At 50.6% G+C, this 57671-nt stretch carries 51 protein-coding genes, 2 pseudogenes and 1 other annotated feature (1 of these 54 running past the window's edge); of the genes and pseudogenes, 43 read left to right on the top strand and 10 right to left on the bottom strand.

Translation table 11 applies throughout. The features are described from left to right. The 10 genes from AC1DWB_RS13635 to AC1DWB_RS13590 form a co-directional block, all read left to right on the top strand. Positions 1-368, top strand: partial view of a hydroxyacid dehydrogenase gene (locus AC1DWB_RS13635; RefSeq protein WP_477541616.1) — the 3' portion only. Its footprint begins 625 nt before the window's first position; the window shows 368 of its 993 coding nt (coding positions 626-993); its start codon lies off the left edge, out of view; its stop codon occupies positions 366-368. Between the two features lie 125 nt (positions 369-493). Further along, positions 494-1399, top strand: coding sequence for an ABC transporter permease (locus AC1DWB_RS13630; protein WP_477541624.1), 906 nt, complete (start codon positions 494-496; stop codon positions 1397-1399). 11 nt (positions 1400-1410) lie between these two features. Then, positions 1411-2295 (top strand): carbohydrate ABC transporter permease, encoded by an 885-nt coding sequence (locus AC1DWB_RS13625; RefSeq protein ID WP_477541615.1) that lies wholly within the window; start codon positions 1411-1413, stop codon positions 2293-2295. 37 nt (positions 2296-2332) lie between these two features. Next, positions 2333-3961: an extracellular solute-binding protein gene (locus AC1DWB_RS13620; protein ID WP_477541614.1), complete on the top strand. Its 1629-nt coding sequence runs from the start codon at positions 2333-2335 to the stop codon at positions 3959-3961. An 81-nt stretch (positions 3962-4042) separates the two neighbouring features. Next, on the top strand, positions 4043-4282 hold the full coding sequence (tatA, locus tag AC1DWB_RS13615) for a twin-arginine translocase TatA/TatE family subunit (protein ID WP_477541613.1): 240 nt from the start codon (positions 4043-4045) through the stop codon (positions 4280-4282). Between the two features lies 1 nt (position 4283). Next, the gene (locus AC1DWB_RS13610) at positions 4284-5234 is read left to right on the top strand and encodes a carbon-nitrogen hydrolase family protein (RefSeq protein WP_477541612.1); all 951 of its coding nucleotides are present in this window, start codon (positions 4284-4286) and stop codon (positions 5232-5234) included. A gap of 569 nt (positions 5235-5803) precedes the next feature. Next, entirely contained in the window at positions 5804-7963 is a 2160-nt protein-coding gene (locus AC1DWB_RS13605) for a hypothetical protein (RefSeq protein ID WP_477541611.1), read from the top strand. A gap of 162 nt (positions 7964-8125) precedes the next feature. After that, positions 8126-9103 carry an aldo/keto reductase gene (locus AC1DWB_RS13600; protein ID WP_477541610.1) on the top strand — a complete coding sequence of 326 codons (978 nt, stop codon included), beginning with the start codon at positions 8126-8128 and terminating at the stop codon, positions 9101-9103. 136 nt (positions 9104-9239) lie between these two features. Continuing rightward, entirely contained in the window at positions 9240-9452 is a 213-nt protein-coding gene (locus AC1DWB_RS13595) for a hypothetical protein (protein ID WP_477541609.1), read from the top strand. Then, entirely contained in the window at positions 9430-9627 is a 198-nt protein-coding gene (locus AC1DWB_RS13590) for a hypothetical protein (RefSeq protein WP_477541608.1), read from the top strand. Before AC1DWB_RS13595 ends, AC1DWB_RS13590 begins: the two co-directional genes overlap by 23 nt. On the opposite strand, the gene AC1DWB_RS13585 is transcribed toward AC1DWB_RS13590, so the two are convergent. Beyond that, complete coding sequence (locus AC1DWB_RS13585) at positions 9590-10462, bottom strand: AraC family transcriptional regulator (protein WP_477541607.1); 873 nt, start codon at positions 10460-10462, stop codon at positions 9590-9592. The genes AC1DWB_RS13590 and AC1DWB_RS13585 overlap by 38 nt on opposite strands. 155 nt (positions 10463-10617) lie before the next feature. Between AC1DWB_RS13585 and AC1DWB_RS13580 the strand changes: the two genes are divergently transcribed. Together AC1DWB_RS13580 and AC1DWB_RS13575 are read left to right on the top strand one after the other, a co-directional pair. Then, positions 10618-11874, top strand: coding sequence for a DegT/DnrJ/EryC1/StrS family aminotransferase (locus AC1DWB_RS13580; RefSeq protein ID WP_477541606.1), 1257 nt, complete (start codon positions 10618-10620; stop codon positions 11872-11874). A 150-nt stretch (positions 11875-12024) separates the two neighbouring features. After that, positions 12025-12822, top strand: a complete 798-nt coding sequence (locus AC1DWB_RS13575) for a polysaccharide deacetylase family protein (protein ID WP_477541605.1) — start codon at positions 12025-12027, stop codon at positions 12820-12822. 603 nt (positions 12823-13425) lie between these two features. Here the strand turns inward: AC1DWB_RS13575 and AC1DWB_RS13570 are convergent. Next, the gene (locus AC1DWB_RS13570; RefSeq protein WP_477541604.1) at positions 13426-14103 is read right to left on the bottom strand and encodes a hypothetical protein; all 678 of its coding nucleotides are present in this window, start codon (positions 14101-14103) and stop codon (positions 13426-13428) included. 187 nt (positions 14104-14290) lie between these two features. Here AC1DWB_RS13570 and AC1DWB_RS13565 point away from each other — a divergent pair, with 187 nt between their 5' ends. From AC1DWB_RS13565 to AC1DWB_RS13550, 4 genes are all read left to right on the top strand, one after another. Further along, a complete protein-coding gene (locus tag AC1DWB_RS13565) occupies positions 14291-15862 on the top strand; it encodes a catalase (RefSeq protein WP_477541603.1) in 1572 nt (523 codons plus the stop codon). A 265-nt stretch (positions 15863-16127) separates the two neighbouring features. Beyond that, positions 16128-17081 carry an ABC transporter permease gene (locus tag AC1DWB_RS13560; protein WP_477541623.1) on the top strand — a complete coding sequence of 318 codons (954 nt, stop codon included), beginning with the start codon at positions 16128-16130 and terminating at the stop codon, positions 17079-17081. A gap of 37 nt (positions 17082-17118) precedes the next feature. Beyond that, positions 17119-18003 carry a carbohydrate ABC transporter permease gene (locus AC1DWB_RS13555; RefSeq protein WP_477541602.1) on the top strand — a complete coding sequence of 295 codons (885 nt, stop codon included), beginning with the start codon at positions 17119-17121 and terminating at the stop codon, positions 18001-18003. 54 nt (positions 18004-18057) lie between these two features. After that, complete coding sequence (locus tag AC1DWB_RS13550; protein ID WP_477541601.1) at positions 18058-19689, top strand: extracellular solute-binding protein; 1632 nt, start codon at positions 18058-18060, stop codon at positions 19687-19689. A gap of 75 nt (positions 19690-19764) precedes the next feature. Here the strand turns inward: AC1DWB_RS13550 and AC1DWB_RS13545 are convergent, their stop codons facing one another. The 5 genes and pseudogenes from AC1DWB_RS13545 to AC1DWB_RS13525 all read right to left on the bottom strand — a co-directional run bounded on the left by AC1DWB_RS13545 (position 19765) and on the right by AC1DWB_RS13525 (position 25030). Next, a complete protein-coding gene (locus AC1DWB_RS13545; protein ID WP_477541600.1) occupies positions 19765-20919 on the bottom strand; it encodes a homogentisate 1,2-dioxygenase in 1155 nt (384 codons plus the stop codon). Between the two features lie 78 nt (positions 20920-20997). Further along, positions 20998-21723 (bottom strand): annotated as a pseudogene (locus tag AC1DWB_RS13540) (fumarylacetoacetate hydrolase family protein); the annotation flags it as partial. Positions 21724-21947: 224 nt separating this feature from the next. After that, complete coding sequence (locus tag AC1DWB_RS13535; protein ID WP_477541599.1) at positions 21948-22586, bottom strand: flavin reductase family protein; 639 nt, start codon at positions 22584-22586, stop codon at positions 21948-21950. Positions 22587-22630: 44 nt separating this feature from the next. Further along, on the bottom strand, positions 22631-23743 hold the full coding sequence (gene hppD, locus AC1DWB_RS13530; RefSeq protein ID WP_477541598.1) for a 4-hydroxyphenylpyruvate dioxygenase: 1113 nt from the start codon (positions 23741-23743) through the stop codon (positions 22631-22633). A 207-nt stretch (positions 23744-23950) separates the two neighbouring features. Continuing rightward, positions 23951-25030, bottom strand: a complete 1080-nt coding sequence (locus tag AC1DWB_RS13525) for a bifunctional 3-deoxy-7-phosphoheptulonate synthase/chorismate mutase (RefSeq protein WP_477541597.1) — start codon at positions 25028-25030, stop codon at positions 23951-23953. 620 nt (positions 25031-25650) lie between these two features. On the opposite strand from AC1DWB_RS13525, the gene AC1DWB_RS13520 reads away from it, so the two are divergent. The 18 genes from AC1DWB_RS13520 to AC1DWB_RS13435 all read left to right on the top strand — a co-directional run bounded on the left by AC1DWB_RS13520 (position 25651) and on the right by AC1DWB_RS13435 (position 43159). Next, positions 25651-26871 (top strand): MGDG synthase family glycosyltransferase, encoded by a 1221-nt coding sequence (locus AC1DWB_RS13520; RefSeq protein ID WP_477541596.1) that lies wholly within the window; start codon positions 25651-25653, stop codon positions 26869-26871. Between the two features lie 471 nt (positions 26872-27342). Next, positions 27343-28302 (top strand): AAA family ATPase, encoded by a 960-nt coding sequence (locus AC1DWB_RS13515; protein ID WP_477541595.1) that lies wholly within the window; start codon positions 27343-27345, stop codon positions 28300-28302. Between the two features lie 26 nt (positions 28303-28328). Then, positions 28329-29552 carry a DUF58 domain-containing protein gene (locus tag AC1DWB_RS13510; protein WP_477541594.1) on the top strand — a complete coding sequence of 408 codons (1224 nt, stop codon included), beginning with the start codon at positions 28329-28331 and terminating at the stop codon, positions 29550-29552. Position 29553: 1 nt separating this feature from the next. Further along, the gene (locus AC1DWB_RS13505; protein WP_477541593.1) at positions 29554-31770 is read left to right on the top strand and encodes a transglutaminase domain-containing protein; all 2217 of its coding nucleotides are present in this window, start codon (positions 29554-29556) and stop codon (positions 31768-31770) included. 238 nt (positions 31771-32008) lie between these two features. Then, positions 32009-32527 carry a YqeG family HAD IIIA-type phosphatase gene (locus AC1DWB_RS13500; RefSeq protein ID WP_477541592.1) on the top strand — a complete coding sequence of 173 codons (519 nt, stop codon included), beginning with the start codon at positions 32009-32011 and terminating at the stop codon, positions 32525-32527. After that, the gene (yqeH, locus tag AC1DWB_RS13495; RefSeq protein WP_477541591.1) at positions 32524-33663 is read left to right on the top strand and encodes a ribosome biogenesis GTPase YqeH; all 1140 of its coding nucleotides are present in this window, start codon (positions 32524-32526) and stop codon (positions 33661-33663) included. The genes AC1DWB_RS13500 and yqeH overlap by 4 nt, the downstream gene beginning before the upstream one ends. 33 nt (positions 33664-33696) lie before the next feature. After that, positions 33697-34554, top strand: coding sequence for a shikimate dehydrogenase (gene aroE, locus AC1DWB_RS13490; RefSeq protein WP_477541590.1), 858 nt, complete (start codon positions 33697-33699; stop codon positions 34552-34554). 122 nt (positions 34555-34676) lie between these two features. Continuing rightward, positions 34677-34970, top strand: a complete 294-nt coding sequence (gene yhbY, locus AC1DWB_RS13485; protein ID WP_477541589.1) for a ribosome assembly RNA-binding protein YhbY — start codon at positions 34677-34679, stop codon at positions 34968-34970. Between the two features lie 35 nt (positions 34971-35005). After that, positions 35006-35593, top strand: coding sequence for a nicotinate-nucleotide adenylyltransferase (locus tag AC1DWB_RS13480; protein WP_477541588.1), 588 nt, complete (start codon positions 35006-35008; stop codon positions 35591-35593). Continuing rightward, positions 35583-36167, top strand: a complete 585-nt coding sequence (gene yqeK, locus AC1DWB_RS13475; protein ID WP_477541587.1) for a bis(5'-nucleosyl)-tetraphosphatase (symmetrical) YqeK — start codon at positions 35583-35585, stop codon at positions 36165-36167. The genes AC1DWB_RS13480 and yqeK overlap by 11 nt, the downstream gene beginning before the upstream one ends. 11 nt (positions 36168-36178) lie before the next feature. Further along, positions 36179-36526, top strand: coding sequence for a ribosome silencing factor (rsfS, locus tag AC1DWB_RS13470; protein ID WP_477541586.1), 348 nt, complete (start codon positions 36179-36181; stop codon positions 36524-36526). Next, entirely contained in the window at positions 36523-37488 is a 966-nt protein-coding gene (locus AC1DWB_RS13465; RefSeq protein ID WP_477541585.1) for a CvfB family protein, read from the top strand. Before rsfS ends, AC1DWB_RS13465 begins: the two co-directional genes overlap by 4 nt. A gap of 13 nt (positions 37489-37501) precedes the next feature. Next, positions 37502-38266, top strand: a complete 765-nt coding sequence (locus tag AC1DWB_RS13460; protein WP_477541584.1) for a class I SAM-dependent DNA methyltransferase — start codon at positions 37502-37504, stop codon at positions 38264-38266. A gap of 32 nt (positions 38267-38298) precedes the next feature. Then, positions 38299-38964, top strand: coding sequence for an HD domain-containing protein (locus AC1DWB_RS13455; protein ID WP_477541583.1), 666 nt, complete (start codon positions 38299-38301; stop codon positions 38962-38964). A 186-nt stretch (positions 38965-39150) separates the two neighbouring features. Continuing rightward, positions 39151-39924 carry a dioxygenase family protein gene (locus tag AC1DWB_RS13450; protein WP_477541582.1) on the top strand — a complete coding sequence of 258 codons (774 nt, stop codon included), beginning with the start codon at positions 39151-39153 and terminating at the stop codon, positions 39922-39924. Positions 39925-40146: 222 nt separating this feature from the next. Beyond that, a complete protein-coding gene (locus AC1DWB_RS13445) occupies positions 40147-41007 on the top strand; it encodes a hypothetical protein (protein WP_477541581.1) in 861 nt (286 codons plus the stop codon). Between the two features lie 583 nt (positions 41008-41590). After that, complete coding sequence (locus tag AC1DWB_RS13440; protein WP_477541580.1) at positions 41591-42544, top strand: hypothetical protein; 954 nt, start codon at positions 41591-41593, stop codon at positions 42542-42544. Positions 42545-42649: 105 nt separating this feature from the next. Then, positions 42650-43159 (top strand): hypothetical protein, encoded by a 510-nt coding sequence (locus tag AC1DWB_RS13435; RefSeq protein WP_477541579.1) that lies wholly within the window; start codon positions 42650-42652, stop codon positions 43157-43159. Positions 43160-43225: 66 nt separating this feature from the next. Here AC1DWB_RS13435 and AC1DWB_RS13430 read toward each other — a convergent pair whose 3' ends face one another. Further along, on the bottom strand, positions 43226-43672 hold the full coding sequence (locus AC1DWB_RS13430; RefSeq protein ID WP_477541578.1) for a hypothetical protein: 447 nt from the start codon (positions 43670-43672) through the stop codon (positions 43226-43228). Positions 43673-43844: 172 nt separating this feature from the next. After that, positions 43845-44174, bottom strand: coding sequence for a hypothetical protein (locus tag AC1DWB_RS13425; RefSeq protein ID WP_477541577.1), 330 nt, complete (start codon positions 44172-44174; stop codon positions 43845-43847). A 758-nt stretch (positions 44175-44932) separates the two neighbouring features. On the opposite strand from AC1DWB_RS13425, the gene AC1DWB_RS13420 reads away from it, so the two are divergent. Both AC1DWB_RS13420 and leuS read left to right on the top strand, forming a co-directional pair. Further along, positions 44933-45202, top strand: coding sequence for a hypothetical protein (locus AC1DWB_RS13420; RefSeq protein ID WP_477541576.1), 270 nt, complete (start codon positions 44933-44935; stop codon positions 45200-45202). A 134-nt stretch (positions 45203-45336) separates the two neighbouring features. Then, positions 45337-45602: a binding site (T-box leader), on the top strand. Between the two features lie 69 nt (positions 45603-45671). Continuing rightward, entirely contained in the window at positions 45672-48143 is a 2472-nt protein-coding gene (leuS, locus tag AC1DWB_RS13415) for a leucine--tRNA ligase (RefSeq protein ID WP_477541622.1), read from the top strand. Between the two features lie 188 nt (positions 48144-48331). On the opposite strand, the gene comER is transcribed toward leuS, so the two are convergent. Continuing rightward, positions 48332-49165, bottom strand: a complete 834-nt coding sequence (gene comER / locus AC1DWB_RS13410) for a late competence protein ComER (protein ID WP_477541575.1) — start codon at positions 49163-49165, stop codon at positions 48332-48334. A 195-nt stretch (positions 49166-49360) separates the two neighbouring features. Here comER and AC1DWB_RS13405 point away from each other — a divergent pair, with 195 nt between their 5' ends. From AC1DWB_RS13405 to AC1DWB_RS13375, 7 genes and pseudogenes are all read left to right on the top strand, one after another. Next, positions 49361-49840: a ComEA family DNA-binding protein gene (locus tag AC1DWB_RS13405; protein ID WP_477541574.1), complete on the top strand. Its 480-nt coding sequence runs from the start codon at positions 49361-49363 to the stop codon at positions 49838-49840. Between the two features lie 84 nt (positions 49841-49924). After that, positions 49925-51220, top strand: coding sequence for a homocysteine synthase (locus AC1DWB_RS13400; RefSeq protein WP_477541573.1), 1296 nt, complete (start codon positions 49925-49927; stop codon positions 51218-51220). Beyond that, the gene (locus tag AC1DWB_RS13395; RefSeq protein ID WP_477541572.1) at positions 51217-51738 is read left to right on the top strand and encodes a deoxycytidylate deaminase; all 522 of its coding nucleotides are present in this window, start codon (positions 51217-51219) and stop codon (positions 51736-51738) included. The genes AC1DWB_RS13400 and AC1DWB_RS13395 overlap by 4 nt, the downstream gene beginning before the upstream one ends. 88 nt (positions 51739-51826) lie before the next feature. Further along, on the top strand, positions 51827-54310 hold the full coding sequence (locus AC1DWB_RS13390) for a DNA internalization-related competence protein ComEC/Rec2 (RefSeq protein WP_477541571.1): 2484 nt from the start codon (positions 51827-51829) through the stop codon (positions 54308-54310). 99 nt (positions 54311-54409) lie between these two features. Continuing rightward, a complete protein-coding gene (locus AC1DWB_RS13385) occupies positions 54410-55804 on the top strand; it encodes an extracellular solute-binding protein (protein ID WP_477541570.1) in 1395 nt (464 codons plus the stop codon). A gap of 281 nt (positions 55805-56085) precedes the next feature. Further along, positions 56086-57405 (top strand): ABC transporter substrate-binding protein, encoded by a 1320-nt coding sequence (locus tag AC1DWB_RS13380; RefSeq protein WP_477541569.1) that lies wholly within the window; start codon positions 56086-56088, stop codon positions 57403-57405. 36 nt (positions 57406-57441) lie between these two features. Next, positions 57442-57671, top strand: a pseudogene (locus AC1DWB_RS13375) (zinc-dependent alcohol dehydrogenase); the annotation flags it as partial.

Here is a 57671-nt window from a genome sequence, read left to right as displayed (position 1 = left end):
CGATCCATGCGCCGTCGATTCCAGAGACGAATCACATGTTCAATGCAGAGCGTCTCCAGCTAATGAAGGACGATTGCATTCTGATTAATACGGCCCGAGGGTCGATCATCGACGAGGATGCACTGGTCACGGAGCTATCGAAGGGCCGGTTATTCGCTTGCCTCGACGTAACCGATCCTGAGCCGCCCCGACCGGATCACCCGCTCCGCACGCTGCCGAATGCGATACTCACGCCTCACATCGCTGGAGCGGTCAACAACGGTCTGCAGCGGATCGCGCAATATTCGATCGACGAGTTGGAACGGTTCCTGGCCGGCGCTAAGCTCGAAGGCGAAGTACAAGCCGAGCAATTGAGAACGTTTGCATAAATGCAGCTATACATAAGCGAGCGCATCCCTAACACACGCTCAGAACGGAGGAGATCCTCATGTCTATGGTATCCGCTTCACGAAAATCCAACAAAGCGCAGAAGACGGGCTTAAGTTCGTTCTCCATGCGGGCCATGCTCCGCAAGATGGCCAAATCGTGGCAGCTGTACATCATTATTTCACCGGTCCTTGTCTATTTAATTATATTCGAGTATATCCCGATGTACGGGGTACAGATTGCCTTCAAGGATTTTATAGCGAATAAGGGGATCTGGGGCAGCCCTTGGGTTGGCTTCAAGCACTTCGAAGCGTTTTTCGACAGTTACTACTTCTGGCGCGTCATCCGCAATACGTTGCTGATCAGCCTATATGCGCTTGTCGTCAGCTTCCCTGTGCCGATCATCCTCGCCCTGCTCATCCATGAGGTTCGCTGGAAACCGTTCAAGCGGTTCGTCCAGACGGTCACATACGCGCCACACTTCTTGTCCACCGTTGTGGTTGTAGGGATGATCTTCATGTTCCTCCATCCTGAACGCGGCTTCATTAACCATTTCGTTCAGTTCCTGGGATTCGAGCCAATCAAGTTCATGGAGAAACCCGAGTGGTTCAAGACGATCTATGTATTCTCCGGGGTATGGCAAGGCATGGGGTGGAGCTCGATCATCTATCTGGCGGCCCTCTCTGGTGTAGATCCGCAGCTTCATGAGGCGGCGAAGGTCGATGGAGCGAATCGGTTCCAGCGCATATGGCACATTAATGTTCCAGGCATTATGCCGACGGCGGTCATCATTCTGATCTTAAGCGTCGGGGGCTTGTTGAGTGTTGGCTTCGAGAAAATATTCCTGATGCAGAATTTCGTCAATAAACCGGCGTCCGACGTCATTTCCACCTATGTATACCAGAACGGGTTACTAGGCGGCAAGTACAGCTTCTCTGCAGCAGTAGGTTTATTCAATTCGGTCATTAATTTCATTTTGCTCCTTTTGCTGAACGCCTTTGCCCGCCGGGTCAGCGAAACGAGTCTGTGGTAGGAGGGACATCGATGGAAATTCATAATCGCTCGGACAACTGGGTAGAAGCAATGATCATCGTCTTGCTCGTCGGTGTCGTCATCGTCGTACTATACCCGCTTATCTTCGTCATCAGCGCTTCGATCAGCAATCCCGTCTCCGTCATTAATGGTGAGATGTGGTTTCTGCCGAAAGGGCTGAACTTCGAAGGGTATCGGAAGGTGTTATCTAACCATGACATTATGAACGGCTACGCCAACACGATTTACTATACCGTTTTGGGAACGGCCATCAATTTGGTTATGACGATTTGCGCCGCGTTTCCGTTGTCTCGCAAAGACTTTTACGGCAAAAGTGTCATTACGGCCATTATGGTATTTACGATGTTTTTTAGCGGCGGACTCATCCCAACCTATTTGCTAGTCAAAAATCTCGGGATGATCAACACGGTATGGGCGCTCATATTGCCTAGTGCGGTCGGGGTGTACAACGTCATCATCATGCGTACTTTTTTCCAGACTACGATCCCTTATGAGCTTCAGGAGGCGGCGGCAATCGACGGGTATTCCCACTTCCGGACGCTGCTAAGAATCGTTTTGCCGCTATCCATGCCCATCATCGTTGTCATGATCTTGTTCTATAGTGTAGGCCATTGGAATTCATACTTCTCCGCGCTGATCTATCTGAAGGACCGGGAAGCGTATCCGCTGCAGCTCATCCTGCGCGAGATTCTCGTCAACAACGAGATGAACGAGCTGGTCAGTTCACAGGAGGATTCGTTCGCCCAGAAGCTGTTGGAATCGGAAACGATTAAATACGCGGTCATCATGGTGGCGAATTTGCCGATGCTGCTGCTCTATCCGTTCGTGCAAAAATACTTCGTGCAAGGGATTACGATTGGCGCGTTGAAGGGCTGATTCGTGAGAGCTAACCAAAATTAGGGAGGGTATGTAAATGAAAACAATGAAAAGGGCACTGTCAGGTGCGGTCGTCTTGAGCTTGGTCGGAACGTTGGCGGCTTGCGGAGGATCGGATACGAAGTCTGGTGACAGTACGCCAGCGCCTTCCGCGGCAGGCAATGACAAGGTGAACACGGTCGGATTCCCGATCGTTAAGGAACCGCTCACTTTCACGTTCTTCACCGGGAAGCCGGCGCCGGCTGCGAACGACTGGAGCCAGCTCAAGCTATGGCAGGAATACGAGAAGATGACGAATATCAAGGTCAACTTCCAGTTAAATCCGGTCGATACGATCGGGGAGAAGCGCAATTTGGCGTTAGCAAGCGGCGATTATCCGGATGCGTTCTACCAATCCTCCATCTTGAACCTCGACGTCATGAAATACGGGTCACAGGGCGTGTTCATCAAGCTGAATGACATGATCGACAAGTATGCGCCGAATTTCAAAAAACTGATGAGCACGAACCCGCAGGTGAAGAAGGCGGTTACGATGCCGGATGGCAACATCTACTCATTCCCTTGGGTGTTCGATCCGAGCTTCACTTCGCAGAACATGGGGCCGCGGCTCTGGTTGAACGGCGAATGGTTGAAGGCGCTGAACATGAAGGAACCGACTACGCTCGACGAATTCTACACATATCTGAAAGCCGTTAAGGAGACCGACCTGAACAAGAACGGCCAGAAGGACGAAATTCCATACAGCAGCGTAGGTCTGCCGCAATTGATCCAACGGCTGAAGGGCTCGTTCGGGATGATGAAGCACGGCAATACTCACCAATACGTGGATGACGATCCGGCTACGGGCAAGCTTCTATTCAATGGCTCTGAGCCAAAGTATAAGGAACTGCTGCAATTCGCGAACAAGCTGTATTCGGAAGGCCTGATCGATAAAGACATCTTCACACAGAAGACCGCAGACTTCTATGCGAAGGCTAGCAAGAACGTCTACGGCTCGCTCGTTGCGGGGAATCCGAGAATTTCGATGAACCTGCAAGGCTTCGTAGGAGCACCGGCGTTCAAAGGTCCGAAGGGCGACCAGCTGTACTCCATGATGAACCCGTCCGTCCCGCAGATTGGTGCGTTCGTTATTACGGACAAGGCGAAAAATCCAGAAGCGCTTGTCCGTTGGATCGATTACTTCTATAGTGAAGAAGGAAGCAAATCGCTCTTGCTCGGCATCAAGGACGTCACCTATACCGAGGGACCGGACGGCAAAATCCAGTTCAAGGATGAGATTACGAAAAATCCGCAAGGTCTGTCTCAGGACCAAGCGTTGGCTAAATACACCTCATATCCAGGAGGCGGAGCCCCATCGCTCGTATTCGAGAAGTACTATATGGGCTCTGAAGGTCAACCGGACTCGAAGGAAGCCGCCGACAAGGTGAAGCCTTATATTATCAAGGACGTATGGCCGGCCTTCAACTTCACGAAGGAAGAGAACGATCGCTTCTCTACGCTCCGCTCTGATCTGTATAGTTACATGAGCGAATACGAGACGAAGTTCGTCACTGGCGCACTGCCGTTCTCCGAATGGGATAACTTTGTGGCTGGCCTGAAGAAAGTGAAGGTCGACGAGTTCATGACTATATACAATACAGCGTATGAGCGATTTAAGAAAAATTAAGATTTCGTACAGGGGCCCCTGCCAAGGGCCCCTGCACTAGAATTCAGTTCGTTTTCCAAACTCTATTGACGGAGGATTCAAATGCCCAATATTGGAACGTCGGGAATCATTCTTGTCGTATTGATCGCACTGCTGCTGTTCGGGCCAAGCAAGCTGCCGGAGCTGGGACGCGCATTCGGCCGTACATTGCGCGAGTTCAAAAGCGGGGCCAAGGACATGTTGCAAGAAAACCAGCCAGAGAAGATGGTTCAGGCACAACCGCAGTTGCTGGCGCAGTCGCAATCGCAAACGTTGCGCGAGGAAAAGAAGGAGGTCGATTAGGTTGTCTCGTTATGTAACAATCAGCTGTCTGGGACCACAGCCGCTGCCGGTAGCGTCGGACGTTCCGCCTCAGCAGGCGGTCGATCAGATGATAGCGCACTGGAGCAGCATGCTGGAGCGGGTATTGCCGGATCAGCCGGATATCATCGTGCTGCCGGAGGCGTGCGATCGGCCGTCCAAAGGGACGTATCCGAAGGAGCAGCGGATGGCGTATTATGCAACACGCGGCAGTCAGGTGCGGGACTTCCTGGCTGACACCGCGGCTCGACATCGCTGCTACATTACATATCCCGCTCACCTTCAGATGGAGGATGGCAGCTGGCGCAATGCGATGGAGATGATCGATCGAGACGGACAAGTGATGGGGGTCTATCACAAAAACCACCTCGTTCCAGCCGAACGGACCGAGGGCGGGATTCTGTACGGAAAGTCGGCGCCGATCTTCGAGTGCGACTTCGGCCGGGTGGTGGCGGCGATCTGCTTCGATCTGAACTTCGAGGAGCTGCGTCGACAGTATGAAGCGGCCCGCCCTGATCTGATCGTGTTCCCGTCGATGTATCATGGCGGGCTGATGCAAGGGTACTGGGCGTATTCGTGCCGTTCCTACTTCGCAGGAGCGATCGCGAGTCTGCCATGCTCGATCGTATCGCCGCTTGGCGAGACAGTTGCCCAGAGCACGAACTACTATCCGTTTGTGACGACTCAGGTGAACATGGATCGTGCTGTCATCCATATTGACCAGAACGGCGCTCATTTCCAGGCGATCAAACAGAAGTACGGACGGGACGTGATCATCCATGATCCCGGGTTCCTGGGCGCCGTGCTGCTGTCGAGCGAGTCCGACGCGTTCAGCGTCCAAGATGTTATCGCGGAGTTCGGGCTGGAGCTGGTGGACGATTATTTCTCTCGTGCGACCGCGCAGCGGTGCGAGCCGGGCAATGTGGAGCCTTAAAGGGCCGAAGGAGCGCGAAGCACTGGCTGTAACTCTTTAGCTGGAAACTTCCGTCTAACAGCGCCGTCGACGGGAGAAACTCGAGCTGTAAGACGATTTTCCGTCTTACAGCGCGGTGGGCGGGTGTAACTCTAGCTGTAAGACGATTTTTCCGTCTTACAGCGCTGTGAGCGGGAGAAACTCGGGCAGTATGACGATTTTCCGTCTTACAGTGCCGTCGACGGGAGAAACTTGAGCTGTAAGACGATTTTTCCGTCTTACAGCGCTGTGGGCGGGAGAAACTCGGGCTGTAAGACGATTTTTGAGGCTGTCGATTAACTGTGTACAAAAGGAGTGGAAAGTGGAAAAGAGGACCCTGGCGAGTTTTGGCTTGAACCTCCATACCGCTTAATCCCTTTTAAAATCAGGAGGTTCAGACAAGATGTTTGTGCAGAAGGTTCCTTTTTCACTCGGAACGCCTGTGCTTGCTTAAATGAATCGACAGCCTCGAAATCGGCCATAGTGGGCCGAAGAAGCGCGAAGCTACGCGCAAAATGAAACACATAGAGTGCAACAGGGGGAAAGTGAGCATGCAAACCAAGAAAGTCATCCCCGATCGAGCTCTGCGTGTCGCCTTCGCGGGAGACAGTATTACTTGGGGCGATGGTATGCTGGACGACGGCTTCGTCGGTACGGTCGCTACGCTAATGCGCACGCAGTATGCAGAGACGATCCTGGCGGCGGAGATGACCGTGGTCGGCCGATCGCGCGTACGGAAGAGCCGAAAGTTCTACAGCGGCGAGGCGCTGGAGCTGCTTGGCGAGGGAAGCGCAGTGCGCTTCGAGCTTGTGGGTGACGAGCTGAGCGTCGTGCTGGCTGCGGAGCGCGGCGGGGCTTCGGCCGCGGTCGGGCTGTATGTAGACGGAGAGTTGTACGATACGTTCGATTACGGACCTAGTGCTGTGGCTGAGGCGACTGTCGGCGCAGCGGAGCTTCGGTTCGTCGGCGATGGGGAGACGACGCGATTCGATCTGGGGCGCCCGTTCACCTTCGGGCACCAGGTGCTCGTCGACGGCCGAGTAACGGCTGGCGCGCTCAATGTGCGCGGTTACGGGGCCGTGTTCCCCGAAGCGCACGAGTGGATGGTCATTCGACGCTACGTGTCGGAAGGCAACGACCGTCCCGTAGTGAGCCATGCATTGTGGTTCCGTGAGCCGCCTCCGGAGGGAACGGTCATCGATGTATCGTACAGCTACGGTGAGTCGGTCGCTTATGCTAAGACTACGGTCGGGGAGATAGAGGAACGGCTGGATTCGCCGCTTGAGAGCCGCTTCGGCGATGGCGGGATCGCCTATGATCCTGCGCGCCCGGTACCTGTTAGCAGCGGCCTAGATTACCGTGAGAGCGACAGCCGAGCGGTGAGAACTTGGCGGTTCGCCGGTCGCGTCCAGCGTGTGTTCGAGCTAAGAATTGTGGGGCCTGGACAAGCCCCCGGCGCAGAACAATCGCAACATGAACCGGGGCTAATCGTCAATATGGCGACGAATAGGTATCACCACCTAATGAATGCCGGAATCGGAGGGTGGACAACCAAGCTGTTCAACTCCGATCCCGGACTGCGCAGCGCGGAGCGTCTTGCGGCCTGGAAGCCCGACATCGTCATTCTGGGACTAGGAACGAACGATGATTGGGACGAGGGGAACGGCTTCGTCGCCTCACGTCATATCGCAGGCGTGTCGAAGGATGAGCTGCTTCGTACTCCTGCACTGTGGCTCAAGGAATGCCGCTTCGCAGGCATGAATCGTTACGATGTTGAGACAGCCGAGTTAATCGTAGCAGCCGTCTCGGAGAGGAGCGTCACTTTTGATCGCACGAATGCTTCCTTCTGCGGCGTGAAGCCGGGCGATCTTGTTCTTATCGGTGATTACTTCGGCGATAACCGGAATGTGCTGGCTCGGATTATCGAGCATTGGGATGAACAGTGTTGCACTGCGACATTCATCGATCTGCTCGAGCCTACTAGTATCCTCTTGGATGTACAAGCATTCGTTGGGCAGACGGCGCGCATCAAGCGCATCGATGGGTTCGCCGAACGGCTGACCCGCATGATCGCTACTATTCGGGCTGTCAATCCGGATGTGGTCATCACCCTGGTGGAGACGGGGATGTGTAATTTCTATACACGGCTATTGATCGGTTACCCGGAGAAGCTCAGACAGCTTGCGCATGAACAGGGACTGGAGCTTATTCCAATCTATCGCCCGCTGTTGGAATGGCAATATGCGCAGAGACACGACACCCCCGTCTATATCGGCGCAGAATCGTCGGTCATATCGACAGGGGTATCGCAGTATGAACTTCTAACGGCATCGAGTCAGGAGATCGGCGCAGCGACAGGCACGATGAACCGCCATTGGTCGGTCGTCGTGGACGGCAAGGAACGTTATGGCCACGGATGCCGCATCGAAGGCGGTTATGCCATTACCTTCCGTCCCGACCTGGAGGACGCGGACATGACGATTGCGAATTGGGACGGCCGCAGCCGCAACCCGAAGATGATGTATCGCTTTATACCGTCTCGACTCGCCTTCACGCGGGACGTTCCGCCTCCTGGCGCCCGAATCGAAGTAGCAGTCGCATCCGCGAAGTGGAGTTGGGATGATACCCATTTAGGCATGCCTGGCGGTGATGCGGTGTACGCGGAGCAGATAACGGCGGCGGTTAAGCGCATCCTTCCTCGGATCTTGTGATGTCTGGATATCGCCTGGGGGAATACCCACCCTTAGAAGTAAGGGGGAGCTGACTCACAATCTATGACTGTAGAACCATGTTATAGTTATAGGAATGGTGTAACATTCTGTGTGTAAGGCAGGCAATGGAATCAAATCCGATTCAGTAGGAGGTAGTTTCTCGTGGAGTACACGTATTTGGGACGTTCAGGGTTGAAGGTGAGCAGGCTTTGCTTGGGGACGATGAACTTCGGTGTCGATACGGATGAGAAAGAAGCATTCCGGATAATGGATGCTGCCTTGGATGCTGGCGTTACTTTTTTCGATACGGCGAACGTCTATGGTGGCGCGGGAGCGAAAGGGAAGACGGAGGAAATCATCGGTCGCTGGTTCGCCCAAGGCGGAGGACGTCGGGAACGAGTCGTGTTAGCAACAAAGGTGTTCGGAGATATGGAGGACCCGCTTGATGGTCCTAATGCTCGGGGGTTGTCATCCTACAGGATTCGCCGTCACTTAGAAGGATCACTCAAGCGTTTGCAGACGGATCATATCGAGTTGTATCAGATGCATCACGTAGATCGGAGCGTACAGTGGGAAGAATTGTGGGAAGCGTTCCGGATTCAAGTATATCAAGGGAAGATCGGCTATGTCGGAGCGAGCAATTTCGCAGGTCGGGATTTGGTGAAGGCGCAGTATGAAGCCAAAAACCGGCATTTCCTCGGACTAGTATCGGAGCAGCACAAATATAGCTTGATGTGCCGATTGCCCGAACTGGAAGTACTGCCGGCCGCTGAAGAATTCGGCATAGGGGTTATTGCGTGGAGTCCGCTTGACGGAGGGCTGCTAGGCGGGAACGCTTTGAACCCAGCTCAAGGCTCCCGAGGTGAACGTAATCAGGCCCGTGCCGAGCAACGCCGGAGCCAATTGGAATCTTACAGTAAGCTTTGTAAGGAGCTCGGTGAGAGCGAGGCTAATGTCGCGTTAGCTTGGACGCTCATCCATCCAGCAATGACAGGACCTATTATCGGACCACGTACACTGGCACAGTTCCAGGACTCTCTGCGTGTGGTTAAGATCAAGCTAGAGGAAGAAGTATTGAAGCAGTTAGATGTACTTTTCCCAGGACCAGGAGGCGACGCTCCTAAGGCGTATGCTTGGTAGCAAGAAGACGAATTAGATAGGCATGAACAGTTAACGGGTTGTTCCCAGGTCTTAATCGACCAAGGGGGACAGCCCTCGTTGTTGTTGTTTTTGTTGTCAGATCAAGACTGTCAATAAACGGATTCGCGGAGAAGATATGGCGATTGTTCACTTAAATTTTAGTAGCGGCGTGACGGGGTTGTATGATGCGAATCGGGTGACCTATGTAGAGCAAGTACGATGCCCGACTTATGGGACGATGACGGTCGAAGGTACTGAGGGCATGCTGAGACTCGATGAGAACGGCGGTATATGGGTTACGCCGCGGGGCGGCATTGAGCTCCAACATGATGTATGTTATCCCGAGTGACGGCTGGAAGGGAGGCGGTGCGATCGCAACCCAACAGCATTTTATTGACGGTCTGCGTTCGGGGAATGAATTCGAAACCTCGGGCGAGCAGTATTTGCATTCGGTTCGGGCGATGTTCGCCTGTTTTGTGGAGGGAGCTAATCGGTTGCGCTATTGGCGATTCGGTAGTCGGTAGCGCTCATTCCGTTCGTTTCCTTGAACACACGAGTGAAGGAACGTATGGACGAGAAACCCACATCGTAGGCGATTTCCGCTACGGACATATCTGTGGCTGCCAACAGGCTGGACGCCCGACGAATGCGCAGCAGGTGTAAATATTCAAGGAAGTTTTTGCCTAGTAATCGCTTGAACGAATTACGGACGACGAATACGCTGACGTTGAACCGATCGGCCACATGCTCAAGCGACAAGGATTCCTCCATGAAGTGCGTGTTGACGTATTTGATAAACTCCCATTCCATCGGTTGCGAGATTGTCGGTTGAGGGAATTGATAAAATCCTGGGTGGCTGCGGAAGAAATGGTAGATCGTTTCGAGTAGTTTGATGCGCATAACCCCTTGTTTGCCCAGCCTGTTGGACTCGTACTCATGTAGCAGGGAGTAGAGAACGGTGCTGATTGATTCGAATGATTCATCGGGCATATCGTAGAACGGCGTCAGCTCGTCGGAAAGCTTGGACAGCCATTGGCCAATCTCAGCGAACTCCGGTTGGAATAGTAAGTTCAAATCGAACATGCAAGTGAATTTTTGCAAATACTGTCCCTCTTCCAACTTCATGGCATGCAGATGATGCGGTAGCAACAGGCAGATGCTGCCCGGTTTCATACGATGTTCTGCTCCGTTAATGACTCCCGTTCCACTACCCGCTGTGACTAGCGACAACTCGACGAATTCATGATGATGATTCGGGTATCCGTTCAGCAGGTTGTAATGCCTCATGAATAAAGGGAGTTCTCCTTTTTTGAACATATTCAGACGCACGCTGTCCTGGAAGATGGGGAAGGTTGTCATAACGAACACTCCTTGAGGGGAACTTTTGGTGCTAGTCGTTTCTAACTTGTATTGTAGCAATTTTTGACCTATTTTCCTATACAAAATGGCGCGTAACCGTTTTTGTCTGGGGCTATAATGAAGGCAAAATTGTGATTACAAAGGAGATACGCGTGATGAGTAATGGACAATTGGCCATTCTAGGCGGAACTAAGACGAAGACTACACCTTTCGGTACAGGCAAGCGTTTTGGACTGGACGAGGCTAAGGAATTGCTAGAAGCGCTGGAGCAGAATACGCTATTCTACCATTTCGGACACAAGGTCAAGAAGTTTCTAAGCGACTTCAATGAGTTGTATGGGGTCCAATACAGTGTATCCACGTCATCCGGTACTGCTTCGATTCACGTTGCACTTGGCGCGGCAGGTATTACAGTCGGCGACGAAGTGATTACGAGCCCGATTACGGATCAAGGAACGTTGATCGGGATTTTATACCAGAATGCCATTCCGGTATTCGCCGATCTCGATCCGAACACATATAACATGGACCCGCAATCGATTGAAGCGCGCATTACCCCACGCACGAAGGCGATTGTTGTTGTGCACTTGGCAGGTAATCCAGCTGATATGGATCCGATCATGGCGATCGCACGCAAGCACAATCTGAAAGTGATCGAGGATTGCGCACAGAGCTATTTGACCAAATACAAAGGTCGCTTGGCTGGTACGATTGGCGATTACGGCTGCTTCAGCACGAACGATTTCAAGCACATCTCGACGGGTGATGGTGGTATTGTAACAGTCAATTCGGGCAACGAGCAAGATTACTTGACGACGCATGCATTCGCGGACAAAAACTTCAAGCGGTTCGGCGATCAAGTGCAAAAGGATCTAAACTACTTGGCTCCAAACTATCGGATGACTGAGCTGCAAGGAGCAGTCGGGATTGCGCAATTGAAGAAGATGCCGTGGATTTGTGAGCAGCGTCACAAGTTCGGCGACCGTATCTCGCAAGGGATCAGCGGCTTGCCGGGCATCGAGCCACACAAGGTGGTAGAAGGCAATTACAGCTCTTACTGGTTCTACATGATGCGTATCGACGAATCTCAATTAACTTGCACACGTCAACAGTTTCATGAGGCGTTGGCTGCTGAAGGTATTCCGAACCAGGCTGGTTATATTAACAACGTGATGTACATGCAGCCGATGTTCCAGAATCGACAAGCCTATCTGGGTAGTCATTTCCCGTTCGACTTAACGGACGTCTCCTATAACGAAGGCGATTGCCCGCATGCCGAAGCGATCTTGAAGACAGCAATCCGCTTTGGTGTGAACGAATTTTTTACCGAGCAGGATATCGAGGAAATTGTAGCAGCAATTCGCAAGGTTGCTACTCACTTTGCGAAAGTACCTGCTAGCAAGAATGCGTAATCTATCAGAATAAGTGAGCTCCAATCCCGGGTGCCGTCGATACGGCTTCGGGATTTTTTTTGTTTTCGGTGATACGGCAGGCGTGATATAGTGGACAAGACAACTATGTGCAACCTGATGATACCGTAATCGATAAGAGGAGTGAGAGACATGCATATTCGTTATGATCGCTTCCCTGGGGGGAAGTCCAAGGCATTGACCTTAAGCTTTGATGATGGCCGGACGCAAGACCGAAGATTAGTAGAGAAGCTGAATACATATGGATTGAAGAGTGCGTTTCATCTGAACTCTGGCAATCTTGGTAAGGATCATTTTGTAGCTGCCGAAGAGGTGGCCGATTTGTTCCAGGGCCATGAAGTGTCGGCTCATACAGTTCGTCACCCTTTCCTTGATCAAACGCCGCCGGATCGGATCGTGATGGAGCTCATGGAGGATCGGGCTGCACTGGAAGCGCTAGTCGGGTATCCGGTACGAGGTATGAGTTACCCGTTCGGGAATTGGAGTGACCGCGTCGTACAGACGCTTCCTGCTGTCGGTATCGAGTATGCTCGAACGACTAACAGTCATGGAACATACCGGATGCCGTCGAACTTGCTGCTCTGGGATCCTACTTGCCATCACAAGCAGATGGTCGAGCAAGGCAAGAGCTTCGTCGAGCTACAGCCGCGCCATAGCCGTATGCATTTGCTCTACGTGTGGGGTCACAGTTATGAATTCGATAACGACAATAATTGGGAGTTGCTCGATCAGTTCGGTGAGCTGGTTGGCGGCCGAGATGATATCTGGTATGCGACGAACGCCGATATAGTAGCTTATATGAAAGCTGTGGAGCAGCTGAGATTCTCGGTGTCGGGGCGCTTCATCCACAACCCGTCTGCTATATCTGTGTGGGTTAGCGCGGGGAATGATGTTGTGGAGATACCGGGAGGGCAAGTAGTTTCGTTGTAAGGGTTGTTTGCTTTTCATACTTGGACCGCCTCGTTTACACGAGCGCGGTCTATTTGTTGTGACTTGCCGTGTCTGTAGAGAAGAGTCATGCAAGTCCAGTTAAGTCTTTGTCGAGCTAATTGAGCTAATTGAGCTAATTGAGCTAACTGAGCTAACCGTGCTGACCGAGCTAACTGAGCTAACTGAGCTAATCAAGTTAACTTAGCTAACCAAGCTAACCATGTTAATTGAGCTAACTGAGCTATTGATCAATTCAAACTAACCAACCAACGGACTATAGAGACTAATTGGCTTTTCATATCTGAACTGTTGAGAGATTAAAGTTTCTTCCTTCACTCACCTTTACTAACAGGAAAACCTCCTGTTATTTTAAGCGAATTCTCTCAAAATCGACAAATAACAGGAAAACCTCCCGGTAAATTCAGCCATTTGATGAGAATTCGGTGAATTCGGCAAAATTAACAGGAGGTTTTCCTGTTAATTAGAATAAATTTACTCAAATACCAGAAATAACAGGAGGTTTTCCTGTTAGTTCAAGTTGCGCCGAGCCCAGCACGAGCCAAACTCGAGCCAAGCCCAAACCCGAGCCGAGCACGGCCTAACTTAGTCCAAGTAATCAAGCATACCACGCGCCAGCTCATATCGGACTACACGTTCTCCCTTGCCGCTTTGAGAAGGATTCAGCCAGCCCTTCGCACACAACTTGGTGAGCATCAGAACCSCTGTCTTGTGGTCCACATCATAATGCTTCTCCACATCGATCGGGCGAAGTGGCCGAGCTAGAGTGATCGCGAACCGGATGATCTCTCTCTCCGCCAGCAGCGCTCGAGAAACTGGAGGTTGGCTCGATTGATAACGACTTAACACCATACGCAGCAACGTGATACATAGTTCGGGCCGCTGTTCGACATCATCATAGGCGAATGAGATGACTTGGTACCCCATGGCACGCAGAAACGTTTCTCGATTCAGCTCATTGCAGTATTTGTTTCGATCCATCCCGCGAACGTGTGCAGCATACCCTTTGATTTCAAACAAGAGCTTCACGAGACCAGACTCAGACAGCCAAGCAAAATCAGCAAAATACGATCTGCCCCGCCAATCAAGTACTTCATATTCGGGATGCAACTGCTCGAAGTGTCCCAACAATGGCCACCATGCATTCCGTAGGAACAACGTTTCGCCGTGTTGATGCCCCCGCTCAAGTCTCCCGCGGCGCTCCCCAGTTCTACGATTTAGATGATACTTGATAAAAGCGGCATGCATTTCATMAAAACTCATTACCCCAGCCCCCTAACAAATAGAAAACGTCCCGGTTCCACTCGTTAGAATGGAACGGGACGTTCTTCGTCTCTTCTACTCCATTATATAGTCGCGAACCAGATTTGACTAGCAGTTCATTTGCATATTGACTCCAATATTCGCCAATAATACCAATGAAAATTTGCAGCAAAGGAGCCATCCACGCATGAATGACAATCAAAACGATCATCTAACACTAACGAATCGCCAAGGACATCCGATCAAGGATAACCAGAATGTGAGGACGGTAGGCAGCCGAGGGCCAACTACATTAGAGAACTACCATTACATCGAGAAAATCTCGCATTTCGACCGGGAGCGAATTCCCGAACGTGTCGTACATGCACGTGGTGCTGGCGCTCACGGGTACTTCGAAGCTTACGGAAATGTGGGCGAAGAGCCGGTATCGAAGTATACGAGGGCCAAGCTATTTCAAGAGCAAGGCAAACAAACACCCGTGTTTGTCCGATTCTCCACCGTGGTGCACGGCGCGCATTCCCCGGAGACATTACGGGACCCTCGTGGCTTTGCGGTGAAATTTTATACGGAGGATGGGAATTGGGACTTAGTGGGCAACAACCTGAAGATCTTCTTCATCCGCGATCCAATCAAGTTCCCCGATATGGTGCATTCCTTCAAGCCAGATCCTGTAACGAATGTGAACGACCCGGAGCGGATGTTCGATTTCCTGTCCCAGACCCCGGAGTCCACGCACATGGTTACTTTCCTGTTCTCGCCCTGGGGGATTCCGGCCAATTATCGGCAGATGCAAGGTTCTGGTGTGAACACTTACAAGTGGGTCAACAAAGAGGGGGAGGGAGTGCTGGTTAAGTACCATTGGGAACCGATCAACCAAGGGATTAAGAACCTGCTTCAGGAAGAAGCGGATCGGATCATTTCGCTCAATTACAGCCACGCCACACAAGATTTGTACGAAGCGATTGAGCGAGGTGAGTACCCGGAATGGGAACTCTGTGTTCAGATTATGGACGATGGCGAGCACCCTGAACTTGACTTCGATCCACTGGATGATACGAAATTATGGCCAGCAGAGCAGTTCCCATTTTTGCCTGTTGGACGAATGGTACTGAACCGCAATCCTGACAATTATTTCGCCGAGGTGGAACAAGCAGCGTTCGGGACAGGTGTTCTTGTGGACGGTCTCGATTTCTCCGATGACAAGATGCTGCAGGGCCGCACATTCTCCTACTCGGATACACAGCGTCACCGGGTTGGGACGAACTACTTGCAATTGCCAATCAATGCACCCAAGACACACGTTGCTACGAATCAGAGAGATGGGCAGATGGCCTTCAAGGTGGACAGGGCGCCGGATCAGAATCCACACGTGAATTACGAGCCATCTGTGCTAGGTGGACTCCATGAAGCACCTCCGACAGGAGCAGAGCACAAGCCTCGCTACGAAGCGAATCTAGTAAGGCAGAAGCTGGAGAAGACCAATGATTTCGGACAAGCGGGCGACACATACCGGGCGTTCGAGAAGTGGGAGCAAGACGAGCTGGTGCGTAATTTGGTGGATGCCTTGAAGGTGTGCAATTCTGAAATCCAGAACCGGATGATCAAGCACTTCACGAATGCGGATGCAGAATACGGACGACGTGTGTCAGATACTTTGATGAAAGTCAGGCGTGAAGCAAAGGAACATACCGGCAGTGCTGAGGCGGATCAAGCGGTAAGAAAGGCTGAACAAGCAGGGAAGCAGGCAGATCCATATTAATCAATCGATCAAGTAAACACCATAACGAATAGAATACCTTTACAAAATCTATACATCACGTTGATGCTGTCCTAACAATTCGGCGTTAAGCTATTACTTACATGTTCATAGGATGCTTTGGTTGGAGACGAGGATATAACCGAAGTGAATAGGCTGCTTCTGCAAGTCTAGGGAGGTACTCTATAACTTTGGAATAGAATCGTCTTTTTTGCATGCCTTAAATGTAAAAATATGTAATTAAAACCATTTTGGAGGTAGAGAAGTGATGCATAGTCAAGCCCAACTAAGAAGCAAACCAGCTAGAGCTACCAAACCAAATGCGATTGTAAGAGCCTTTCGCAAAAATTGGCAAATGTACCTACTCATTACCCCAGTTGTGATCTATTTCATCGTGTTTCATTACTGGCCCATGTACGGCGTGCAAATCGCATTCAAAAATTTTATCGCAACCAAAGGAATCTGGGGTAGCCCGTGGGTCGGATTCAAACACTTCGAGCGATTTTTTGATAGCTATTTCTTCTGGAGACTGATCAAAAACACACTCGGGATCAGCTTGTTCGAGCTAGTCGTCGGGTTCCCGATCCCAATCCTGCTCGCACTTATGCTCAATGAAGTACGCAACAGCGGCTTTCGCCGATTCGTGCAGACGGTCACGTACGCACCGCATTTCTTATCCACGGTCGTCGTTGTTGGCATGATTATGATGTTCCTGTCCCCTACAAGTGGGTTAGTCAATATGGCAATTCAGGCACTGGGCGGCGAACCGATATTTTTCATGACGAAGCCAGAATGGTTCAAGTCGATCTACGTGTTGTCGGGTGTATGGCAGCAGATGGGTTGGAGCTCGATTATCTACTTGGCGGCATTAGCCGGAATCGACCCGCAACTACATGAGGCAGCTCGAGTCGACGGTGCATCGAGATTACAGCGCATCTGGCACATCAACTTGCCGGGCATTCGTTCGACGATCGTCATCCTGCTCATTCTGAATGTGGGATCACTTATGGGCGTCGGCTTCGAGAAAGTGTTCCTGATGCAAAATTCGCTCAACATGGCAGGCTCCGACGTCATCTCTACATACGTATATCGCAGCGGGATACTGGGGGCGCAATACAGCTTCTCGGCGGCAGTCGGTCTGTTTAATTCAATCGTGAATTTCATCTTGCTAATCATCGTGAACCGCATCGCGAGAAAAGTCAGTCAAGTCAGTCTATGGTAAGCCTTCAGCTTGCATGAAGAGTAAAGGAGATCTGTACATGGAAACCCGCACATTAGGTGACAAATGGTTCGAAGCGATCAACATCACACTACTCGCACTTTTATCCTTGCTAGTGTTGTATCCGTTGGTATTCGTCATTAGCGCCTCGATCAGTAATCCTGCCCATGTTCTGAATGGGGAGATGTGGCTGCTGCCCAAGGAGTTGACGTTCGCCGGCTATAAGAAAGTGCTGGACAATAAGGACCTGCTAACGAGTTATGGCAACACCATACTATATACTGTGGTCGGTACGGCTATCAATCTAGTCATGACGATCATGGCGGCCTACCCGCTATCCAAGCGAGATATGGCTGGACGTAATGTTCTAATGGCGTTGATGGTGTTCACGATGTACTTCAGTGGAGGACTCATTCCGACCTATATGCTTATTAAGCAACTGGGTATGACGAACACGATGTGGGCGCTGGTCATTCCGAACGCCGTCTCGGTCTGGAACATCATCATTATGCGTACGTTCTTCCAATCCAGCATACCGAATGAAGTGAAGGAAGCGGCTTCGATCGACGGCTGTTCGGATATGCGGATATTGTGGAGGATTGTGCTGCCTTTATCGATGCCGATTGTCGCAGTCATGATCTTGTTCTATAGCGTCGGCCATTGGAATGCCTACTTCAACGCGATGATCTACTTGACGGATCGAAGCGACTACCCCCTGCAACTCATTTTAAGAGAAATCTTGATCCAGGGGCAGATGGAGCAGATGACGAACGTCGGTGATGCCTCACATGCGAAGACGATCATGGACGAGGAATTGATCAAGTACGCTGCGGTTGTTGTCGCGAACTTGCCTATCTTGGCGCTCTATCCTTTCTTGCAAAAGTATTTTGTCAAAGGTGTCATGATTGGAGCTATAAAGGGATAACGTCCCTATTAGCATATATAGATAATAACCACAATGTGGTAGGAGGAAAGAAACATGAAATTCAAACGACTAGCAACAATCTCCTTATCATCTGTACTAGCTGTAAGTATGGTGGCTGGCTGCGCCAAATCGGATTCAACAACAAGGGATACTAAGAAGCAGGGTACAACAGCGCCGACTAACTTGAATACAAGCGGCTTTCCAATCGTGAAGGATCCGGTTGAGCTGACGTTCATGACAGGCTTGGCGGCAACGAACGGGAGCAACAAGTTCGAGGATCGATTAGTATGGAAACAATACGCCCAGATGTCCAATGTTAAAGTTAACTTTCAATATGTGCCGATGGAAAACTTGACGGAGAAACGCAACTTGGCGTTAGCGAATGGCGACTACCCTGATGCGTTGTATTCGGCTCGAGTCCCGGCTTCGGATCTGATGAAATATGGCAGCCAGGGCGTGTTCTTGAAGCTGAATGATCTTATCGATCAGTATGCCCCGAATTTCAAGAAGCTGATGGAGAAATACCCGGATTTACGTAAAGCTTTGACGATGCCGGACGGTAACATCTATTCATTCCCTTCCTTTTATAATCCGGAATTTCTCCCTATGTTGATCGGGACACCACTGTGGGTGAAGAAGGATTGGTTGGAAAAGCTGAATATGAAGGAACCGCAGACGACTGAGGACTTGTACAATTATTTGAAAGCTGTGAAGACTACCGATTTGAATGGCAATGGACAGGCGGACGAAATCCCATATAGCGGCACGGGTATCGGACCTTTGTTTGATCAATTGATGGGTGCCTGGGGAGTAGGGACGCGAGGGTTGGGACACAAATTCGTCGATGTTGATCCGAAGACGAACGACCTCCGCTTCTACCGCACGACGCAAAATTTCAAGGAACTGCTGCAATACGTGAACAAGCTGTACAGTGAAGGGTTGATCGATAAAGAAATATTCACTCAGAACGGTACAGCGCTCTATGCCAAGGGAGGCAAAAAGTTACTGGGCGCAACGATCAATCCGAATCCGAAGACGCAGTTCAACGGGGAAAATTATTTCGGTCTAGGTGCTCTGAAGGGACCTCATGGTGATCAACTGTATACACAAATCAAAGTTCCGATGGTATGGCCAGGCGCATTCGTATTGACCGATAAGAACAAAAATCCAGAAGCGACTATTCGTTGGATCGATTATTTCTACGGGGATGAGGGAGCAACGTTCTACTTCATGGGCAAGGAAGGCGAGAGCTACACGAAAACGTCGGACGGTAAGCTGGAGTTCGTGGACGAGATCAAGAAGAATCCGAACGGATTGACTATGGACCAGGCGCTTACGAAATACGTTTCGTGGATGGGTGGCAGCTACCCGGGTTACGTGCAGGAGAAATATTTCAAAGGCTCGGAGACGTTGCCGGAATCGGTCGAAGCCGGGAAGAAAGCACAACCGAACGCGATCAAGGAGCTGTGGTACAACTTCAACTACACGGAAGAAGAGACCGAGTTCATGAAGACGAAGGGCAGCGACATCCATACTTACATCGGCGAGATGGAGGCCAAGTTCATTAACGGGACGGCTTCATTCGACGAGTGGGACAAGTATGTCAACACCGTGAAGAACATGGGGCAAGCGGATTATTTGAAAGTATATAAGACTGCAGTAGATCGGTACAATAAAGGAAAATAAGTCATTGCAATCAGCGCTGCCTATTAGGTGGCGTTTTTTTTGTATGTGGCGATGTTATTACAAGTCAACCCCGAATCAGGCTTCAATCCAGCTTCTCATGTAGGTCTCATCCTCCGATGATTGTACGCTCTTTACAACTTGAAGAGGGCGGAACGTGTCGATCATAACGGCGAGCTCCTGCGTTTCTTTTTGTCCAATACTAAGCTCGATCTTTCCGGGATGCGGTCCGTGAGGGATGCCTGCCGGATGCAGCGTTACCGAGCCTTCCTCAATACCCTTGCGGCTCATGAAATGGCCGTCGGCATAATACAGCACCTCATCGCTATCCACGTTGCTATGGAAGTAGGGAGCGGGAATTGACATAGGATGGTAATCGTACATTCTTGGCACGAACGAACAGACGACGAAATTGTTCCCCTCGAACGTTTGATGAATGGGAGGAGGCATGTGAATACGTCCTGTGATCGGCTCGAAATCTTCTATATTCAGAATCCATGGATATAAATAACCGTCCCAGCCGACAACGTCGAGAGGATGATGGTCCAGTACGATCGAATGCAGCATGTTGCGGGCTTTCGTGCGGACCTCGAACATCCCCTTGTCGGATCGTGGCTCGGGCAATACAGGCAAGCGCATGTCTCGTTCACAGTAGGGGCTATGCTCCAGCAGCTGTCCGTGCTCGTTGCTGTACCGTTTGGGAGTTGTGATCCAGCTTGTCGTCTCCACTAGCAGAAATTTGCTTGGCTGAGTGGATACCAGCCGATAGATAGTTCCGATCGGAATGACGATGTAGTCTCCCTTACGGTATTCCAGCGTCCCGAACTGCGTCTCCAAGCGGCCAGTACCGAAGTGAACGAATAACAATTCATCGCCTTCTCCGTTGCGGTAATAGTAGTCCATCTGCAGCTCGGGTTGAATAATGCCGATCAGAATATCATCATTGCCAAGCACATATCGCCGGCCTGTAATCGCATCTCCATCAGGATCGAACAAGCGGGTGCGGAAATGCCGGTGACGCAATGCATCCTGCTGCTCAAACTCGGGATAGTAAGCACCATGAAGCGAGGAACTGAGAACAGCTGTAGGAGGATGCAGATGATAGAGGATCGATTGGATGCCGGAAAAGCCTTTCGTTCCCATTACTTGCTCGCGGTATAGCGAGCCGTCGGGTGTTCGGAATGCCGTATGTCTCTTGGGAGGGAGTATCCCTCGCTCTGCATAATAAGGCATGTCGTGTACCCCTTTCGAATTAATAGTCTAACTCGTCTACAGATGAGACAGCTATGGCCGATGCATGGCCAAAAACTATTATCCACTGCTATCTTGAACGACATTCCGCAGGCTACCGAGACCTGTGACGAACAGCTCCACCGTATCCCCGGGTTCCAGCCAGCGGTGCGTCTCTTCGCCGAGCTCTAGAATACATCCCGTGCCTACCGTCCCCGTGCCGATCACATCGCCGGGATACAGCGTGGCTTCCTCGGACGCCCGTTCAATCATCTGAGCGAACGAATAATGAATGTCTTTCAGGTTGCCGCGGGATAATTGCTGGCCATTGACGTTGGCGGTCATTTCCAGATCGTAACGACTGCCGTCCACTGTCCGGTAGTGCTCCAGCTCATCCTTCGTGACGAGCCATGGACCGAGTGAAGTGGCAAAATCTTTACCCTTAGCCGGGCCTAAGCCGATTTTCACTTCCTCTGCTTGGATGTCTCGGGCGCTCCAATCATTCAGAATGCAGAAGCCGAATATCCAATCCTCCGCTTCTGCGGCTTTTATATTGCGGCCCTCGCGGCCGATCACGCAGGCGATCTCCAGCTCATAATCGAGCTTCCGGCTCTTGGCCGGGCGATGAACGGGTTGCTCCGGACCGATTACGGCGCGGTGGTTGGTGAAGTAGAAAGCGGCGAGCTCATACCACTCGGGGACCATGCTTAGCCCACGACGTGCTCTTGCTTGCTTGACATGCTGCTCGAACGCATAGAAGTCGCGGATGCTGGGGGGATGGGGCAAGGGAGCAAGTAATCGGACCTTTCCCAACTCGAACACGGCACTATCATCCGTGCTGTCATTAGCATCCTGATCGTGCCGGTCAAGCTGTTCGGCTTCCAGAAATCCTTTGTGTCCAAGCGTGAGGAAATGTACCAGATCGGCAGGAAGGGTCCCGCCGCTGACGGCGTGCATATCTATGATCCAGCGGCCGTCGCGCAGCCACCCCGCCCTTAGCTGCCCATCCGGCCTCTGAAATGTAACGAATTTCATCGGCCGTCCACTCCTTTACCAGGGGTCGCAGGCCGCTCTAGAACGAACGTATCCGCGACTGCTCTGGTGAAGATTTGTCCGGCCATCCGGCCGAGGGGCTGAAGCAGTGCGATGTCGACTTTTCCATTCTGGTAGAGCTCATCCCGAATATGCAGCATCACGACCCGGCCGATCACAAGACTGCCCGCCCCCGGTGTGTCGCCGAAGTGCAGCGCTTGTTCGAGCACACACTCCAAGTGGATGAGGCTTTGTTCCACGCGGGGAGGTTTGACGATAAAGCTGGGTGCTTTACTCAGACCGGATTGAAGAAACTCATCCACATCCGGCGGATACTCTCTCGAGCATGCATTCATCGGAGCGGCTAACGGTTCGCTCACGATGTTGATGACGAATTCGTTCGTCTGCAGGATGTTGTTCAGCGTATCCTTGCGATGGCCGTCGCCGCCTCTAAGCATAGGGGCGAAGCACACGAGCATCGGTTCGGCACAGATGGCGGTGAAGAAGCTGAAGGGGGCCAAGTTAGCGGTTCCTTCCGCATCGACCGTCGAGACGAGGGCAATCGGGCGTGGCAGGACGGACCCAATGAGCAGCTTGTAGGCATCCTGCCAAGGGAGCGTGTGCGGTTCGATCATCATAAGTGTAATGTCACATCCTTTCCGGTAACAGCCGCTAATACCGGTTACAAGTTGCCTCGACGTGCCTGTTCGCGTTCAATCGATTCGAACAACGCCTTGAAGTTGCCTTCGCCGAAACCGAGTGCCCCTTTACGTTGAATAATTTCAAAAAATAATGTCGGCCGGTCCACGATCGGTTTGGTGAATATTTGCAGCAAGTACCCTTCTTCATCGCGATCGACTAATATTTTGAGCTGCTGCAGTTGTTCGATTTGTTCATCAATCGCCCCTACGCGGGAAGGGAGCATGTCGTAATACGAATCCGGAGTATCGAGAAAATCAATGCCGTTTGCTTTGAGGGTCGTTACCGTTTGCACGATATCGTTCGTTAGAATGGCTACATGCTGAACGCCGGGGCCGTTGTAGTAGTCGAGGTATTCCTGGATTTGCGATTTGCGTTTGCCATTCGCAGGTTCGTTGATCGGGAACTTGATCCGGCCGCCGTTGTGCATCACTTTGGACATGAGCGCGGAATATTCAGTGGAGATGTCTTCATCGTCGAAGTGAATCATCTGCTTGAAGCCCATCACCTTTTCGTAATAGGACACCCATTCTTCCATCCGTTCCACATTGCCGACGATATGATCGATTCCGATCAAGCCGCTGGGCTCGTGTGGGACCATGAAATCCACCGCTTTGAAAGAAGGCGCGAACAAGCCTTTGTACCGCTGCCGATCGATCAGGGTATGAATGGTGTCGCCATATGTGCCGATAATGGCTTTGACAATGGTACCGTGCTCGTCGATTAATTCGTATGGGGCTTGAATGGGAATGCCGCCGCGTGAGACCGCCTCTCGATAAGCCTTAGGCACATCGGTTACGCTGAGCGCAATATCTTTGACACCGTCCCCGTGTTTCTTGATGAAATCCGCGACCGGACTGCTGTCGCTCAGGGCGCTGGTGATGACGAACCGCGCTTTATTTTGCTCCAGGACATAAGATACTTGCTGTTTCTGTCCGGTTTCCAGGCCGGAGTAGGCGACAGGCTTGAAGCCGAAGCCTTTGCTGAGGAAATGGGTCGTTTGCTTGGCATTGCCCGCATACAACTCGATGTAATCCACTTCTTTTACGGGGAAAAAATCTTCCTCTTCCTTGAAAAGGTCATTCCTTTCTTTCATGGTTCACTGATCCCCTCCGCCAAAATATGGATTTAGATAAAGTATAGAGGGGATTCAGAAAACTGGCAAATACTTACAGTGTCGCAAAATAGCGTTGGGGCGGTGAAGCGTTCGGACGTTGCTGCAGCTAATCGATCGGTACAGCTAATGTGCAGGATGCGGCACAACCTAACGCCTAAGTGCCGCATGCTGACATCGCTGGACGACTCAACCGCCGTGAAACAGTCCAGACTGCTTCAATTGAGTGAAAAAATGATCAAACTGCGGGATCGTCAACTGTTGGTCGGCATCGGAGAGAGCGGTTGGGGGGTCCGGGTGGACTTCGATCATGATACCGTCGGCTCCGGCTGCTAGTGCGGCTTTCGCACAAGGGAGTACGATATCCTTGCGGCCGGTAGAGTGGCTCACGTCTACAAGCACAGGAAGATGGCTCTCTTGCTTCAAGATCGGCACTGCCGATATATCCAACGTGTTGCGTGTCCACTTCTCATAAGTGCGAATGCCACGCTCGATCAGCATAACTTGCGAGTTGCCGCGAGAGACGACGTATTCAGCGGCCATCAGGAATTCTTCCATCGTCGCTGCGATGCCACGTTTGAGAAGCACGGGTATTCTCGCCTCGCCTGCAGCTTTCAGCAACTCGAAGTTTTGCATGTTGCGCGCGCCGATCTGAATCACGTCAATGTATTGTTCGGCGAGCTCAATGTGAGCGGGATTGACGATTTCGCTGATCGTAACCAGGCCGAATTCGTCCGCCACTTCCTTCAGAATCTTCAACCCCTCCACGCCAAGTCCCTGGAAATCATAGGGTGAAGTCCGAGGCTTGAACGCTCCTCCGCGAATGACGCGAACGCCTGATGCTTTCAGTGCTGCAGCCACTGTCCGGACTTGTTCATAGCTCTCGATGGAACAAGGACCGGCGACCATTAAGTGCGCACCGCCACCAATGGCAACGTCTTTGGCTTTCACAATGGTGTCTTCCGTCTGACGCTTGCGGCTAACGAGCAGATGTTTCTTGTGATCCTTCTGCTGCAGATCGAGTGACGCTTTGAATATTTGCTTGAACAAATGACGAATGGTCGCTTCGTCGAAAGGTCCCGCATTCGCTGCTGCTAGATCGTCCAGCATTTGTCTCTCCCGAACGGGGTCATACTTTGGCATCCCTTGCGTTTGTTTGACGACGGCGATTTGTTGCGTAATTTCCCCTCTTTTGCATAGCAGGTCGAGCAGTTCTTTGTTCAGCCCGTCTAATTGCCCTCGTAGTGCATCCAATTCTTTGTTGCTCATCTTCGTCCACTCCTTCTCCTGATATGTGTATGGTAAAAACAAAAAAGGCCCCCGTCCTGGAAAGGGACGGGGAACCGTGGTACCACCCTAATTAGACCGTCGAATATCCGGCTAGCCCGTGGGCTTGCTGAAGAAATGACGCGTCTCGCTCTGAGCACGGTAACGGCGTGCGGCCGGATCACCTCTACATACCTGCATGAGTGCAGGCGTTCAAGAATCCACTCTGGAGTGAACTTCGGCTGCTGTTTCCTTTGGTGTGCTCTCAGTCGCTGACACACCGTCCCTGATAAGGACATACAGGCCGGAACTGACGCATAACATCTTCGTACATCAGTTCTGGCAAGCTTACTTTTCTCCGTCATTGTTTTGTGAAAGTATAATGATTCTTACTTTATTTGAATATACTTGTCCGTGTCAAGCCCTTTTTAGAGGTCTATTTGATCTCAGCAGGCTGGGTCCTATTGTAAGTCCGGGAAATAAGCTGGACTTTGGTCCAGCTTGTATACGATCCAAAGTCGGTTTTAGAAGGCTGTCTATTGGAGTAAGATGATAGTAACAAGAGCAGATAAGCTATAACAAAAATTAATAGTAGTTCAATATAGCAGGTTGAGGAGTGTCAAATGATGGAACGAACCGTACACCAACGGATATTAATATGGACTGGACGCTATGGAGAGGGTCACCGGCAAGCAGCAATTGCCCTGAAGGAAACGTACGAGGAGCAATACCCTGGCTCGGATGTTCATGTCGTGGATTACATGGAATGGATGCATCCGCAAACGCATGAATTAGGCAGAACCTTGTTCGTGAAAGGAGTGTCAGCCTTACCTAGCGTGTATGGATTTCTATTCGAGCAGACGCGTCGGCCGGGAATGATCACACGCAGCATGCATTGGCTAGCCAAGTTCGGCGTACAAAGAATGATGCAATTGCTCGAAGAACTCCGTCCCACCTTGGTAGTCAGTACGTTCCCATCGGCTGCGGCAGCCATGTCCGCGCTCAAGGAACGGGGGATGACAGATGTGCCGTCGATTACGGTGATCACCGATCATACGGATCATAGCTTTTGGGTGCATCCGCATACGGATCGATATTTAGTTGGGTCCGATCAAGTACGCCGCCTGCTTCTGGCGCAAGGTGTACCTTCCCAACGCATCCGTGTGACAGGTATCCCAATTCGCAGCCGGTTTACCCATACCCAGGAGATGGAAGTGCTGAGGCGTAAGCATGGTCTTCGTGCTGATATGCCTACAGTCCTCATGATGGGAGGCGGATGCGGCATGATTGACAAGCATCTGCTGAAGCAGTTGGAAGGCGAGTCGCTAACCCACAACCTGCAAATCGTCGTATGCTGCGGCCACAATCACAAGCGAATCCAGCAATTGTCGGAGCTCGCGCAGCATAGTCGTCATCGTATCCTCCCGATAGGGTTCGTCGAGCATATCGACGAGTACATGGCCTTGGCGGATCTGGTCATTACGAAACCTGGTGGCTTGAGCACGTCCGAAGCAATCGCGATGCAGCTGCCTATGCTGTTATATCGCCCGCTTCCTGGACAGGAAGAAGATAACGCTCGGTTTCTGACTCAGGCTGGGGTTGCGGTACGTGCCGAAGGTGAACTCGATCTGGTCTGGAAGTTGGATGCACTGATTGGAGCACCGGATGGGCTGGCTTCTATGAAACAACGGGCAAGTAAGCTCGATATGGGACATTCGTCCCAGAAGGCAGTCAAGAAGATGGCTTTCCTAAGACCAGACACAAGTGTGAGCCAACCAGAGGTGCGTCGCGCCTGGACACCCTGGAAATCGAAGTTATTCCCTGCATTTGTTCGCATGAAATAGGCTAATGTCCGGTTTATTCATCCACGGCTGCTGAATAGGATAGCGTAAACGCGAAACAAGTGATAGGAGCCCAGTCCATTATGAAATCATCACGTAGCTCGAACATTGTCATAGTGATTCTCGCTCTTTTTTTGCTGCTCGTCATCCTACTGCTCCTCCTTTAATCTTTATGTCAGTCCCGACATGGTTCATACAGCCGCTTCCAATGAAGCGGTTGTTTGCATTTGCACGATGGATAAGGAATCGCTTCGCTGCAAGAAAAAGAACCGCTACGCTGCCAAATAGCCTAACCGGTGTACAACCGATTAAGCTTATTTATCGTTTCAATAGGCTGAATTATACAAATTTTTCTGTAAGGACGGGTACTATACGGGATTTTTCAATTCCTGTAATATAGTATTAACACCATTGTATAATGGAGTATATTGTATGCTGACTCGGCTGATACACCAAAAGGAGGAGCAGGATCATATGGACGCATTGTTTAACGAAGACGTACGGCTTTTAAAGGGAATTCAAGCCAACTTAAGCTCCTGCATCTTGGGCAAGGACCAGGAAATCGTATTGCTGCTGACAGCTATGCTGGCCGGTGGTCATGTTCTACTAGAAGACGTACCAGGTACAGGCAAGACCGTGTTAATCAAAGCACTTGCCAAGTCGATAAGCGGACAATTCCGCCGTATTCAATGCAATCCCGATCTACTTCCTACGGACATCACCGGCGTTTCTATATTTCATCCGAAGAATGAAGAATTTATATTCCGTCCAGGCCCGGTTCAGACTAATTTCCTGTTAGCAGATGAGATCAACCGTGCCACGACGAAGACGCAATCCGCCTTGCTGGAAGCGATGGAAGAGCGCCACATTACTGTTGATGGAGAAGCTCACCCGTTACCGAATCCGTTCCTGTTAATGGCTACGCAGAACCCGATTGATTTCGAAGGGACGTATGTGCTTCCGGAAGCGCAGCTGGATCGATTTATGATGAAATTCGGGCTTGGCTACCCGGATCACGAGACAGAGAAAAAAATGCTATTCACGCAAGCAAGCTCTCACCCAGTCGACCAACTGGAAGCCGTCACAGACGTAGAGCGTATTCTGGGGATGCAGACTCGGGTTAGAGAAGTTCATGTTGATGATGCTGTGGCAGATTATGTGGTATCGCTTACACGTAAAACCCGGGAGCATGCTTCTGTGTTCCTTGGTGCCAGTCCTCGCGCGACGTTATCGCTCATGCAGGCCGCCAAAGCTTATGCATTCATTCAAGGCCGTGAATATGTCATTCCTGATGATATTAAGACACTTGCGCCGTTCGTTCTAGGTCATCGAATGATTCTTCATTCCGAAGCACGTATTGAGGGTACGACACTGGATGCTGTGTTTGAATCGATCTATCAGCAAGTAAGGGTGCCTGTTCGAATGGAAAAATGACTTGTCGCGAAACGAGGTGATTTGGGATGAGTTTACTGGCAAAATATTCTCCTCGCTTCTGGGGGGTATCACTTAGCTTCGTGTTCAGTTTGTTATATCTCCTGTTTCAGGGAGGCAAGCTAGCTTTCATGGTGTTCATCATTGTTTCTGTCCTTTGCTTGTATTTGGCCTTAAGCCGCTGGAGCGGAATAGCCAAGACACAGGGGGAACGGATGCTGCTGAATGTCAATCATGAGCCGGTGCATGAAGCAGGCACTACGCTTGCGGTACAAATTCAGGTACAAATTCCCGGGTTCTGGCCGATTCCTTACGTGTCGATCAAGGACCGACTCATTCGCAAGGGGGGCGAGGAGCAGCTGTTCGAATCGTTTCTCATCCCGGATTGGAAACGGAGAGGTGAGATTTCTTACCGGACGCCTCCACTTCGCCGCGGATTTTATCAATTCGGATCGACCGAATGCTCGACCGAGGATATATTCGGCTTATTCGAGTCGAAGGGGAGGATGACGCTGCCTTACTCATTCGGCGTACAGCCCCGGAAAGTACATATCCGGGAATGGAAGCAGCTGCATCAGATGTTCCGTGGCATGCATCACCATTCGGCATCGACCCGTTCTCACCGGGAAACTACACAGATTAACGGCGTGCGCGAATATATTTATGGCGATCGGCTGTCACGCATTCATTGGAACGCCACTGCGAAGACAGGAACTTGGAAGTCCAAAGAGTTCGAACGAGAGTCGCTACCCAGAACAATCATCGTGCTCGACCGGAATCTGAAGCATTACAAGAACAAGGAACACTTCGAGCTGGCCGTATCGGTAGCCGCTTCTTTACTGGAATACGGCTCTCGCCGGGATCTTGCACTCGGGCTCGTATCCGTCGGGAAAGAATCGAACGTGTTCGAACCTCGATTAAGTAACACGCAGAGCAAGATGATCGGCAACCATCTGATCGATGTGGAGCCAGACGGACCTTACTCCTTACTGGAAGTGTTGAAGAATAGTTCACGTCAGTTCACTCCTGGCATATTCTTCACTTTGATCACTCCTCTGGCCGGGGAACCGCTGCTTCAAGCACTATCCTGGATCGATCAGAGACAGATGAACCCTTGCCACATGTGGATTAGCATCGAGCAGACCTTGGCTGATCAGGAAGGTTGGAGAAAGCAGCTTCATGTGAAGGGCTATCTCGGCTATGCTGTCGCATCTCTGGAAGACTTGACACAAGGACTAGGGGGGCGGGGCTGATATGAATCGCAGTTGGTACCGTTCCATTGCATTGAAAGATTGGTACGACCGATTGACCGTCGTATTCGTTGGCTTATATTTGCTCCAGTTTCTCCTGTGGATATCGAAGGAAGACAGAATGTGGCTGCCTGAGACGATCGCTATCGTTCAATTAACGCTAATCTGCACGTTTTTCATCGAGCTGTTTCCGAAAATTCACTGGCTGCTTCGCATAGTTATTCAGCTTGGTTTGATGTTGTATGTACTGGAATCACAGCTTGGTTACGAGTTTATACCAGGAAGTCTCGGCTCTTGGAAAGAAGCGATGGACTGGTTCGACGCCAACATAGCTCAACTGCTCCCTTATTTCTGGTTCAGCTTGATCGCTTGGGCCGGGTTTTGGGTGGCGAATTGGTGGGTTCGTGCCAAGTGGCGCATCTTCATCCTGATGTTAGCCAGTTTATTGTTCTTCGCGGTTAAAGATTCTTACAGTGTCGTCATCTTATGGCCGCAGGCCGCTATGACTATTCTGTGCGGTCTGTTCCTGCTCATCATTCATCACTTCGCCAACTTGCAGAAGAAAAATCCGGTTGGCTGGTCCAACTTGGCGGAGAACCCAGCGGCTGTTGCAGTTCCGATCGTGTTTCTAGTCTCGATGATCGTTTTCCTCGGTACGCTGGCTCCCAACGTGCAAGCGGTATTGAAAGACCCTTATACGATTTGGAAAAACTGGCAGGGTGAGGATGTTAGCTTTTTCAACAAAGGATTAGGCAACGGTTCCTTATCACTGGGCGACTCGACTTCCGGTTACAGCCGGAACGATTCGTCGCTCGGCAATAACTTCGAATTCGACTATTCTCCTGTCATGACGGTCAGCACGACGCACCGCGGCTACTGGCGTGGAGAAACGAGATCGTTGTACACGGGCAAAGGCTGGGTCAAGAGTGATTCCGAGAGCAAAGCACCCGTATCGGCCGTTACTCCGGATACCGGGTTTCAACAGGACAGTCGATTGAATGTAAGCAATCTCAAGACGGTCGAAGTGACCCAGACGATCACGATGCTTAACAAGGAAGAGAAATACCCGGTTCTGTTTGGCGCTTTCAGTATTGACAAGATAATGACGATCAATAACGGGGCCAGTACGAACTATACACCGGTGCAATGGGCTTCGCGTCTCGAGGAATTACGGTGGGACGAGAAGACGCGGCAATCGTATCCAGAGACGTATACCATCGTATCGAATGTGCCGGTCGTGGAAGATGCCGAGCTGCGCAAAGTGCAGCCAGATACGGCGAATCGAGCACTTGAAGAATACTTGCTGCTACCGGATACGGTACCTGCCAGGGTGAAGGAATTAGCAGCAGATGTGACTAGTTCCGGTACGACGCTGTACGATAAAGTGAAGTTGCTCGAACAATATTTGTCAACAACGTTCAAGTATACGAACACCCCGGATCTGAATAAGGGCAAGAGTCGCGATTTCGTCGACCGCTTCCTGTTCGAGATCAAGGAAGGCTATTGCGATTACTATTCGACGGCCATGGTCGTCTTGACGAGAACGCTCGGTATTCCTGCTCGTTGGGTCAAAGGGTATACGTCAGGCGTGAACTCACAGCTGGAGGAAGCGCTCGGTCCTGAGACGCTCGTGATGGATCCGAATGGATCAGGCGAGTACACAGTACGTAATTCAGACGCTCACTCTTGGGCGGAAGTTTATTTCGCGGGATACGGATGGATTCCATTCGAGCCCACTTCAGGCTTCTTGCTCCCGCAAGTCATTCCGCCTACTGATCCCGCTGTCTCGACCGATCCTGTCATTCCTTCCGACTTTGTCGAGGAAGAAGTAGTCGCTGAAGGAATCTCCTTCAAGACGATCGGTTGGATCTCGGGCGGTGTGGCAGCTGCCTTGTTGATTGCTTTGTTAGCCTTCAGCAGCCGGGCTACTTGGCTGCCGTTGATCCGACGCGGTCGATTCTCCCCGAATTTGAATCAACGTGTCGTGCTGGAATTCGAGAGACTGTTGCGATTCGCTCGCAGGAAAGGCTATACCCACGGCGACTATGAGACGGCTAGAGAGACGACGGAACGATGGATTCATAAGGACAAATGGCTGCGAGCGGACTTGGAAGCACTTCTCGGCTTGTTCGAGAAGGCGAAGTATAGCCGTTCCAGCATTACGCAAGAAGAAGTAACGACGATGTCGCGGATGGTACAGAAGCTGCGCCAGAGCATGTAGACGTTGGACAACATGGTGACTGCCCCGGATGATGGCGTAATAGCCGCTCGCCGGGGCAGTTATGTTTAACGATTCAGAATGATTAACTTCGCTGATTGTTCATCGTCTCGGTAAACGCACGGCATCAAAGGACGCCGTTAGGCGTTTATCCTTGTGGAGCAGTCGCATTCTTTTGCAGGTAATGGAGACATATGGTATAGTTTGACGTATAGAAAACCCGTTTCGAGGTGACTTTTTTTTGATCAGAAAACTCATTCCCCGCCTTAGTGTGCAGTCGATTTACAAGATAGACCTGCAAGCATTGTGGCAGACGGGCATCAGGGGAATCATTACGGATTTGGATAATACGCTTGTTGGCGCCAAGAATCCTGCCGCGACACCCGAGTTGACGAATTGGCTGCTTAAAGTGACTGCTATGGGATTTAAGGTCGTTATCGTATCGAACAATAGCGAACTGAGAGTGTCCAGATTCTCTGACCCGCTGTCTATTCCATACATTTCTTCGGCGAAGAAGCCGGGCAATGCTCCGTTTCGTCGCGCACTGGGAATGATGGATCTGAAGCCGGAACAAGCCGTAGTCGTAGGGGATCAGATGCTAACGGACGTGCTTGGCGGCAACAGAATGGGACTGCATACGATTCTGGTCGTCCCGATCTCACTGAAAGACGAAGGTTTTTTTACCCGAATCAACCGTAGAATTGAGAAAGCGGCGGTTGCCTGGATGCGGCGAAAAGGGTTAATGAAATGGGAGGAATGAACAAGTTGGATTTACAATTGAATGCCGGTCACGACAAGCAAGCGTGYTCTGGCTGCGGAGTCATTGTGCAAGCGGAATATCCGGAGAAGATCGGATACATTCCACAGTCTGCAAATGATCGCGAGCCGTTGTTATGTCAACGGTGTTACCGAATCAAGCATTATAACGAAATGTCCAGCGCAACGGTTAACCCAGCCGATTTCTTGGAGATATTGAGCCAGTTGGGGAGAACGGATGCGCTTATTGTGCATATTGTGGATTTGTTCGATTTCGAAGGCAGCGTGATCAGCGGATTGCATCGGTTCGTCGGCAATACACCGGTCGTGCTGGTCGTGAACAAGATCGACCTACTTCCCAAGGCCATCAATCCGAATCGGATTCTGAACTGGGCGCAGAAGCAAGCGAAACAGAACGGCATATGGGCATCGAAGATCGTGTTGTGCAGCGCACGCAAGAATATCGGTTTCGACCGGGTCGTGGATGCGATTAGTGAGCTTAGAGGCGACCGTAATGTGGCGGTAGTCGGGGCGACCAATGTAGGGAAATCGACGCTTATTAACCGACTTATCCGGGATTACAGCGATATGGAAGGGGAACTCACCACTTCACCGTATCCGGGGACGACGCTCGGCGTAGTCAATATTCCGCTTGATGATGGCAAATTCATCGTGGATACTCCGGGAATCGTGTATGAGAGCCGGTTGACGGAGCTTGTCGAGAAGAAAGATCTTCAGACCGTCTTACCGGACAAGCCGCTTAAGCCTACCGTATTTCAACTGAATGAGCAGCAGACGTTGTTTTTCGGCGGCTTGGCTCGGGTGGATTTCGTCAAGGGGGAGCGACAGTCTTTCACTTGCTACATGTCTAACGCGTTGTCAATCCATCGGACGAAGCTGGAGCGTGCCGACGACTTGTATCGCGAGCATCGCGGTGATCTGCTTACTCCACCGTCTAGCGACGATCTGGACAAGCTGCCGCCATTCACTAAGCATGCGATCCGTATCCCGAAGGGCGGGCAGAAGGACGTGCTCATATCTGGCTTAGGCTGGATTAAGGTGAATGGAACGACGGGAGCCGATCTGATGGTGCATGCGCCAAGAGGTGTGAAAGTTGTGATGAGAGATTCGTTGATATAACCAAATTTTGCAGCTGCAAACGGGAGAAACGGGATGGAACAGGGGATATTGGACAGTCAAACGGTCATGCATGGCGTATTCGGGGACCCAGTCAAGCACTCCAAATCACCCATCATGCACAATCGGGCGTTTCGGGAGCTAGGCTTGAATGCCGCTTATGTTGCGTTCCACGTAGGACCGGGACAGCTGAAGGCTGCTGTTGAAGGGATCCGCGCTCTTGGTTTCCGTGGTGTGAACGTGACGATCCCACACAAGGTCGAAGTGATGGACTACTTGGACGAGATCGATGAGCATGCGCAGGTGATCGGTGCTGTGAACACGATCGTCAATGACAACGGTCGCTTGAAAGGCTACAACACGGATGGGATCGGCTATGTTCGTTCTCTGAAGGAAGAAGCCGGGTTCTCGGTTAACGGGAAGCGGGTGCTTATGCTTGGTGCAGGCGGAGCTGCTAGAGGTGTCGCTTATGCGCTGGCTCGCGAAGGTGCATCGGCGATGTGGATTGCGAACCGGACGCTGGATAAGGCCGAACAGCTAGCTGCTACGATTGGCGGCTTGACGGATAGCAGCGGGATCGGGTATGAACAGATCAGCGAGATTCGCGACCAAGTCGATCTGATCGTTCATAATACATCCGTCGGGATGCATCCTAACGTGGATGAAGTCATTATCGACACGTCCTGGTTTCATGAAGGACTTACTGTGAGTGATCTCGTCTACAATCCGTTGGAGACGAAGCTGCTTCGCGAGGCGAAAGCACGGGGAGCGAAGGCGCACGACGGCTTGGGGATGTTCATCTACCAAGGCGTGTATGCGTTCGAATATTGGACAGGTGTATCGGCGCCAGTTGCGGCGATGCGGGAAACGGTGGAGCGCGCATTGCGCGCTTAAACCAGAGATTCAGAGAGATTAACTTCGCTGATTGTTCATCGTCTCTGCAAACGCACGGTGTCAAGGACACCGTCAGGCGTTTATCCAAAGATAACGAAACATAGAATAGAGGGTATTGGCACATGCTGACAGGGAAACAGAAACGTTATTTACGCTCGCTTGCGCACCATTTGGATCCAATCTTTCAAGTGGGCAAGGGCGGAGTGAACGATCATTTGATTCGACATATTCAAGAAGCGATTGAAGTGCGGGAGCTGATGAAGATCTCGGTTCTGAACAACAATTCCGAGGATCGGGAAGAGATCGCCACGGAACTGGCTAGCAAGTCCGGGGCAGATGTGGTGCAGACGATCGGAAGCACGATCATCTTGTACAAGCCGTCCGTAAACAACAAACAGATCGAGCTGCCTCGCTAAGCGGCAGCCTTGTTTTGCGACAGGAGGGGTGGGGAATGAAGGTTGGGATTATGGGCGGTACGTTCGACCCGATTCATATCGGTCATCTGCTTGCTGCCGAACGAGCACGGGAAGAGGCCGGGTTGGATGAAGTATGGTTTATGCCAGCATTCGTTCCTCCCCACAAGCTTAACCCGCCTAAGGCATCGCCAGAGCAACGCCTGGACATGCTGAAGCTGTCGATTGCCGGGAATCCATACTTCCGGACGGAAGACATCGAGCTTCGCAGGCAAGGAACGTCTTATACCGTTGATACGGTAGATCAATTGTGCCGCCGTCATCCGAACGTGCGGTTTTGTTATATCGTCGGAGCAGATATGGTGCAGTATTTGCCACATTGGGTGCGGATCGAAGAGATCATGCAGCGCATCACATTCATAGGATTGCAGCGTCCTGGGTATTCTCTGGATATGTCCCAACTTCCAGACTATATCCAACATGGAGTAGAGCTTGCTTACATGCCGCAGATGGAGTTGTCATCGACGGAAATTCGAGAACGCAGCCGGGCGGGTAAGTCCGTACGCTATATGGTGCATGAAGCGGTGTACGAGTATATGAAGGAGCGGAACATCTATGGAGCTTGAGCAGTTAATCGAACGAACACAGGGACAAATGCCTACGAGACGCTGGGAACATACGCAGGGCGTACGACAATCAGCCGTTCAACTTGCGAATCGATTCGGAGCCGATCCGATCAAGGCTGATCTCGCCGCATTGCTCCATGATTACTGCAAGTATTGGCCGGTCGAGAAGCAGGTGGAAGCCTACATGAGCTATGGGCTACCGAAGGACGCGCTGACTTATGACCCACAGCTACTGCATGGACCGCTTGCCGCTGAGATTGCGCAAGCTGAGCTTGGTATAGCGGACATGGAGGTGCTGGATGCCATCCGCTATCATACGACAGGGCGAGCGGCGATGACGTTGCTGGATAAAATTGTTTGTCTGGCAGACTATATCGAGCCTGGGCGGGATTTTCCCGAGGTGAGCCGAATGCGGGAACTGGCGATGAGCAGTTTGAATGAAGCGTTACTGGTCGGGGTTGATTCGACGATTTCATTTTTGCTTAGCAAGGGTAAGAAGATATATCCGTTGACGTTACAAACACACAATGGTTTGATTGACGAATTGAAATTGACTACACCCCATAATGAATAGGAGTTGATTGGATGAGCAGAAACCCAAGAGACGTAATGAATATGGCCGTTCAGGCGGCTGAAGATAAGAAAGCGATGAATGTGGTCGTGCTCGATTTGCAAAAGATTTCATTGGTAGCGGACTATTATGTCATTTGCCACGGGAATTCGGACGTTCAGGTTCAAGCGATCACAACCGAAATTCGCAAGCTGGCGAATGAACGCGGTGTACCGATTCGCGGGATTGAAGGGTTCGATTCAGGCCGTTGGGTGCTGATTGATCTGGGTGACGTTGTGATTCATGTGTTCCATCGCGATGAGCGCGAGTATTACAATATCGAACGGCTATGGTCGGACGCGAAAGTGGTTGAGTTCGCATGATGCTGGAAGCAGGAACAGTACGCAAGCTGCAGGTAGCTCGTGAGGTGTCGCCGAACGGGTATTACTTGTCCGACGGGGTTAACGAAGTGCTGCTGCACTATAGTGAGATCGTGGGAGAGAACAGGCCAGAGCCAGGTGATACGGTCGAAGTATTCCTGTATCACGATACGGAGGACCGTCTGTCTGCTACGATGAAGCAGCCCTTGATTCGGCTGGGCGAGCTCGCCCTCTTGGAAGTCGCGGACGTACACGCCCGCTATGGCTGCTTCCTCGAGATGGGGCTCGGCCGCCAGCTGCTGTTGCCCGTGGGCGAGCTGCCCGAATGGGCGGAGCTGCGCCCGCAGAAGGGCGACCGCGTGTACGTCACGCTGTCGCACGACAAGCAGGGCCGGCTGACCGCGAAGCTGGCCGGCGAGCGGGAGCTCGCGCCGCTCGCTTTCGCCGCGCCGACGACTTGGCGCAACGAGTGGGTCGAAGCGCGCGTCTACAAGACGCTGAAGACCGCCTCGTTCGTGCTGTGCGACGGCGGGGTGCTCGGCTTCGGCGCGATCGGGATGGTGCATGAGAACGAGCGCACCCGAGGGTTGCGGCTTGGCGAGCAGGTCAAGTGCCGTGTAACCTTCGTCCGCGAGGACGGCCGGGTGAATCTGTCCATGCGCGCGGTGAAGCATGTAGGTCAAGTGGAGGATGCGGATCGCATCCTGGCATACATGCAGGAGCGGCCGAATGGCTCGATGCCCTACTCCGACGAGACACCATCAGACATCATTACGGCGAAGTTCGGCATCAGCAAGGGCGCGTTCAAGCGGGCGTTAGGCAAGCTGATGAAAGACGGTCTGGTGGAGCAGCAAGGCAGCTGGACGAAGCTGAAGGCAGTAGACGGAGACGAGGCTGAATCGTCAATAGACACGAAGGCTGCAGCAAGCGCAGGAACAGGCGCATCCTCAGACGCTTCGGAATAGAAGGTGAATCAGAGTGGCTTACGAGAAATTCGCGTATACATATGATCGGTTGATGGAGGATATGCCGTATCCGCAATGGATTCGCTTCGCCTGCCAATGCTGGGAAGTGCACGGCAAGCCGAAGTCCGTAGTCGATCTGGGCTGCGGGACCGGCAATATTGCAATTCCCTTGGCGCAGACGGGACTTAAGGTTACGGGGATCGATCTGTCGGCCGATATGCTCGCCGTTGCCCGTGATAAGGAGGAGCAGATCAAGTTACGCTCCTCCTTCGCTCCGGGCGGGGAGTTATTATGGCTGGAGCAAGATATCTGCGAATGGGAGTTGCTGGGACCCGTAGATTCGGTGATTTCCTTTTGCGATAGCATGAATTACTTGACCGAGCAGGAGCAGATCAGTCAAGCGTTCCAACAAACATATGCTGGCCTCGTGGAAGGTGGTACTTTCATCTTCGATGTCCATACCCAAGCGCAGTTGAAAGCGTATGCAGAGATGCAGCCTTTCCTCTTGAAGGACGAGACAGTGTCCTATATATGGACATGCGAGTTGGATGAGGAGCGCTGCGAGATTGAACACGATCTGTCCATATTCGTGAAGGAAGAAGACTCGAACGTGTATAGACGGATCGACGAGCTTCATGTTCAGCGGGCATACAAGCTGGATTGGCTGGAGCAAGAGCTATACCGCTGCGGGTTTTCCAAGGTGCTGCGTTATGCAGACTTCAAGCTGCAGCCGTCCGACGAGAAGACGGAGCGGGCTTTTTTCGTTGCGATCAAGTGACAAGTGGGGAAGTCTGTGGGAGGGGGAGCTGCATGAATGACTTGAGCCATGAGCAGCTGAAAGTAATAGAAGCCGCGGAAGTGTTCGCCCGCTCGGTGCACGATAGCGACCGATCCGGGCACGATTGGCCGCACATTGAGCGGGTGGCGGCTGTAGCCAGACGGTTGGCCGAGGCTGAAGGCGCAGACAGCTACGTCTGCAATCTCGCTGCGCTGCTGCATGATGTAGGAGACGTGAAGCTGAACAGTTCGAAGGAAGCTGGGGAACAGAAGGTTCGGGATTGGCTGAATGGGCAACTTCTGAAGGAGAGCGTGAGAGAACACATCATGGAGATCATCTCTACTGTATCGTACAACGGCGGTAACAACCCGCCGATGCGTACATTGGAAGGTCAAGTGGTGCAGGATGCAGACAGGCTCGATGCACTTGGTGCGATCGGTATTGCCCGTACGTTCGTGTACGCTGGTACCAAAGGGCATCCTATGCATGATCCCGCGCTCGTTCCTCAGGAGTCAATGAGCGTGGCGGAGTATCGCAAGGAGCATAATCAGACAGCAGTGAACCATTTTTACGAAAAGCTGCTGCGGCTGAAGGATCGGATTAACACGGCCGCAGGTCGCGCCTTGGCGGAAGAGCGCCATCTGTTTATGGAGCGTTACTTGGAGCAGTTCTTGAGGGAATGGGACGGACGCGGATAATCGCATACGAAGAGGGTCTGCAAGCTTCATGCTGCGGCCCTCTTTTTTCTTGGGTCCCCGCAATAGGAATACACTTCGAGGATTGACTTTCCCAACTTGGGGAAGTATAGTAAGAAGGTGATCTAATAAATAGTAACTAACTTATTATAATATAGTACATTACAGTTGAAGGAGCGAATTTCAATTATGATACCTCCAGTATTCCTAGCACACGGTTCTCCGATGACAGCTGTCGACCAGACACCCTACACACGTTTCCTCGAGGAATTCGGTCGTAAGGTGAAGCCGAAGGCGATTGTGATCTTCACTGCACATTGGGAAAGCGAAGTACTTTCAATCTCCTCGCATGATGACATTTACGACACGATCTACGATTTTGGCGGGTTTCCGCCTGAATTATATGCGATTAAGTATAGGGCCAGGGGCTCCAGTATTCTAGCAGCAGAAGCCGCTAAGCGGTTCACAGCTGCAGGTATCCAAGTCCACTTGGATGAGACGAGAGGGCTGGATCATGGTTCTTGGACGATGCTGCATCGCATGTACCCAGAAGCCGATATACCTGTGGTGCAACTATCGGTCAATCCGTTTCTTCCTATAGCAGAGCAGGTTCGGATCGGCGAAGCGCTGCACGGACTTGATGCGCAGGATATTCTTATCATTGGCAGCGGAGTTACGGTACACAATCTGCGACGTGTTGATTTCAACAATCGGTTCGGGACGCCTGAGAGCTGGGCTTATGACTTCGACGAGTGGCTGATCAAGCATATACAGAATGGAGATAAGGAGACGCTGTCCAAGGTCATGGAGTTAGCTCCGAATGCGCGTATGGCCGTTCCCCGTCCTGAGCACTTCGTGCCCTTATTTATTGCGATGGGCAGCGGTGATCCAGACCGGAAGCCCGAGATTCTCCATCGTTCCTATGAGTTCGGCACATTAAGCTATCTAAGTATGCAGTTCTAATGGTTGTCGCATGCCCCAATGCAACTCATGCAACTCATGGTGAATCAGAACTTTCGGGAGTGACTTTTGAAAGTGGGATAAACTGAGCGGAAGCAAGGGTTTAGAGGGTATAGACGTGGAAGATAAGGATTCGCATTTTCATTGTAAAAAATGGATTTGAAAGGGATTTTCGAAAAGATGTAGAACACCTCCTAGTATGCAAGCAACTAGGAGGTGTTTTCAGTGGGTAGACCATGGCTTGGACAACTACTCACCTATGTCTCAACAGTATATGGAATTGGGGAAAAGATCAAGCAGGCGAAGGACGAAAGGAAAAAACCACAGATTCTGGCCTCGACCGTATTCCTCATCTTACTGCTTGGATTTCTGTTTCGCATGGAAAGCTTTAATCAGTTAAACGGTTGGCTTCGGTTAGGCCGGGTTCACAGGCTGTTGCCGAAAGGGACGCGGGTTCCATTCATTGACGCCATTTGGGAATCGCTGAGTACGTACGATCTTGGCGTACTCAATGAAGTGCATCAAGGTATCGTACAAAAGGCGCGACGAAACAAAGTCTTCCAGCAGGGAACTATTGGATGCTACGTAGTTGTTGGATTGGATGGCGTGGAGTTCTTTGAAAGCACAAAAAAGTGTTGCGAGCAATGTCTGAAGCGGGAGAAGGATGGCGTCACGCATTACTTTCATCGTGGAGTGGGTTGCTTGAGCGTAGGAGGCGACCCGCATATCCTGCTAGGGATGGAGGCTCTTCATCCCAAACAAGATGAATCGAATAAGGATGAGGGAGAACTGACGGGAAGCAAGCGATTACTGAGACGGCTGTATCAAGAGTACCATCACTTTGCGGATGTGGTGGTAGCGGATGCGCTATTTGCTAATACGCCCTTTATTCAAGTGGTGGAATCAATCGGGATGGATGCGGTGATCCGGATCAAGAGTACCCGAATGAAGGTCGTAATAGATGCACTCGGGCTGTACAAGGAACGTAAGACAGATAAACAGTGGACCGTAAGCGACAAGGTGCCCCGAGCCAAGCGAGTGAATCAACGAGGTCGACTCATCGAAATTCAAGCTTGGGATGATTGAGGAAGGATTTGACATGACGGGTCGGGACGACCGATTCGCTTTGTCCGGTTTGTAGAGACGGTAACGGAAACGGTCTTTTACGGGATGCCGCGTTGCGCCGCTGCAGTGCATCATCCGCGGGCGATTGAATCGATCCTTGCGATAATTGGAATTGAGTTCAACCTGTTCCAACTGTTTCTATTCCGGCACATCCAGGGCTTTCGGAACCTGCGAATCAGTCAGAGTATGGTCGTCGAAGAGTTACGAATCCAAGCTGTTGCCGTGGATAAACCCCTCCATCCTTTGCTAGAATGAGGCATGTCGACGACTGTCGGAACAGGTGGACATTTATCTTGGCGTAAGGAGTTAAGGCCTTACGTGTATTGAAAGTGCACTTATTACGAAGCGGTCGAGAGTATGTTGTCGAAAGTTTTTGTATCTTTGTCGATCAACCTTCCTTCAAATTCGCTTATCTCTCAACTGGGAACAAAAGCCGGAATCTCTGAGAATCAATAGATGTACTTGAAAAAAATACCAACATAAGTTAATATATAGTAAACAAGCGGTATTTTCCTTTATATGGTGATAACTTCTTTCTTATTAAGTGGTTGAAACGCTGCGCAGCTTTCAATATATAACTGGCCATATCCTAAACTCTTTTTCTGACAAAGAATTTGAAATTAATCCTGCTCTAAAAACCTATGTCTCAGAGCTTTCAAGTTATATTGGTTCAAAGCAAAAAATAACAAATGAAGAATTTGAATCATTTAAAAACAGAAAGTCCTATAAAGATGCTGTCGCAGCCCAAAATGAACTGAGCAATAAAAAATCAATTACTCAGTCTACATCAGACTCTGAGCAATTAAAGCGCATTGACGCCCTTGCCAGTGAGTACTATAATTACCAGAAAACTTATGGTTACCTTCCTAACACGTCAACCAATCTCGAAAATAGTTCAGTTGCCTCTACATTCAGTCCTATTTCTATACTTGCGTCTATTGGAATCTCTCATACAGAAGCATCACTTGCAGCAAGACTTGTTACCTTAGGCGGCATTGCAGCCATTGATGGTCCTCTTCCAGTTGGTGACTTTATCGCGTTAGTTACAGGTGCTTACGTAATAAGTTCATATGCCTTAGAATATATCACGGCTCAACCTCGAACAGCGCTGCCAGCTAATATAGGATCAAATGAAGGTTCACAATTTGCTCCAATTGTTGTGACTGCTCTTAATATCGTTGCTTTAGTTCGAGATGCTAGAAATAATGGCTGGGAGCATTTTGCAGCAACGAGGTATTGGGGCGAAGGAGGAGGAATACAGATTAACCAACAGATAACAGGATTCACTGCTATAGAACGTGCAAAAACGGGGTCAGATACTTTCAGTATTTCTTTCGTATTAGCGAACAGTGTTGCAAACTCGGCTGGTCTAGGAATACCGGTTCCGCATCAAGCCCATAATGTAGATAACCGTTACCCTAATAATTTACCTCATGTCCATCCCACTTATGTAGGTGGAACCCTTATGGCCGCCCATTGTTTTCATCCGAAATTTTGAATGAATCTCCGCAGCAATCGGAGAGGAGTTTGACCCACAACTCTTAAATATAGGATCACAGTGGCGCTTGTATAGCGCCATTGTGTTCAATGGAGTGATCGTTCAATGGATAGCGATGAAAAAAATAAAACAATTGAATTGGAAGTAGAAAATTGGCTAAAGGGCATAGATCAATTCACAACAAGACTTAATAGAGAAGCATCAATAAAATTAAGAGAAAGTCTGATCAATAAATTTGTAAATACTAGTCATCCGTATTACCCTATGTATCTTAATGGAGAAGCATGTTTTTTATGGGACATGCTCAAAGAAAACATTATAGATTCTATTGTCTACCACGATAAAAATGATATACTTAACCGTTACCTTGAACTGGGAAAAGTATATTTACAATGGGATTTTCATTTTCTTCCGATCGGTAAAGAGTACGTATTTGAAAGCAATTTTCATTCAATCGTATCCAACATATCACTCCTCCCACAAGATTTATACATTTTTAACGATTCTCTAGATTGGATTATTATACAGACCCATGAAGACTTGAATATTAATGGTGATAATTGGATGATAGTGGATCCTGACAAAAAACTACATGACCTATGTAGTTCGAGGTAAACCTTGGTAAAATCCCGGTTTCGGCGCAGCCCAAAGAAGCTAGATTATGCTTCGGCCCAAAAAAGTTCAATGAGTCTTGCAAATTCCTGCACCTGCACAATCAATTGAGATTCGCTGGATGCTCTTGTGGGTTTTCACGCGAACCTGACAACGAGTGTGGAAGAGGCAGCGAACCATTTTGCCGTGGGTGTAGCCTTCATCATCACTCGTTGTTTCTTTATTCAATTCAAAGAGCGCAACTGCCAATAAGGTTTCAACGGTAAATAATAGCTCGAAGTGGGCATGGTGATGCGCCTCGGATTCGGAATGGCATTTCTCAAAAACTAATTCCTGTTTGGCAGCTCGAAAGAACACTTCGATGCGCCAGCGCTTCCCATTGGATTGCACTACCTCTTTCGGAACGTCGTAGCGATTGCTGATCAATAAATAAGCACCTTTGTAAGTTGCAGGATCTTCGCCCTGTTCAGCTTGACCGGAATCCGATTCGGGGTGCTCATCTTCCTTCAATCGCATAGCAACACAGCAAGCAACCTGAAGGTATTATTGTTTGGTCACTTGCTTTCCTCTCCGATTAACAGTGGTGTAGGGTGCTTCATATAGATCCCCGGAATAGAAATGGAACTGAGGCCCGATGTCACTTGACGTGTCAATTCTTTAAAGACTTCACGGATCAGCATGACCGGAGTCAGCGGCACGAAACGTTCTCGGCTGTGTCAGGTTCAATGATTTTGCGGAGCAATGCAGTGTTACGCTTGGCCTTGGTGACCCAGTCAAAGTTGTTCTCCTCCAGGAACGAGAAGAAATATATGCAGAGATACCACCGATCCATCGCCTCCCACAATCGGAACGAAATGGATCCGCACAGCATGAGCAGCATTTGCTTGGCCAAATCTAATTTGGTAAGGCTTTCTCCTTTCGTCTCGGGCTTGTGCCAAATCCGGTAGAACAACGGATACTCCAGTCCGCTTTTCCAATCCGCTTGCAGGACGACCAGATTCGTTGCCCGCCCAGACATAGGCAAGAGTCATAAAGCCAGCCTAGAAACGGAAGAAGTTTGACATAAGGATGTGCGCTGTGGGTATCATCGAGATTGACGACGTCCCATCGGTAAGCGCAGTCTAGGTGTCTTGTTGTAAGCGCTCAACACGTTTTTTTCCAAACGACGACCATACGAAGCCTTTCGTAAAAAAACGGTTTAACGTATACTGAGCCAGCTTCCAAGGCTGAAACATAAGCCAGGACGGCTTTCCGTTGTGTCTCAAGATGCCGGATTGGGTTAGCAACAGAGAGAAGTCAAATCGATCCCACAGGCTCTTCAGGATAGGTGCTCCTGCACATACGCCGTGATTCAGTTCTTTAAACTTCGGTTTTTTGCAATGCTGACATTGTAAGACCACTATAATTTAGAAGATATACCCTATAAAAAGGTATCTTTCGCGATTATGGGGGAACTTCCAAAAAGTCAAGTTATTTTGTTGTTTTTCGCGTATTTATTGGAAATATTTCTGTACATTTTTAGTGTGGTGCCGGATTGCCAGTTAATGACGTGAACTGCATAGGTCATGAATCAAGCAGAACTTTCGGGACTGAAAATTTTTAACGTATGAATAATGCAGTAGGAGCATGGGATAGCGGAGGTAGACAGAGGTAAGCGAAAAGTCGCAATTTAGCTGAGAATTATGGGTTTGAAAGGAGTTTTTAATAAGATGTAGAACACCGATGGAAAGTTTCAACCAATTAATCGGATAGCTGCGGTGCGGGCGGTTTCAAAAGTTGCTGCCCAGTGTCCGCCTGCCGTTCATTGATGCGATTCGGGAATCTCTAGTCAGATACGACCTTAGCGTTCTGCAGCAAACGCATCAGCACATTATCCAGAAAGCGCGGCGTAATCACGTGTTTCAGCAAGGAACGATTGGCGGTCTTGTCGTAGTCGGGTTGGACGGTGTAGAGCTTTTCGAGAGTACGAAAAATGCTGCAGACATTGTTGACGCGGGAGAAAGACGCTCGATCTTTTTACTTTTTTGTCATTACTCACATCGCTAGAACTGCTTAGCTTAAAATTGGAAAATAAAGCCGAAATCTCTGAAGTGCTTACGATCTGCTTGACAACGACCGTGTTCCACCAGTATAATAGCAAGAAGATTTTATTGGGAATAACCGTCCCAATATTAAGATTAGCGAAGGCAGCGAATAGGAGTAGTAGTTGATTATCATCACACTAGAGAGTCGGCGGTTGGTGCAAGCTGACGGATGAGAACAACGAACTCACCTTGGAGCCAGAAGGTAAACCCGACACCGGATTGATGAAGCAACATTCGTCAGTTTCGCAGTCGGCTGAACCGGATCGTGTCCCCGCGTTAAGGGGTTAGAGTGGGTTGAAGGTGAAGTACGCCTTGAACCAACTAGGGTGGTACCACGGGAACTAGAACCTCTCGTCCCTAGCGTTATGCTAGAGGCGTGGGGTTTTTATTTTGTTAATTAAGCTTGTTACAAGTTACTGAAGGAGTCGAGAATCGTCATGACACAACCGGATCACGATCAACAGAAAGAAAGAGAACAAGGATACATTCCTCAGAAAATCGAACCGAAATGGCAACAGTATTGGGACGTCAACAAGTCGTTCAAGGTAGAAGAGAACTCGTCCAAGCCGAAATTTTATGCCTTGGATATGTTCCCCTATCCTTCTGGTGCAGGCCTGCATGTCGGCCATCCGGAAGGGTATACGGCTACCGATATCGTGTCCCGCTTCAAGCGGATGCGCGGCTACAACGTCCTGCACCCCATGGGTTGGGATGCGTTCGGCTTACCAGCTGAACAGCATGCGCTGGACACAGGCAAGCATCCCCGTGACATTACGTTCGTGAACATTGACAACTTCCGCAGGCAGATCAAATCACTTGGCTTCTCCTATGATTGGGACCGCGAGCTGAGTACGACGGATCCGGATTACTACAAGTGGACGCAATGGATCTTCATCCAGCTGTACAATCGCGGACTCGCTTATGTAGCGGAGGTTCCGGTAAACTGGTGTCCCGCACTTGGAACTGTTCTTGCCAATGAAGAGGTTATCGATGGACTGAGCGAACGCGGTAACCATCCGGTTGTTCGCAAGCCAATGYGCCAATGGGTGTTGAAAATAACCGAGTATGCCGAGCGGTTGCTGGATGACCTGGAAGAGCTGGACTGGTCGGAGAGCATCAAGGATATGCAGCGTAATTGGATCGGCAAGTCCAAGGGGGCGGAGGTTCACTTCGCGATCGAAGGACACGCCGGACAACAATTGACGGTGTTCACGACTCGTCCTGATACACTGTTCGGTGCCACTTACTGTGTACTGGCACCGGAGCATGAATTGGTGTCGGTCATAGCGACTTCCGAACAAGCTACAGCTGTGAAGGAATACCAGGACAAGGCGGCTCGGAAGAGCGACCTGGAGCGCACAGATCTGGCCAAGGATAAGTCCGGCGTATTCACAGGAGCTTATGCGATTAATCCGGTGAATGGCGTCAAGGTGCCGATCTGGATCGCTGATTATGTGTTGGCTGGATACGGCACAGGCGCCATTATGGCAGTGCCGGGACATGACCAACGCGACTGGGAATTCGCCAAGCAGTTCGAGCTGACGATTATCGAAGTCGTGAGCGGCGGCGACGTTGCCAATGAAGCGTACGCGGGTGACGGAGAGCATGTGAACTCCGGGCTGTTGGATGGCCTGAACAATGAAGCAGCCATTGCTAAGATGATCGAATGGCTGGAGTCGAATGGCAAAGGTCAAGGCAAAATCACATACCGGTTGAGAGATTGGCTGTTCAGCCGCCAGCGCTACTGGGGAGAACCGATTCCGATTCTCCATCTGGAAGATGGCACGATGAAGCCGGTGCCGGACGACCAGCTGCCGCTGCTGCTGCCGGAAGTGGACGAGATTCGTCCGTCTGGTACGGGTGAATCGCCGCTTGCCAACGTGACCGAATGGGTTAATACGGTCGATCCTGAGACTGGGAAGCCTGCACGCCGCGAGACGAACACGATGCCGCAATGGGCGGGAAGTTGCTGGTACTACTTGCGCTTCATCGATCCGCACAACGATCAGGCGCTGTGCTCGCCAGAGCTGCAGAAAGAATGGCTGCCGGTCGATCTGTACATCGGCGGAGCTGAGCATGCGGTGCTCCACTTGCTGTATGCCCGCTTCTGGCATAAGGTGCTGTACGATATTGGGGTCGTGAATACGAAGGAGCCGTTCTACAAGCTCGTCAATCAGGGTATGATTCTGGGCGAGAATATGGAGAAGATGAGCAAGTCGCGTGGCAACGTCGTCAATCCGGACGATATCGTGAATGAGTTCGGCGCAGATACGCTGCGTGTCTACGAGATGTTCATGGGACCGTTGGAAGCGACGAAGCCTTGGAATACGAACGGTGTGGAAGGCAGCTTCCGGTTCTTGAGCCGGGTATGGCGCTTGATTGTAACGGAAGACGGCGGATTGAATCCGAAAATTACGGTGGACGAAGCCGGCACTTCCGAGGCGTTCAAACGAACATGGCACAGAACGATCAAGAAAATTACGGAAGACATGGATGCTCTGCGCTTCAATACGGCGATCAGCCAGCTCATGATCTTCGTCAATGAAGCGTACAAGACCGAGCAGCTTCCGCTCGCGGCAATCAAGCAGTTCACACAGATGCTGTCGCCGATTGCACCGCACTTGGCCGAAGAGCTGTGGCAGCGTCTTGGCGCCAAAGAGTCGATCACTTACGCCGCTTGGCCGACTTATGACGAAGCGTTGACTGTCGACAACGAAGTCGAGATCGTCGTGCAAGTGAACGGGAAGATCGCTGACCGTGTGCTGATCGTGGGCGGTACCGATGAAGCGGCTATGCAAGAAATCGCACTTGGGCTGGAGAAAGTACAAGAAGCGATTGCCGGCCGATCGGTCCGCAAAGTAATTGCCGTTAAGGGCAAGTTGGTGAATCTGGTCGTTGGGTAATCGGAATAAACTTCGGAGCTTTTCTTCACTTTGTGGGGAAATGATGTTTTCGGGGCCCCCCGCAAAGTAATAGGAATACTCATCGGAGCTTTACTTCACTTTGTGGGGAAATAAATAAGCTTACCTGCCTTAGGGACAAGAGACGTTTCGTCCTCTCCCGGGCAGGTAAGCTTTCTTTTTGAAAAAAACTATTCCACGATCTTGCCATAGAACAAATTCTCGACCTTCTCCACGTCTTCATAATATTTGGCATGGGTAATGCCAATAAGACGGTTGAACATGCCATCGAGTTCTGTCGACATCAGCATAATGGCCGCCTCGGTTATACCTCCGGGGACCGACACGCGTTCACGCAACGACTCCGGAGTGAAACCACCTTCCGTTAACAGCTTGCCAGTGCCTAACAACATCTCGCAAGTAAGACGATTCGCTTCCTCGCGTGGGATGCCGGTTTCTTCAACAGCGGCGTCGATCAGCTTCTCCAGGAAGTAGGAGAGGAAGGCGGGTCCGCAGCTGGACAGATCGGAACTGATTCTTGTATAATCTTCCTTCACTTCCACCGGTGTGCTGATGGCGCGGAACAACTGATTGAGCATGGTCTTATCGTCGTGTGATATGAGCTTCCCGTAGATGCACAACATAGCGCCGCTCAATACATAATTCGTGATACTTGGAATCATTTTAACAACTTTGCAATTCAATAAATGTTCCAGATGCTTGATCAGAACAGGGCTCGTGATCGATACTACAATCTGGCTGGGAACAAGCAGCCCTTTCAGTTCATCTAACACTTTTTTATATTCCACAGGTTTCATGCATAGGAATACGATGTCGCTCTCGCTGGCTACTTCGATGTTGGAGCTCGCTGCTTTCAGCCCCGGATAACGGTTGGCGAGAATTTTTACTTTACTGAAAGTCCGGTTGCTTGCGACAATGTCGTCAGGCTGCAGCGCTCCCGAACGAATCCATGATTCAATGAGAATACTTCCCATGCTGCCTGTCCCGATGAATCCAACCTTCACATGAATCCCTCCTACGCGTTTCCGTGGTACCTGACAAATCGACAGACCAAGCCTTTAGTCCCGGGGTCCCCGTAAAGTAATAGGAATAAACTTCGAAGGCTTTCGTCACTTTGTGGGGTTATCTTGTATGTATATGCGCCAATACCGGATGTAATGATACCCAATTATAAAATAGCAAATTCGCGGAGGGGCGCTATGGGAAAAGCTGTTTTTACTAGACAAAATGTATGGTGCGGGATCGGGATGGCCCTGGTCATTATCACTGTAATGTTGTACATCACAAAGCCTTGGATGGCGCCTGCTGAGATGAACGGCTGGCAGGAGCGTGGTGACGAATTGCAAGCCTTGTTCCACGGAGATGTCTCAACAGCGCAACCTGCTCAACCTGTTGCTAAACATACTGTCAAACCGACTCAGTCTGCTCAACCCACTCAACCCAAGTCATCCGCGTTACCTTCCTCACCAAAGCCTGCTGTTCCCGGTAAGTTGAACCTGAATAAAGCGACGTTAGTGGAGTTGGATCGATTGCCCGGAATCGGGCCAGCCAAGGCGCAAGCCATTATAGATTATCGGGAGAAGACAGGGGCTTTCGCCAAGCCGGAAGACATTCGGAAGGTGAAAGGTATCGGAGAGAAATTGTACGAATCTATTAAAAATGAGATTGTTACGGAATGAGAGTTCGAGTCTTTTCATTTAGTTGCAGATATGAGAAGATGGTGAGGAAGACTATAGAGAATCGTATAGGGAGGAATATCATTTATGACAGAAGAGCGCAAATTATCACTTGATACGTTAGCTGTTCACGCAGGTCAAGAAATCGATCCTACTACAATGTCCCGCGCGGTACCTATTTACCAGACAACATCGTACGCGTTCAAGGACGCTGAGCATGCAGCCAATTTATTCGCATTGAAGGAATTCGGTAACATCTATACTCGCTTGATGAACCCAACATCTGACGTGTTCGAGAAGCGGATCGCCGCTCTGGAAGGCGGGGTTGGCGCGCTATCTACTTCTTCAGGCCAAGCTGCGATTACATACTCGATCTTGAATATCGCTTCTGCTGGAGACGAGATCGTCTCCTCATCAAGCTTGTATGGCGGAACATCGAATCTGTTCGCTATCACGCTGCCTAAGATGGGCATCAAGGTTCACTTCGTGGATTCAAGCGATCCGGAAAATTTCCGCAAAGCGATTACTCCCAATACGAAAGCATTGTACGCGGAAACGATCGGCAACCCGAAGGGTGATGTACTGGACGTAGAGGCGGTAGCTGCGATTGCGCACGAGAACGGAATCCCATTAATCGTGGACAATACGTTCCCTAGCCCTTATCTGATGCGTCCAATTGAACACGGTGCGGATATCGTCGTGCATTCGGCTACGAAGTTCATCGGCGGTCATGGTACTTCGATCGGTGGAGTCATCGTGGACGGCGGTAAGTTCAATTGGAAAGAAAGCGGGAAGTTCCCTGGCTTCACAGAGCCGGACCCGAGCTACCATGGTATAGTATATTGGGACGCACTCGGTCCGATCTCGTACATTATCAAAGCCCGCGTGCAGCTTGCCAGAGATATCGGCGCGACGATCTCGCCGTTCAACTCGTTCCTGTTGTTGCAAGGGTTGGAGACCCTTCATCTGCGCATGGAGCGCCACAGCTCCAACGCCTTGAAGACGGCCACCTTCCTCAAGCAGCATGAAGCGGTCGAATGGGTGAACTATGTTGGATTGGAAGACCATCCTTCCTACAAGCTCGGACAGAAGTACTTGAGCAATGGTCATGGTGCCATTCTAACGTTCGGGATCAAGGGCGGTCTGGCTGCCGGGAAGAAAGTAATCGAGAACGTCAAGCTGTTCTCCCACTTGGCGAATGTAGGTGACTCCAAGTCGCTCATTATTCACCCAGCCAGCACGACACACAGCCAGCTTGAAGAAGCAGGGCTCGAATCGGCAGGGGTATCGCCAGGAATGATCCGGCTGTCCATAGGGACCGAAGCGATCGATGACATCTTATTCGATCTTGATCAAGCGATCCGGTCGAGCCAACAAGCGTGAATACCCATCCACCGCGCAAAAACTGGGACACGTATTTCATGGACATTGCCTATATGGTTTCTACTCGTTCGCAGTGTTCGCGAAGACACGTGGGGGCGGTGCTCGTGCAAGGCAAGAAGCTGCTCGGAACTGCGTACAACGGGGCTCCGATGGGGTTGCCCGATTGCTCAGAGGAGGGCTGCATGCTTGTTGAGGAGTTCGAAGTCAAGCTTCAGGATGGCCAGGAAACGATGGTCAAGAAGCAGAGATGTATCCGAACGATTCATGCCGAGCAAAACTTACTGTTGTTCACCGATCGCGATGACCGCGAAGGCTCCACGGTATATGTGACCGACCAGCCGTGCTGGACATGTGCGAATATGCTCGCGAATAGCGGTATTGTCGAGATTGTCTACCACCGTATTTATCCTAAGGATCAGGACAAGGTATCGAAGATGATGCAAACGAAGGGTATTGTGTTCCGCGAATTAGCGGATTACGAACCCCCGAGTGGTAGCATTGCGACGGTAACCCATTAATCTGCAATATACGTTACATGAGAGGAAGAACCTCTCTCGCTGAATTGGCGGGAGAGGTTTTTTTGTCGTTGTATAGGAGGATGTAAGCGTGAGGAACAGACCAATCGTACAAGCTGCCGTGCTGTGGGTTGCGGGATATGTGGTGGCTGAGTATGCGGGGTTTGCGTGGCTGGGATGGAGAGTTGGGGTAGTTTGTCTGCTGGCTTGGTCGATTCTCGGGGTGTTCAAGCCGCCCGGAACCCGTTATGTGAATGCGGCGTTGTTGCTGCTCGTTGCCGCTTGCTACTTCCATGGTTACGATGATCGTAACTCGACCAGTCTTGCCCATCATGCATTCGGATCGGAAGTGAGGTTCGAAGGTTCGATCATTTCCACCGTTGAGGTGGATGGGGATAAGGTGTCGTTGACTGTGCAGGCCGAGCGGATCGAAACTGTGGCTGGTACGATCGTGTCGAATCGTTCAGAACGGTTGCAAGTCTCAATCCGCTTGCTGGAGCAATCAGACCAAGCAAAAGCCTCGAGCATGGGGAGAGGCGACCGTATTGTGCTGACCGGTACGTTGAAAGCCCCGGAGCCTGCACGCAACTTCGGCGGATTCGACTATCGCCGCTACTTGTACCGTCACCATATCCATGGCATCCTGACGGTGAAGGGGCTTAGCTCTGTCCAGAAGATCAGCAAGGCGAACGAGTCTGGATGGTCGACCTTAACCGTGCTTCGCTGGAACGATGACCTCCGTGAATATCTCGGAGGACGCTTCGATCTGCTGTTCGATCCCGAACAAGCGGGGTATATGAAGAGCTTGGTATTAGGTATTACAGAACACTTTGATCCGGATCGCTACCAGCAGTTCTCCAGGCTGGGATTAACGCACGTGTTGGCCATTTCGGGTTTGCATGTGGCTGTTGTCGTTGCGGGCTGCCTGGGCTTGCTTCGGCTATTAGGCTTAACCCGGGAGAAGACGTTGGTCATTACTATGGTGATCGTACCTCTATATACAGCGATAGCCGGCGGCTCTCCTTCTGTCGTCCGTGCCGGACTGATGGCGATGATAGCTTTGTACGCAGCGAGACGTAATCTCTTGAAGGATGGTCTCCATATACTGAGTGCCGTTGCGTTGATCATGCTGTTGTGGGAGCCGTATTACTTGTACGACGTGAGCTTTCAACTGTCATTTATCGTTACAGCGGGGCTCATCGTCGGGGTGCCGAGATTTTCCAGCCTGCTGCCGATTCGTTCACCTGCCTTGAAATCTGCCATCGCTGTCACATCAGTCGCGCAGCTTATTTCTTTTCCCATCTCGATCTACTACTTCAACTCTTTCTCCCTGCTGTCCTGGTTCGCGAACTTGCTGCTCGTTCCATTCATCAGCTTCATTACATTACCGCTCGGTTCGGTCGCATTGCTAATATCGCTCGTGTGGTTGCCAGCAGGAGGATGGATCGCGCGATTAGCGGATCTGTGCAACCGCATGACGTTCTGGGTTGTAGAGGCGGGGGCTTCCGTCCATTTCACACAAATGATATGGCGAACCCCGTCTTTATTATGGATCGCGGCATACTTTGCAGGATTGGTGATATTGTACATGACGTGTATGCACTTGAAATGGACCGGAACCTTTTGGAGAGCAGTAGCGGCTGCAGCATGTATGATCGTGCTCATGACGTATGCGTATCAACCCCTTAATTCTGGACGAGCAGGGACGATTAGCTTCATCGATGTTGGTCAAGGCGATGCGATCCTCATTCGCTCTCCACAAGGGCGTACCATGCTTATTGACGGGGGAGGAACGATCTCGTTCCGCAAGCCAGGGGAGGAATGGAAGGAGCGAAGGAATCCATACGAAGTCGGAGCCAAGTTGCTCGTGCCGTTGTTGAAAAAACGAGGGATACACATAATCGACTACGTCGTCATCAGTCACCAAGATGCTGATCATATAGGCGGCTTACAAGCGGTGCTGGAACAAATTCCGGTGAAGCATTTGTTGTTCAATGATTCGTGGAAAGGCAATGATAGTACACGCAAGCTGTTCGAAACCGCTAGACAACGTGGCGTGCAGCTTTTGGGAGGGGGAGTTGGTGACACGATCGTGCTGGACGCCGAATCCGAGCTAGCGGTATTAGCTCCGGATTATGAAGAGGCTGCAGGCCCAGTCGTCGTCAACGAACAGAACGGAGCATCGCTTGTCTTGCTCATGAAGATGTTCGATTCGCGGTTTCTGTTCACTGGAGATATTGGAGTGACACAGGAGAAAGAGATGTTAGCAAGACTGGGGCGAGGCGAGTATGACTTGGCCGACTTCGTCTCAGATACGCCAGTTCCGATCGATGTGCTCAAAATCGCTCACCATGGGTCGAAGACTTCAACTGCTGCCGAATGGCTCGCTTATTGGCAGCCCAAGCAGGTTGTCATTTCTGTAGGTGCGAATAACACCTACGGTCATCCGAATCCACAAGTGCTGGAACGCATCCGGACTGCCGATGTGACGACGCTGCGGACGGATTTGCAAGGCGAGATTGCATACACTGTCACCCCGCACTCCCTGCGGATGAAGCGGAAGCTGGGAGAGTAATCCAATTGTATTTGACAATAAGGAGATTCGATTTTTATAATCTAGATATGAATTACAAGTGGAAATGCCAATTCGTCACCTAAGTTAGGGGTATCAGATATGTCGGAAAAGCCAAGTCGTACAACGTTTCGCATCCGTCTGGATGAAATGGTCCATCTATTGAGGAATGATATACGCTCCGGTAAGCTGGAAGGGGACAAGTTCCTGCCTTCAGAAGCTGAACTGGGCAAGCAGTTCCAGCTTAGCAACAACTCGGTCCGCAAAGGGCTGGACGTTCTGGTGCATGAAGGCCTGATAGAGAAAATTCCTAAAGTGGGCAACCGGGTGGTCCAGATTGCCGTAGACCGAAAGACCATCATCCGCTTCGGCTGCCATAGTACGATTGCCGCTGAATTAGACATGAATTATTTGTTGGGGGAATTTCATAAGCGGTATCCCCATATCCAAGTTCAAACATTGGGTATACCGACGAACAATTTCTATGAGTTCTCCACAGAGTATATGGAAGCCGACATGCTGGATATTGTAACGATCAATGATTACAACTTCCAGACGATGCTTGAACATAATGCGACCGACAGACTGGAGCCGGTGGAGAACGACCCGGGTATGTATCCGTTTTTGGCCAAGCCCTTTACGGCAAACGGCATACAGAAGGCCAGGCCGCTAATCTTTTCGCCGCTTGTGCTTTGCTACAACCAGGAACATTTTGCAGAGTGCGGGCTTTCAGAGCCTGACAGCGGGTGGTCTTGGTCCGATTTGTTCCGCGCCGCAGAGAAGCTTGCGATCGAAAACGAACGGTACGGACTATATTTTCATCTGATGGCACGCAATCGGTGGCCGGTATTTATGCTGCAAGGAGGAATGGCTTTCGAGCCGGACGAGCATGGTGATTATCACTTGTCCGGTACGAAGCTGATCGACAGCCTGGACATCGGCAAGGAGCTGCTCAGGATGAAGGACGTGTTCCCGGCGACGCTCTCCGCAAGCGATGCGGATGCGGAGCAGTTGTTCCTGCAAGGCAAAGTGTCCATCATTATGACGACTTACTTGGGGTTAAACGATCTGAAGCAAGCAGACTTTACATTCGATGTAGCCCCGGTTCCCTTCAATGGAGACAATAGAACATTAATGATCGTTATCGGAGTTGCTGTCAACCGGAAATCGAAAGAAAAGGAGGCTGCCAAGCTTCTAGCCGATTTCCTCGTTTCCTCGGATGCGCAATTGCTTATCCGCCGAAGAACAATGAGCATCCCTGCGAATAAAATCGCAGCCGAGTGGAAGGGCAAGGATGAACTGTTAACCCGGCCTTCCCGGTTTAATTTGTACCGGGAAATTATCCCGACTTTTCGCTTGTCTGCAGACCTCAAGCTTAGAACAACCGATTTGAGCCTCGTCTTGAATGAAGCGAAGCTCTATTGGTCGGGACTGCACGACAAGGATACCATGTGCCGTAATATCGAAGAAGCATTGGCAGCCGCAAATAGATCTTGACGATCCGAAATAAAGCTCGTTATTCTTCGCATTAAGCTCCTACCAGGCGAATTAACGCTTCCCCCGAAGTGATAATTCGCCTCTTCGTGGTCTACAATTGTCTTACTTCCGCATGCATCCATCAACTCGTTTTAACTTGCATCTTCTCTMGAAAAAAAGTATGCATTAAATATGAATTTGAAATTGACAATGTATCCGGTTTCATTTACGATAAATATGAGTTAGATATGAATTAGATAAAGCGTACGGGATTTACGATTATGTAAGGGAGGGTTTATGAGATGGGAAAAAAACTATTGACCTTACTTGCAGCTGCTGCCTTGACTGTAACGGCTGCATGCGGAGGCTCCGGCGGAAACACTACAGACAATGGCGCATCAGGGGTAGCAGTATCGCAGGAGAAAGTGGAGGACAGATCGGCTGAGGTCACGCTCTATTTGACGACGAGCAATATCGCCGAGGAGAAATTTAATGAGCAGTACGGCAACAAAATACGCGAGCGATTTCCGAAATACACGATCAAGTATATTATGCAGGTGGACAGTAAAACTTTACCCAACTTGGTGGCAACCGGAACACCAGTGGACATTGTGATCACCTCCGACGCATTTACTCCGATTTTTATAACACCGAATGATTTGCAGTACGACCTTACTCCGCTGATCAAAAAGAACAATACGGATTTGACCAAATTCGAGCCGTCAACAATTGACATTCAACGTGCGATGGCAGATGGCGGAATATGGGGGCTTCCAATCGGAAACAATTCCGCAAGCTTAATGTACAACCGGGATATCTTCGATAGATTCGGTGTGCCGTATCCGAAGGACGGTATGACTTGGGATCAAGTTTATGAGCTTGCTAAGACACTGACTCGCAAAGACGGCGGAGTACAATACAAAGGTCTTGTCATGTCGTTCCAGCACCTGCTCTATTTGAACCAATACTCAGCGGAATTCGTCGATTTGAAGACGAACAAGGTGAAAATGGCCGATGAAGACTTCAAAAAAGCGGTACAGAATTTGGCGAGATTTTTCCAAATTCCGGGCAACGAACTGCCGAACAACAAGTATGCTTTAGCTTCCCAGACAGACGCATTCGGGAAGAACAAGAACGCAGCGATGTATGCTTCGCTCAGCGGTGCGCCAAAAAATGAACCAGGCGCCATTAACTGGGGGGTTGTACAGCTCCCGACCTATTCTGACAAGCCGGGTGTCGGGCCTCAATCATATCCGCGTTACGCTTTCGTTACGAAGATGAGCAAGGACAAGGATGCCGCATACAAAGTAGCTGAATACTTGGCTTCCGAAGATTATCAGACATGGATGGTCCAAACCAGTCAAGGCTTCTCGGCATTGAAGGATCCGAAAATCAATGCAAAATTCGGCAATGGCGACCCCTGGTTGCAAGGACGAAACATCGAAGCATTTTTGCCTAAGAAGTTCGCAGCACCGGCGCTGAAGTCGAAATATCAAACCCAGGCTGATAAAGAAAGCTACTCGGCTCTTGAAGCGATCTTAAGCGGGACCGATATCAATACTGCACTTCGTGAGGCGGCCGATCGACTCGAGAAAAGTATCGCTGCCGACCAGGGCAAGTAAAGTTCATTGCTGCTTATACGAAGGAGGACGCTGGACGTGAAGGTTGTAGTCAGTCAGCATGGCATAGTATCGCTGCAGGATCAACCGATTCCCAAACTGAAGAATGAGCACGTACTTGTAAAAACTTGCTTTTCCACTGTGAGTCCGGGAACGGAATTGACATCCATCCGACAAATGCGCGAGACCCCCTTCCCGATAGGGTATAGCGCTTCTGGATTTGCGGTCGGAATAGGCGAAGGAGTGTCCCATATTGCGCTAAACCAGCC

This window comes from Paenibacillus sp. P4_E11 (assembly GCF_056401635.1).
The sequence above is the reverse complement of the archived record's forward strand: the minus strand, read 5'-3'. Positions and strand labels throughout refer to the sequence as shown.

What these genes read in the sequence shown, in the direction of transcription:
- AC1DWB_RS13630 (WP_477541624.1), top strand. Translation starts at nt 494, where the DNA reads ATGCGGGCCATGCTCCGCAAGATGGCCAAATCGTGGCAGCTGTACATC.
- AC1DWB_RS13625 (WP_477541615.1), top strand. Translation starts at nt 1,411, where the DNA reads ATGGAAATTCATAATCGCTCGGACAACTGGGTAGAAGCAATGATCATC.
- AC1DWB_RS13620 (WP_477541614.1), top strand. Translation starts at nt 2,333, where the DNA reads ATGAAAACAATGAAAAGGGCACTGTCAGGTGCGGTCGTCTTGAGCTTG.
- tatA (WP_477541613.1), top strand. Translation starts at nt 4,043, where the DNA reads ATGCCCAATATTGGAACGTCGGGAATCATTCTTGTCGTATTGATCGCA.
- AC1DWB_RS13605 (WP_477541611.1), top strand. Translation starts at nt 5,804, where the DNA reads ATGCAAACCAAGAAAGTCATCCCCGATCGAGCTCTGCGTGTCGCCTTC.
- AC1DWB_RS13595 (WP_477541609.1), top strand. Translation starts at nt 9,240, where the DNA reads ATGGCGATTGTTCACTTAAATTTTAGTAGCGGCGTGACGGGGTTGTAT.
- AC1DWB_RS13590 (WP_477541608.1), top strand. Translation starts at nt 9,430, where the DNA reads ATGATGTATGTTATCCCGAGTGACGGCTGGAAGGGAGGCGGTGCGATC.
- AC1DWB_RS13585 (WP_477541607.1), bottom strand. Translation starts at nt 10,462, where the DNA reads ATGACAACCTTCCCCATCTTCCAGGACAGCGTGCGTCTGAATATGTTC.
- AC1DWB_RS13580 (WP_477541606.1), top strand. Translation starts at nt 10,618, where the DNA reads ATGAGTAATGGACAATTGGCCATTCTAGGCGGAACTAAGACGAAGACT.
- AC1DWB_RS13575 (WP_477541605.1), top strand. Translation starts at nt 12,025, where the DNA reads ATGCATATTCGTTATGATCGCTTCCCTGGGGGGAAGTCCAAGGCATTG.
- AC1DWB_RS13565 (WP_477541603.1), top strand. Translation starts at nt 14,291, where the DNA reads ATGAATGACAATCAAAACGATCATCTAACACTAACGAATCGCCAAGGA.
- AC1DWB_RS13560 (WP_477541623.1), top strand. Translation starts at nt 16,128, where the DNA reads ATGCATAGTCAAGCCCAACTAAGAAGCAAACCAGCTAGAGCTACCAAA.
- AC1DWB_RS13555 (WP_477541602.1), top strand. Translation starts at nt 17,119, where the DNA reads ATGGAAACCCGCACATTAGGTGACAAATGGTTCGAAGCGATCAACATC.
- AC1DWB_RS13550 (WP_477541601.1), top strand. Translation starts at nt 18,058, where the DNA reads ATGAAATTCAAACGACTAGCAACAATCTCCTTATCATCTGTACTAGCT.
- AC1DWB_RS13545 (WP_477541600.1), bottom strand. Translation starts at nt 20,919, where the DNA reads ATGCCTTATTATGCAGAGCGAGGGATACTCCCTCCCAAGAGACATACG.
- AC1DWB_RS13535 (WP_477541599.1), bottom strand. Translation starts at nt 22,586, where the DNA reads ATGATGATCGAACCGCACACGCTCCCTTGGCAGGATGCCTACAAGCTG.
- hppD (WP_477541598.1), bottom strand. Translation starts at nt 23,743, where the DNA reads ATGAAAGAAAGGAATGACCTTTTCAAGGAAGAGGAAGATTTTTTCCCC.
- AC1DWB_RS13525 (WP_477541597.1), bottom strand. Translation starts at nt 25,030, where the DNA reads ATGAGCAACAAAGAATTGGATGCACTACGAGGGCAATTAGACGGGCTG.
- AC1DWB_RS13520 (WP_477541596.1), top strand. Translation starts at nt 25,651, where the DNA reads ATGATGGAACGAACCGTACACCAACGGATATTAATATGGACTGGACGC.
- AC1DWB_RS13515 (WP_477541595.1), top strand. Translation starts at nt 27,343, where the DNA reads ATGGACGCATTGTTTAACGAAGACGTACGGCTTTTAAAGGGAATTCAA.
- AC1DWB_RS13510 (WP_477541594.1), top strand. Translation starts at nt 28,329, where the DNA reads ATGAGTTTACTGGCAAAATATTCTCCTCGCTTCTGGGGGGTATCACTT.
- AC1DWB_RS13505 (WP_477541593.1), top strand. Translation starts at nt 29,554, where the DNA reads ATGAATCGCAGTTGGTACCGTTCCATTGCATTGAAAGATTGGTACGAC.
- aroE (WP_477541590.1), top strand. Translation starts at nt 33,697, where the DNA reads ATGGAACAGGGGATATTGGACAGTCAAACGGTCATGCATGGCGTATTC.
- yhbY (WP_477541589.1), top strand. Translation starts at nt 34,677, where the DNA reads ATGCTGACAGGGAAACAGAAACGTTATTTACGCTCGCTTGCGCACCAT.
- AC1DWB_RS13480 (WP_477541588.1), top strand. Translation starts at nt 35,006, where the DNA reads ATGAAGGTTGGGATTATGGGCGGTACGTTCGACCCGATTCATATCGGT.
- yqeK (WP_477541587.1), top strand. Translation starts at nt 35,583, where the DNA reads ATGGAGCTTGAGCAGTTAATCGAACGAACACAGGGACAAATGCCTACG.
- rsfS (WP_477541586.1), top strand. Translation starts at nt 36,179, where the DNA reads ATGAGCAGAAACCCAAGAGACGTAATGAATATGGCCGTTCAGGCGGCT.
- AC1DWB_RS13465 (WP_477541585.1), top strand. Translation starts at nt 36,523, where the DNA reads ATGATGCTGGAAGCAGGAACAGTACGCAAGCTGCAGGTAGCTCGTGAG.
- AC1DWB_RS13455 (WP_477541583.1), top strand. Translation starts at nt 38,299, where the DNA reads ATGAATGACTTGAGCCATGAGCAGCTGAAAGTAATAGAAGCCGCGGAA.
- AC1DWB_RS13450 (WP_477541582.1), top strand. Translation starts at nt 39,151, where the DNA reads ATGATACCTCCAGTATTCCTAGCACACGGTTCTCCGATGACAGCTGTC.
- AC1DWB_RS13435 (WP_477541579.1), top strand. Translation starts at nt 42,650, where the DNA reads ATGGATAGCGATGAAAAAAATAAAACAATTGAATTGGAAGTAGAAAAT.
- AC1DWB_RS13430 (WP_477541578.1), bottom strand. Translation starts at nt 43,672, where the DNA reads ATGCGATTGAAGGAAGATGAGCACCCCGAATCGGATTCCGGTCAAGCT.
- AC1DWB_RS13425 (WP_477541577.1), bottom strand. Translation starts at nt 44,174, where the DNA reads ATGTCTGGGCGGGCAACGAATCTGGTCGTCCTGCAAGCGGATTGGAAA.
- AC1DWB_RS13405 (WP_477541574.1), top strand. Translation starts at nt 49,361, where the DNA reads ATGGGAAAAGCTGTTTTTACTAGACAAAATGTATGGTGCGGGATCGGG.
- AC1DWB_RS13400 (WP_477541573.1), top strand. Translation starts at nt 49,925, where the DNA reads ATGACAGAAGAGCGCAAATTATCACTTGATACGTTAGCTGTTCACGCA.
- AC1DWB_RS13385 (WP_477541570.1), top strand. Translation starts at nt 54,410, where the DNA reads ATGTCGGAAAAGCCAAGTCGTACAACGTTTCGCATCCGTCTGGATGAA.
- AC1DWB_RS13380 (WP_477541569.1), top strand. Translation starts at nt 56,086, where the DNA reads ATGGGAAAAAAACTATTGACCTTACTTGCAGCTGCTGCCTTGACTGTA.